44 protein-coding genes (2 of these 44 only partly in view) are annotated in these 57,671 nt (G+C 50.8%); 32 read left to right on the top strand and 12 right to left on the bottom strand.

What is annotated here, in order from left to right; translation table 11 throughout:
• The 10 genes from K3T83_RS03440 to K3T83_RS03485 form a co-directional block, all read left to right on the top strand.
• A protein-coding gene (locus tag K3T83_RS03440; RefSeq protein ID WP_220201577.1) for an HAD family hydrolase crosses the window boundary here: on the top strand, nucleotides 1-569 show its 3' portion. 100 nt of this gene lie to the left of the window's left edge; 569 of the gene's 669 nt are visible here — the last part of the coding sequence; the start codon falls outside the window, past its left edge; its stop codon occupies nucleotides 567-569.
• Nucleotides 570-746: 177 nt separating this feature from the next.
• A complete protein-coding gene (fxsT, locus tag K3T83_RS03445) occupies nucleotides 747-3,248 on the top strand; it encodes an FxSxx-COOH system tetratricopeptide repeat protein (protein ID WP_220201578.1) in 2,502 nt (833 codons plus the stop codon).
• A 451-nt stretch (nucleotides 3,249-3,699) separates the two neighbouring features.
• Entirely contained in the window at nucleotides 3,700-5,037 is a 1,338-nt protein-coding gene (locus K3T83_RS03450; protein WP_220201579.1) for an MFS transporter, read from the top strand.
• Between the two features lie 249 nt (nucleotides 5,038-5,286).
• Nucleotides 5,287-6,756 carry an FGGY-family carbohydrate kinase gene (locus tag K3T83_RS03455; protein WP_220201580.1) on the top strand — a complete coding sequence of 490 codons (1,470 nt, stop codon included), beginning with the start codon at nucleotides 5,287-5,289 and terminating at the stop codon, nucleotides 6,754-6,756.
• Nucleotides 6,753-7,382, top strand: a complete 630-nt coding sequence (locus tag K3T83_RS03460; RefSeq protein WP_220201581.1) for a histidine phosphatase family protein — start codon at nucleotides 6,753-6,755, stop codon at nucleotides 7,380-7,382. Before K3T83_RS03455 ends, K3T83_RS03460 begins: the two co-directional genes overlap by 4 nt.
• On the top strand, nucleotides 7,379-8,419 hold the full coding sequence (locus K3T83_RS03465) for a 2-hydroxyacid dehydrogenase (protein WP_220201582.1): 1,041 nt from the start codon (nucleotides 7,379-7,381) through the stop codon (nucleotides 8,417-8,419). The genes K3T83_RS03460 and K3T83_RS03465 overlap by 4 nt, the downstream gene beginning before the upstream one ends.
• Nucleotides 8,420-8,438: 19 nt before the next feature.
• Nucleotides 8,439-9,941 (top strand): FGGY-family carbohydrate kinase, encoded by a 1,503-nt coding sequence (locus K3T83_RS03470; protein ID WP_220201583.1) that lies wholly within the window; start codon nucleotides 8,439-8,441, stop codon nucleotides 9,939-9,941.
• A gap of 132 nt (nucleotides 9,942-10,073) precedes the next feature.
• Complete coding sequence (locus tag K3T83_RS03475; protein WP_220201584.1) at nucleotides 10,074-11,099, top strand: autoinducer 2 ABC transporter substrate-binding protein; 1,026 nt, start codon at nucleotides 10,074-10,076, stop codon at nucleotides 11,097-11,099.
• 143 nt (nucleotides 11,100-11,242) lie between these two features.
• Nucleotides 11,243-13,825, top strand: a complete 2,583-nt coding sequence (locus K3T83_RS03480) for an ATP-binding cassette domain-containing protein (protein WP_220201585.1) — start codon at nucleotides 11,243-11,245, stop codon at nucleotides 13,823-13,825.
• Entirely contained in the window at nucleotides 13,822-14,913 is a 1,092-nt protein-coding gene (locus tag K3T83_RS03485; RefSeq protein ID WP_220201586.1) for an ABC transporter permease, read from the top strand. The genes K3T83_RS03480 and K3T83_RS03485 overlap by 4 nt, the downstream gene beginning before the upstream one ends.
• 231 nt (nucleotides 14,914-15,144) lie before the next feature.
• Here the strand turns inward: K3T83_RS03485 and K3T83_RS03490 are convergent, their stop codons facing one another.
• Complete coding sequence (locus tag K3T83_RS03490; RefSeq protein WP_220201587.1) at nucleotides 15,145-15,408, bottom strand: hypothetical protein; 264 nt, start codon at nucleotides 15,406-15,408, stop codon at nucleotides 15,145-15,147.
• 19 nt (nucleotides 15,409-15,427) lie between these two features.
• Between K3T83_RS03490 and K3T83_RS03495 the strand changes: the two genes are divergently transcribed.
• The 7 genes from K3T83_RS03495 to K3T83_RS03525 all read left to right on the top strand — a co-directional run bounded on the left by K3T83_RS03495 (nucleotide 15,428) and on the right by K3T83_RS03525 (nucleotide 26,187).
• A complete protein-coding gene (locus K3T83_RS03495; protein WP_220201588.1) occupies nucleotides 15,428-17,785 on the top strand; it encodes a glycoside hydrolase family 65 protein in 2,358 nt (785 codons plus the stop codon).
• A 122-nt stretch (nucleotides 17,786-17,907) separates the two neighbouring features.
• Entirely contained in the window at nucleotides 17,908-18,888 is a 981-nt protein-coding gene (locus K3T83_RS03500; protein ID WP_220201589.1) for an alpha/beta hydrolase, read from the top strand.
• 103 nt (nucleotides 18,889-18,991) lie between these two features.
• Nucleotides 18,992-19,501 (top strand): DUF6788 family protein, encoded by a 510-nt coding sequence (locus tag K3T83_RS03505; RefSeq protein WP_220201590.1) that lies wholly within the window; start codon nucleotides 18,992-18,994, stop codon nucleotides 19,499-19,501.
• A complete protein-coding gene (locus K3T83_RS03510) occupies nucleotides 19,486-22,209 on the top strand; it encodes a winged helix-turn-helix domain-containing protein (protein ID WP_220201591.1) in 2,724 nt (907 codons plus the stop codon). The genes K3T83_RS03505 and K3T83_RS03510 overlap by 16 nt, the downstream gene beginning before the upstream one ends.
• A gap of 260 nt (nucleotides 22,210-22,469) precedes the next feature.
• Nucleotides 22,470-23,354, top strand: coding sequence for an NAD(P)H-binding protein (locus K3T83_RS03515; protein ID WP_220201592.1), 885 nt, complete (start codon nucleotides 22,470-22,472; stop codon nucleotides 23,352-23,354).
• A 30-nt stretch (nucleotides 23,355-23,384) separates the two neighbouring features.
• Nucleotides 23,385-24,347, top strand: coding sequence for an alpha/beta hydrolase (locus tag K3T83_RS03520; RefSeq protein WP_220201593.1), 963 nt, complete (start codon nucleotides 23,385-23,387; stop codon nucleotides 24,345-24,347).
• A 316-nt stretch (nucleotides 24,348-24,663) separates the two neighbouring features.
• A complete protein-coding gene (locus K3T83_RS03525) occupies nucleotides 24,664-26,187 on the top strand; it encodes a serine/threonine protein kinase (RefSeq protein ID WP_220201594.1) in 1,524 nt (507 codons plus the stop codon).
• A 34-nt stretch (nucleotides 26,188-26,221) separates the two neighbouring features.
• On the opposite strand, the gene K3T83_RS03530 is transcribed toward K3T83_RS03525, so the two are convergent.
• Entirely contained in the window at nucleotides 26,222-26,917 is a 696-nt protein-coding gene (locus K3T83_RS03530; protein WP_220201595.1) for a histidine phosphatase family protein, read from the bottom strand.
• 356 nt (nucleotides 26,918-27,273) lie between these two features.
• On the opposite strand from K3T83_RS03530, the gene K3T83_RS03535 reads away from it, so the two are divergent.
• Nucleotides 27,274-27,753 carry a DUF6194 family protein gene (locus K3T83_RS03535; protein WP_220201596.1) on the top strand — a complete coding sequence of 160 codons (480 nt, stop codon included), beginning with the start codon at nucleotides 27,274-27,276 and terminating at the stop codon, nucleotides 27,751-27,753.
• A gap of 204 nt (nucleotides 27,754-27,957) precedes the next feature.
• Here K3T83_RS03535 and K3T83_RS03540 read toward each other — a convergent pair whose 3' ends face one another.
• Nucleotides 27,958-28,476 (bottom strand): arsenate reductase/protein-tyrosine-phosphatase family protein, encoded by a 519-nt coding sequence (locus tag K3T83_RS03540; RefSeq protein ID WP_220201597.1) that lies wholly within the window; start codon nucleotides 28,474-28,476, stop codon nucleotides 27,958-27,960.
• 606 nt (nucleotides 28,477-29,082) lie between these two features.
• On the opposite strand from K3T83_RS03540, the gene K3T83_RS03545 reads away from it, so the two are divergent.
• The gene (locus tag K3T83_RS03545; protein WP_220201598.1) at nucleotides 29,083-29,856 is read left to right on the top strand and encodes a sugar isomerase domain-containing protein; all 774 of its coding nucleotides are present in this window, start codon (nucleotides 29,083-29,085) and stop codon (nucleotides 29,854-29,856) included.
• A 62-nt stretch (nucleotides 29,857-29,918) separates the two neighbouring features.
• Here the strand turns inward: K3T83_RS03545 and K3T83_RS03550 are convergent, their stop codons facing one another.
• The gene (locus tag K3T83_RS03550) at nucleotides 29,919-30,275 is read right to left on the bottom strand and encodes a helix-turn-helix domain-containing protein (RefSeq protein WP_220201599.1); all 357 of its coding nucleotides are present in this window, start codon (nucleotides 30,273-30,275) and stop codon (nucleotides 29,919-29,921) included.
• A gap of 790 nt (nucleotides 30,276-31,065) precedes the next feature.
• Between K3T83_RS03550 and K3T83_RS03555 the strand changes: the two genes are divergently transcribed.
• Complete coding sequence (locus tag K3T83_RS03555; RefSeq protein ID WP_220201600.1) at nucleotides 31,066-32,025, top strand: ATP-grasp domain-containing protein; 960 nt, start codon at nucleotides 31,066-31,068, stop codon at nucleotides 32,023-32,025.
• Nucleotides 32,025-33,902, top strand: coding sequence for an ABC transporter ATP-binding protein (locus K3T83_RS03560; RefSeq protein ID WP_220201601.1), 1,878 nt, complete (start codon nucleotides 32,025-32,027; stop codon nucleotides 33,900-33,902). Before K3T83_RS03555 ends, K3T83_RS03560 begins: the two co-directional genes overlap by 1 nt.
• Nucleotides 33,903-34,063: 161 nt before the next feature.
• Here the strand turns inward: K3T83_RS03560 and K3T83_RS03565 are convergent, their stop codons facing one another.
• A complete protein-coding gene (locus K3T83_RS03565; protein WP_220201602.1) occupies nucleotides 34,064-35,554 on the bottom strand; it encodes a WD40 domain-containing protein in 1,491 nt (496 codons plus the stop codon).
• Between the two features lie 451 nt (nucleotides 35,555-36,005).
• Here K3T83_RS03565 and K3T83_RS03570 point away from each other — a divergent pair, with 451 nt between their 5' ends.
• The 7 genes from K3T83_RS03570 to K3T83_RS03600 all read left to right on the top strand — a co-directional run bounded on the left by K3T83_RS03570 (nucleotide 36,006) and on the right by K3T83_RS03600 (nucleotide 47,478).
• Entirely contained in the window at nucleotides 36,006-38,639 is a 2,634-nt protein-coding gene (locus tag K3T83_RS03570) for a family 43 glycosylhydrolase (protein ID WP_220201603.1), read from the top strand.
• Nucleotides 38,640-38,868: 229 nt separating this feature from the next.
• Nucleotides 38,869-39,930, top strand: a complete 1,062-nt coding sequence (locus tag K3T83_RS03575; RefSeq protein ID WP_220201604.1) for a LacI family DNA-binding transcriptional regulator — start codon at nucleotides 38,869-38,871, stop codon at nucleotides 39,928-39,930.
• A gap of 184 nt (nucleotides 39,931-40,114) precedes the next feature.
• Nucleotides 40,115-41,440 carry an ABC transporter substrate-binding protein gene (locus K3T83_RS03580; RefSeq protein ID WP_220201605.1) on the top strand — a complete coding sequence of 442 codons (1,326 nt, stop codon included), beginning with the start codon at nucleotides 40,115-40,117 and terminating at the stop codon, nucleotides 41,438-41,440.
• A 2-nt stretch (nucleotides 41,441-41,442) separates the two neighbouring features.
• Nucleotides 41,443-42,426 carry a carbohydrate ABC transporter permease gene (locus K3T83_RS03585; RefSeq protein ID WP_220201606.1) on the top strand — a complete coding sequence of 328 codons (984 nt, stop codon included), beginning with the start codon at nucleotides 41,443-41,445 and terminating at the stop codon, nucleotides 42,424-42,426.
• 24 nt (nucleotides 42,427-42,450) lie between these two features.
• On the top strand, nucleotides 42,451-43,338 hold the full coding sequence (locus K3T83_RS03590) for a carbohydrate ABC transporter permease (protein ID WP_220201607.1): 888 nt from the start codon (nucleotides 42,451-42,453) through the stop codon (nucleotides 43,336-43,338).
• Nucleotides 43,339-43,354: 16 nt separating this feature from the next.
• Entirely contained in the window at nucleotides 43,355-45,619 is a 2,265-nt protein-coding gene (locus K3T83_RS03595) for an FAD-dependent oxidoreductase (RefSeq protein ID WP_373324578.1), read from the top strand.
• A gap of 230 nt (nucleotides 45,620-45,849) precedes the next feature.
• Entirely contained in the window at nucleotides 45,850-47,478 is a 1,629-nt protein-coding gene (locus K3T83_RS03600; RefSeq protein WP_220201609.1) for a serine hydrolase domain-containing protein, read from the top strand.
• Nucleotides 47,479-47,622: 144 nt separating this feature from the next.
• Here K3T83_RS03600 and K3T83_RS03605 read toward each other — a convergent pair whose 3' ends face one another.
• From K3T83_RS03605 to K3T83_RS03615, 3 genes are all read right to left on the bottom strand, one after another.
• A complete protein-coding gene (locus tag K3T83_RS03605; protein ID WP_220201610.1) occupies nucleotides 47,623-48,441 on the bottom strand; it encodes an SDR family oxidoreductase in 819 nt (272 codons plus the stop codon).
• 21 nt (nucleotides 48,442-48,462) lie between these two features.
• Nucleotides 48,463-48,867, bottom strand: a complete 405-nt coding sequence (locus K3T83_RS03610; protein ID WP_236064806.1) for a MerR family transcriptional regulator — start codon at nucleotides 48,865-48,867, stop codon at nucleotides 48,463-48,465.
• A 392-nt stretch (nucleotides 48,868-49,259) separates the two neighbouring features.
• Nucleotides 49,260-49,670, bottom strand: a complete 411-nt coding sequence (locus K3T83_RS03615) for a PPOX class F420-dependent oxidoreductase (RefSeq protein WP_220201612.1) — start codon at nucleotides 49,668-49,670, stop codon at nucleotides 49,260-49,262.
• A 124-nt stretch (nucleotides 49,671-49,794) separates the two neighbouring features.
• On the opposite strand from K3T83_RS03615, the gene K3T83_RS03620 reads away from it, so the two are divergent.
• The 4 genes from K3T83_RS03620 to K3T83_RS03635 all read left to right on the top strand — a co-directional run bounded on the left by K3T83_RS03620 (nucleotide 49,795) and on the right by K3T83_RS03635 (nucleotide 55,261).
• Entirely contained in the window at nucleotides 49,795-50,178 is a 384-nt protein-coding gene (locus K3T83_RS03620; protein WP_220201613.1) for a winged helix-turn-helix transcriptional regulator, read from the top strand.
• Between the two features lie 31 nt (nucleotides 50,179-50,209).
• Complete coding sequence (locus K3T83_RS03625; RefSeq protein ID WP_220201614.1) at nucleotides 50,210-52,906, top strand: winged helix-turn-helix domain-containing protein; 2,697 nt, start codon at nucleotides 50,210-50,212, stop codon at nucleotides 52,904-52,906.
• A 242-nt stretch (nucleotides 52,907-53,148) separates the two neighbouring features.
• Nucleotides 53,149-53,889, top strand: coding sequence for a DUF4386 domain-containing protein (locus K3T83_RS03630; RefSeq protein ID WP_220201615.1), 741 nt, complete (start codon nucleotides 53,149-53,151; stop codon nucleotides 53,887-53,889).
• A 316-nt stretch (nucleotides 53,890-54,205) separates the two neighbouring features.
• On the top strand, nucleotides 54,206-55,261 hold the full coding sequence (locus K3T83_RS03635) for a glycosyl hydrolase 53 family protein (protein WP_220201616.1): 1,056 nt from the start codon (nucleotides 54,206-54,208) through the stop codon (nucleotides 55,259-55,261).
• A 99-nt stretch (nucleotides 55,262-55,360) separates the two neighbouring features.
• On the opposite strand, the gene K3T83_RS03640 is transcribed toward K3T83_RS03635, so the two are convergent.
• The 4 genes from K3T83_RS03640 to K3T83_RS03655 all read right to left on the bottom strand — a co-directional run.
• Nucleotides 55,361-55,684, bottom strand: a complete 324-nt coding sequence (locus K3T83_RS03640) for an antibiotic biosynthesis monooxygenase family protein (RefSeq protein WP_220201617.1) — start codon at nucleotides 55,682-55,684, stop codon at nucleotides 55,361-55,363.
• A gap of 74 nt (nucleotides 55,685-55,758) precedes the next feature.
• A complete protein-coding gene (locus tag K3T83_RS03645) occupies nucleotides 55,759-56,394 on the bottom strand; it encodes a TetR/AcrR family transcriptional regulator (protein WP_220201618.1) in 636 nt (211 codons plus the stop codon).
• A gap of 109 nt (nucleotides 56,395-56,503) precedes the next feature.
• Nucleotides 56,504-57,421: a VOC family protein gene (locus tag K3T83_RS03650; RefSeq protein ID WP_220201619.1), complete on the bottom strand. Its 918-nt coding sequence runs from the start codon at nucleotides 57,419-57,421 to the stop codon at nucleotides 56,504-56,506.
• A 104-nt stretch (nucleotides 57,422-57,525) separates the two neighbouring features.
• A protein-coding gene (locus tag K3T83_RS03655; protein ID WP_220201620.1) for a carboxylesterase/lipase family protein crosses the window boundary here: on the bottom strand, nucleotides 57,526-57,671 show its end. Its footprint extends 1,327 nt past the window's final position; only the last 146 of its 1,473 coding nucleotides appear in the window; its start codon lies beyond the right edge, outside the window; the stop codon is at nucleotides 57,526-57,528.

Genomic DNA, 57,671 nt, shown 5'->3' on the forward strand with positions numbered 1-57,671 from the left:
CCGGCCGCAAACTTATTTTAGTGACAGGTCGCCTGTTGGAAGACCTGCAAGAAACCTTTCCACGACTGGATCTTTTTACCTCTGTCGTTGCTGAGAATGGAGCGCTGGTCTATAGGCCAGCTGATGCAACCGAGCAATTGCTGGGAGAAGCTCCACCCCGACAATTTATTCAAGCGCTTCAGAAGCGTGGTGTAACCCCCTTGTCAACGGGACGCGTCATTGTCGCAAGTCTGCATCCCCATGAAACGACGATCGTGGACGTAATCAACAAACTAGGTCTTGAGCGGCAGGTGATCTTTAATAAGGAAGCGGTCATGGTACTACCAACAGGAGTAAATAAAGGTACGGGACTGGCTGTAGCTCTGCACCAATTAAAGCTCTCGGCACATAATGTCGTTGGTATTGGTGATGCCGAGAATGATCATTCGTTTTTATCGCTATGTGCATACGCGGTTGCCGTTGCTAACGCCCTCCCTTCGCTCAAAGAACAAGCAGACTATACGACGAAAGCAGATCATGGCGACGGAGTGACCGAGCTGATAGAGCAGCTTCTTGCCAACGACTCGTGACTCAGAGCTATCAAATCAGTACGCTTAATCACTACAGCACGGGGAGATGTTTCCCTTTTTCAGTATCGAGAGTCAATGAAAAAGAATGAGCTATCATTTTATATAAGATGCTTTACAGTCAATATTCCATCTTTTATACTCAATAGAAAATAGCAATAGAAGGACAAATTTAGCAATATGTTGAGTTTTGGTTTGCGATTGCGCCAGGAACGGTTACGGCGACATCTTTCTCAGGAGGCACTGGCAGAAGCGCTCGGAATATCTCCCCGTAGCATTCGGCGCTGGGAACAGGAGCAGGCCATCCCACAAGCATCTCTCCGATTGCAGCTCAGCAATTTCTTTGGCTTACGCCCTGAAGACTTTTTCGAGCCAGCCCCTCTTCTTTGGAGCATTCCATATCCTCGCAATCCCTTCTTTACTGGTCGAGAGGATATTTTGCAGGCCTTACACGACCGATTGATCCTTTCTCAGCCGGTCGCACTTACTCAGTCCCCAGCGCTTACCGGTCTAGGAGGTATCGGCAAAACTCAAGTCGCAATTGAGTACGCCTATCGATACCAACAGGAATATAGCGCCGTGTTCTGGTTAAGAGCAGAAACGACCGAGAGCCTAATGAACAGCCTGCAAGATATCGCCAATCTCCTGCAACTTCCAGAACATCAGCAGGAGGAGCAACTACAGATGGTAAAGGCTGTGCAGCGCTGGCTAAGCACACATGCTGATTGGTTGGTGATAGGCGATAATATTGAGGAATTGGATCTGCTGCAATCTGTGATACCTCTCCACAGAGAAGGTAGCATGCTATTCACTACAAGGCGACAGGCATTGGGGATGCTCGCCGAACCACTGGAACTCACCGCAATGGATAAACAAGAGGGAGTTGAATTGCTGCTACGGCGGGCCAAACGATTTCCGTCCTCGCTTTCGGCAGATGCTTTACCAGTTAGTGCTTCCAATATATCAGACGCTGAAGAACTGGTGAAGCAACTCGGTGGACTTCCTCTGGCGCTGGATCAAGCGGGAGCCTATTTAGAGGAAACCGGTTGCAGCATCACCGATTACCTGCAACGATATCACCATCAGCGCCCGCAGTTATTGGGCCACAGAGGTCTGCATGGAGGGGCGCATCCAATGTCGGTTACGGCGACGTTACAACTCTCAGTGAAACATATTGAACCGAAACACCCGGCGGCCATCGAGTTGCTACGGGCCTGTGCCTGCTTGTATGCGGATGCCATTCCCGAAGAACTGCTGGTCGCTGGCGCACCTCACCTCGGATCCCATTTACAGCAGACTGCGGGTGATGCTTATCAATTTGATATTATGTTATCAGTCCTGCGTAGTGCCTCGTTGATAGAACGTTACCCGGATACACACACGCTCTCAATACATCGTCTGACACAGGCGGTCCTCCAGGATTGGATAGGGCCAACGGCTATGCAACAGTGGAGTGAACGTATGGTACGTGTCCTTGCGGCTAATTTTCCCGAACCCGATCTTGCTGCCTGGCCGCAGTGTGAGCGTTTACTCCAAAGCGTACTGGCTTGTGTACAGTGGCTCGATAAAACAGCAACCTCTTTACCCGAGGTTGGCTCTTTACTCTCAAAAGCTGGAAACTACCTGTTAAAACGTGGACGATTTGATGAGGCTGAGTCGGTGCTGGCGCGGGCTGTTGCTCTGACAGAACAACACAATGGCTCCGATCATGTTACGCTTATCCCTCTCTTTTTGCTTCAGTCGGAACTTTTCCACTTACAGGGGAAATACGGGCAAGAAGAACATCTTTTACAGCGAACGCTGGTGCTTTGTGAACAGCAGCTAGGAACATCTCACCCCATGACTGCCGAAGCACTCAATAATCTAGCAAATACGTACCATGAACAGGGCAAGTACGAGCAAGCCGAACCGCTATTCTATCAAGCTTTGCACATTCAAGAGCAGCAACAGGAATTCGATCAGACAGAGATAGCAAATACGCTCAACAATCTGGCATTGCTGTACCGAGACCAGGAGAAGTTCGAGCAAGCTGAGAAACTGTTTCGGAGAGCACTCCTTCTTCGTGAACAGCGTCTAGGAAAAGACCACCCTGTTACAGCTATTACGCTTAATAATCTGGCAATAGTCTATCGACGCCAGCAAATGTATGAACGTGCCGAACCGCTCTATCAGCAGGCGCTTCAGATTCTCACACAACAATTAGGGCCAGAGCATCCTATTACGGTGACGATTATCAGCAATCTGGCAAATGTATATCGTGATCAGGAAAAGTATGAGCAGGCCGAACCATTATATCAACAGGCATTACGCGTTCGTGAGCAACAACTGGGGACAGAACATCCCGATGTAGCATTGACTCTTGCTAATCTAGCAACACTTTATCGAGAGCAGAAGAAATATAAACAAGCTGAAGATCTTTATCAGCGTGCTTTATCCCTGCGAGAGCAAGCTCTTGGGCCAGAACATCCAGAGATAGCCAGAACGCTGCAAGATCTTGCTATTCTGCAAGAAATGCAGGGAAAATGGCAGGAAACAATTTCCCTCTACCAACGTGCTCTGACCATTCGAGAAGCTGCGTTTGGCCTCCAGCACCCCCAAACCAACGAGATACGCACAAAATTGCAATCGCTATCACACTATATGAACAATACCAGCGAAACCATATCGGAAGAGGAAAGATAAATCTTCCTTTAGGTTTAAAACAAGCTTTTTAAGCAATACCAGAAATGTGGCTGCCAGTTGGCCGCTTTCTGTCCTGGTTTTCTGCTTTGCCGGTGAGTAACATAGTACAAGAAAGGAGGATTTTTGAGAAAGATGTTTGTCTCTTTTGGCCTTGACTGGGGCTAAGAAACCTTTTTCTCAAAGAGCAACATTGCATCTAAGAGTGTTGTCCTTTTTGAGACTACCTGGGGCTAAAAAGCAGCCCTGAAGAAAGTGTGAATTCATGACAACCGTTGTTTCTGTTTACTATACCTCTGATTGGGGCTAGAAAGCAGCCCCGAAGAAAAGTCAATTTTATGTCAACGATCACTCTCCCGCTTTTCATTGATTGGGGCTAAAAAGCCTTCCTTTTTACAGTGAAGAGATGACAACGTCCTATCCGTCATCTCTTCAAATCAGAAAGGATTTTATTGTGGCTAATGTCGTCGTTTCTGAGAAAAAAAGCTCGCTATTGACCAATCACAATTATTTGCTGCTCTGGACAGGCCAATCGCTTTCCCTGATTGGCGACTACTTTTTTCTAGCAACAATCATGCTCTGGTTGATCGAAGGACTGGCGAAGGGTCAGAGCTGGCTTCCACTGGCGACTGGCGGTGTGGTGATCGCATCGGCCATACCATCTTTGCTGATCAGTCCGCTGGCAGGAGTGTTTGTTGATCGCTGGAACCGGCGTGGCACGATGCTCTGGACAGATCTCATTCGCGGCTTTCTGGTCACAATATTTTTGCTTGAAACCCTCTTAGTACATAATCCTACTATTTTGCTGCCCAGTTGTTTCGCGATACTGTTGCTCATCTCGTGCGGCACGCAGTTTTTTCTGCCAGCTCGTGTAGCCGTTGTCGCTGATATTATCTCGCCAGAACAACATCATCAAGCATATGGCTCGTTGCAACAGGCAAGTTATTTTGCTCAGATTGTCGGGCCATCAATAGCGGCGCCTCTTTATGTACTTTTAGGACCATCCTGGGCCATTGGTCTCAATGCAGTCTCGTTCTTTGTGTCATTCCTGGTACTTCTGATACTGCGTATTCCCAAGCAGGAACAACGTCAGCAGAAGGAGAAAAGTGGGTTCTGGAACGAGTTGTTGGAAGGATATCGCTTCTTTATCGGCAACCGCATCCTGGTGACTCTCTTAATAACTGGCATGATTTTTATGTTTGCTGGAATGGCCTATAACGCCTTTGAGTATCTCTATGGTATCGAAAATCTACATATTCGAGATCAGTTACTGGGCCTGTATGTCGCCTGTTATGGTACAGGAGTAGTTATTGGCCTGCCAATAACGGCAGCGCTGGCAAAACGGCTGAGCGAGGTAAAGCTGCTCTGGCTGTTTTTGATCGGACACGGCATCATTATGTTGGCTCTTTCTCGGATGACGACAATAATCCCAGGCATGATCTGTGGACTCCTGCTCGGCTTTTTAAGTACCAGCATCTTTATCTCTGTACGCCCTCTCACTCTCCTGGTCACACCGCGAACTTTGATCGGGCGTGTTATGGCTTTTGAAACACCCATGATTACGCTTGCATCTCTTAGTGGAGGCTTTCTGGCGGGTCTGCTGGCATCCACAGCACTTTCTAACTTTCATGCACACGCCATAGGTCTCACCTTTGGTCGTCTCGACACTATCTTCGTCGGCATTGGTCTGTTGACTATCGGAGCCGGTATTTTTGCTCGCCTCACCCTCTACCCGGCGGTCAGAGCATTCCGGGCGAAGCAAGAACGAGATTCCAGTATTACAGCAAATTAATGCCCTACGCCTGCTTTACGCTATATTACATTTGAAATTCTGTAATATAGCTTATTTCCTTATATACACTTTTCATAGCCTTTCTCCCTACTTTCATCCACGATCTGCGGTAAATCTTCCTCTTTGCCGCAGGTCTTGTTACCGCTGAAGGGCTCCACAGCCTGCTTACCCAACCTTCCGGCCATCCACCTCAACAAATATGTTATAGTGTTTGAAGATGGGCCATGCACCTGGATAGGAGTTGATGAGATGGATTATTATACGCTCGGTATTGATCTTGGTACGCAAAGTGTGCGCGTACTGGCCGTTTCTGTCACTGGAGAAGTGTTGGGGAGTGGAATGCAACGCTTAACCAGTCAGAAGAGCGGGGTACGCCATGAGCAAAATCCTGAAGAGTGGTGGCAGAGCGTCTCTCATGCCTGCCGTCAGGCTATAAAGGATCTTTCCCCTGATGCTTTACAGGCCATTGCTGTTGATGGCACTTCGGGTACTATTCTTCTCGTTGATCAAACAGGCCAACCGCTTACTCCCGGCCTCATGTATGATGATGGTCGTGCGATAGAGGAGGCTCAGCGCATCAATGAGGTTGGAGCAGAGGTCTGGCAGCAATTGGGGTACTCACGTATGCAAGCATCCTGGGCCTTGCCCAAACTTCTCTGGCTCTTGCATCAGCAAGGCTCCTTTACACCCGGGACGCGCCTTGCCCATCAAACAGATTTTATTAACCGCCGTCTCGTTGGTCATGAAGTCCCCAGCGAGACCAGTTCCGCCCTCAAGACTGGCTATGACCTTTTCCATCTCAACTGGCCCCACCATATTTTTGATTTGCTTGCTATTCCTGCAAGCATTTTGCCTTCAGCGGTCATTCCTGGTCAGCAGATCGGTACTCTCAGCGCACAAGCAGCTATCCAAACGGGTCTTCCCGCTGGTATTCCTGTGATTGCCGGAATGACAGATGGTTGTGCCGCGCAGATTGGCTCCGGGGTCACCCAGATCGGAGACTGGAACGCGGTGCTTGGCACAACACTTGTGCTCAAAGGTGTGACCCGCGACCTCATTCATGATCCCCTCGGCGTCGTCTATTCTCATCGCTCGCCTGGCAATACGTGGCTTCCTGGCGGAGCCTCTAGCAGTGGAGCAGGCATCCTGACAGCTCGCTTTCCTGGCTACAATCTGGATGCATTAAACGAGCGGGCAAAGCAACGCGGCATAGTGGACATCATAGCCTATCCGCTCAGCGGGCGGGGAGAACGCTTCCCTTTCGTGGCCCCTCACGCCGAGTACTTCATTCAGGGGAAACCCTCAGATGATATCGATCTCTATGTAGCCCTGTTGCAAGGTGTTGCCTTTGTTGAGCGTCTCTGCTTCGATTACATTGCGCTGCTCGGTGCCCCTGTGGACGGTGAGGTGCACTTTACCGGTGGTGGCACCCGCTCATCATACTGGAATCAGTTGCGCACCAACGTTCTCGCCCGACCGGTTAGTTTGCCTGCATCGCCTGAGCCTGCGCTTGGGATGGCTATTCTGGCAGCTTCACATGGTCGTCAGCTCGCGTCCACCGCAGAAAGCATGGTTCGCATTCGTGAACGCATAGTTCCAGAAAGAGGGCAAAAACAAAGGCTCGCTCAACTCTACATTCGCTTTGTGGATGCGCTTGAGCAGCGAGGGTGGCTTGCGGCTCATGTTGCTGAATATGCTAGAAAGAGAACTGGACTTTGACTCATATCATATTTACTCGTCATGGTGAAACTATCTGGCATAAAGAAAATCGTTATGCCGGTAACAGCGATATTGCTCTCTCCCCGCAAGGGTACAGAGATGCCGAGCTTTTAGCGGATTGGGCGCGTACGGCCAGGCTCGATGCTCTCTGGGTCTCACCTCTCCTGCGCGCTCAGAAGACCGCCGGACCGGTAGCGCGTGTGACTGGTCTGGACCCCAAAATTGATGCCCGCTTGCGCGAAGTGAGTTTTGGGCAGGCTGAGGGGCGTACAATAGCCGAGCTAGAACAAATATTTCCAGAGGTACTCAAAGCCTTCCTTGCCGACCCTGCGGCCCATCCTTTTCCAGAGGGAGAGGATCTGCATGCGGCCGCAGAACGAGCGCTCTCCTGTTTCTATGAAATTGCAGAGGCATATCCAGATGGTCGCGTCCTCATCGTCGCTCACTCTTCGCTGTTGCGCATAGCTCTCTGCCAGATGATCGGTGTACCAATTGGCAAATATCGCTCTATATTTCCTTTCGTGCATAATTGTTCGCTTACTGAAATAAAGATAACCAGCGGGCGTGCATCGCTCCTGATGTACAATGCACCCATCTCTTCACGCTCAGGAGGTACTGCTGAGTGAACCCAAACATTCTTGTCGCTGGCGACCATTTTGTCCTGAACTCGCTGCTTATCAAAGCACTTCATGCAGTATTGCCAAACACACCCTCAGTTCGTGAGTTAGAGCTACCCTGGCCTGATGTTCCCTTTGGTCGAGTGGCAGAAGTCGATGAGGCTTCGGGGACGGAAGAGATGATGATCGAGGCTTTACATGGCATCGAAATCTGTGTTACGCAAATGGCTCCTCTGACCGAAAAAGTACTGACCGCCTCTCCTGATCTTAAACTCTTTGTCGTGACTCGTGGAGGCCCAGTCAATGCCAACATTCCAGCTGCCACCCGGCATGGCGTGGCCGTCTGCTTCACGCCTGGACGCAACGCCGCCGCTGCTGCTGAACATACCGTTGGGGTGCTGTTAGCAACGTTGCGCCGCATTCCCGAAACACAGCATGCTCTCTTTACTGGTGAGTGGCAAGGCACCTATTACCGTTATGAGCATTCTGGTCTCGAACTGGAAAACGCAACCGTTGGACTGGTTGGTTCCGGCGCGATTGGGATGCGTGTTGCTCGCATACTCAACGCCTTTGGTTGCCACGTGCTGGTCTACGATCCTTACGTTTCGTCAGAGGTGCTCGCAGGTATTGCAGAGAAAGTGGAACTTGAGGAGCTGCTGGCTCGCTCTCGCATCGTTTCTTTGCATGCGCGCGCCACGCCGGAAACGCAAAGAATGATTGGCGCTCGGCAAATTGCTCAGATGCCTGCTGGCTCGATCATTATTAATTGTGCTCGTGGCTCTCTACTTGACTACGACGCGGTTTGCGACGCTATCGAAGCGGGCCATCTTCTGGGCGCAGGTTTTGATGTTTTTCCTGAAGAACCAATCTCTCCCTCTTCTCGCTTACTACGCACACCTTCGATTGTGTTGACTCCTCATATTGCAGGTGCCAGCCGCGAGACGGCGGAGAAGGCGGCTCTTCTGGCCGCTGCTGAGGTGGAGCGTTACATACACAAGGAACCACTCAAACATTGCGCAAATCCCGGTCTGACATTTCAGAATTGAAAGAAAGGAAGCGGTAAACATGGTAGCTATCAGCGTTGATGCTGGCACGTCACTGGTGAAGTCTGTGGCTTTCGCCGACGATGGCACAGAGTTGTTTGCGGCCCGGCGAGCGGTTCCCATCGCACGCCCGCATCCGGGCTGGTCAGAGCAGGATATGCATGCTGTCTGGCAGGCTGTTGAGGAGACTATTCGCGAGGTGGTTCAGCGCGTGGGTCATGAAGTACGCTTTCTCTCCCTTACCGGTCAAGGCGATGGCTGCTGGCTGATCGACAATGACGGAGAGCCGGTTGGTCCGGCAATTCTCTGGAATGACAGTCGAGCAACAGCATTTGTAGAACGGTGGTATCAGGATGGAACGTTGGAGCAGGCTTTTCGCCTCAATGGAAACGTTGTCTTTCCTGGTGCGCAATCGGCTATCTTGCGCTGGCTTTATGAGCATGACCCTCAACGTATCAAACGAGCAAAGATGGCCTTCTATTGCAAGGATTGGCTCGCGCTGAAGCTGACCGGAGTTGCGGGGACTGACGAGTCAGATGCCAGCTTCCCGTTTTTTGCCATTCGTGCTAGAGCGTATGCTCCTGAACTCCTGCACCTCTACGGCGTCGAATGGGCTGAGCGCCTGCTTGCTCCTGTCCTTCCTGGCACAAAGCCCGTTGGCGCATTAAGCAGCACTGCGGCGCAATCATTAGGGCTACGCCCCGACCTTCCCGTTGTTGTTGCTCCCTATGATATTGCGGCTACATCTCTCGGGCTGGGTGCTGTCAAGCCTGGTCAGGCTCTCAGCATTCTTGGCACGACGCTCTGTACAGAGGTTGTCACTGATACCATTGATACCTCTGGCCCTCCCGCTGGATTGCATGTGTGCGCAGGTCTGCCAGGCCGCTGGATACGCGGCTTTGCCTCAATGTGTGGCACTGAGGCGGTCAACTGGCTCTGTCAATTCCTGGGGGACGTGACACCAACTGCTTTAAGCGCGATGGCAGCTACCAGCGAACCGGGTGCTGAGGGCGTCGTCTTTCTGCCATATTTATCTCCTGCCGGCGAACGTGCTCCCTTCCTGAACGCGCATGCTCGTGCCTCGCTCTCTGGCTTCTCGCTTGAACAGACGCGTGAGCATGTTGCTCGTGCAGTACTAGAAGGTCTTTCATTCGTTATTCGTGAATGCCTCGATGCCTCTGCTGTACAGCCGACAGAACTACATGTATGTGGCGGCGGCGCAGCCAGTGATCTCTGGTGCCAGATGATCGCTGATATTACACGTATCCCCGTGCTCGTCTCAAACTCTGCCGAGGTGGGGGCGCAAGGAGCAATGTTCGTCGGGCTGGCTGCTACGGGGGAAGAACAAAGCATTGAGTCTGCCGCTCTCAAATATGCTCACACACGTACATCATATCTCCCCAATACAGCTCTAGCTGAACGCTATGAGACGCTGTACAGGCATTTCCTTGCCGTGCGTGATGCTGCCTCAGAGCTATGGCCTCGTCAAGCAGAGATACGCCGTTATTTGAATGCTTCGGCTTGAAGTAGAAGTGAAAAGATGATAGCCTGAATCACCAATACGATGGGCCTATCCTTACGCTGGCCCTTGTCGTATATATCCTGTAGATTAAGCTCCCACAACACGCGGCTCACAAAAGAAAAGGAGATGGTTGCAATGATGCACTCTTCAAGAAGGTTCGCACTTATTTCTTCGTTTTGCGTAGTGCTGCTGATGCTGATTACCGGATGCGGTGGCAGTAGCAGCGGAAGTTCGTCGTCCACATCGCCAGCAAAGAAGCTTGTGATTGCATTTGTCCCCAAACTCATTAACATTGGTTATTTTAATGCCATGCAAACTGGTGGCAACCAGGCGGCTAAAGATTTAGGCGTGACCTTTGATTATGAAGGGCCGACCACCGCTGATGCAGCCGCACAGGTGCAGATCATCAAGCAGCTCATAGCAAAACATGTCGATGCGATTGCAGTAGCACCTGATGACCCGGCAGTAGTAGGACCGGCACTTCAGCAGGCCGAGGCACAAGGAATCAAGACCTTTACCGCTGATACTGATGCCCCTGGTTCCGTACGCGAGGTCTTTGTCAATCAGGCACTCAGCGACGATATCGGCAACGCCACGATTGATGCGTTAGCCAATGCCATGAACAAAGAGGGCGAATGGGCCATCGATTCATGTGGACCAGCCGCACAAAATTTGAACTCCTGGATCGCTGTTGAGAAGGCCCGCGCGGCGAAAATGTATCCCAATATGAAGTTTGTCACGACGGTCTATTCCGGTGAGGATATCGCCAAATCGGTTGCCGATACCAAAGATTTGATTACCAGCCATCCGGCACTCAAGGGCGTTATCGGCCAGTGTAGCACCTCTGCGCCTGGAACGGCAAAAGCAGTCACTGATCTTGGCAAGATTGGGAAAGTGTTTGCCACAGGGATAGGCGTTCCCAACGATATGCGGGCCTATGTAAAGAACGGCGCGGTCAAGAGCTTTGTCCTCTGGGATCCTACCAAGCTGGGCTACCTCACAGTCTGGGCTGGTATGCAACTTGCACAGGGCAAGAGTTTCTCAGCCACAAATAACGTCCCCAACGTTGGCAACGTCACCTATGACGCCTCCCAGAAAATGCTTGTGCTCGGGCCGCCGATCACTTTTGATCAGAGCAACGTTGATCAGTATCATTTTTAGATCGATATTGAGCGCTCAATAGAGCGGGGCAAGCAGCCTGCCTCTTATCATCCTGGGTACAAGGCCAACGATAGGAGGCAGTGCTGCTTCATCTTTTGTATGATACTCCTGAAAATGCGATTCACGGAATAGGAGCGCGCTACATGTCTACAGAGGCAACCACAGCACCCATCCTGATGATGACAGATATTACGAAAACGTTTGGCGGGGTTCAGGCGCTCAAAAAGGTAAATTTCGACCTGAAGGCCGGGGAGGTTCAAGCCCTGATCGGCCAAAATGGGGCTGGGAAATCCACGCTGATCAAAATTCTCGCCGGGGCTGTCGCTCCCGATGCAGGGAGCATACGATTCGCGAACAAGGAGGTCTCTCTTTCATCGCCATCAGATGCCCTGCACCTGGGGATCGGTACTGTTTATCAAGATCCACTTGTCTACCCCGAGTTGACGGTGACTGAAAATATCTTTATGGGACGCGAATTACGAGATCGCTACGGTAATATTGATATGCAGGTCCAGGTGAAGGAGGTACAGCGCCTCCTCCAGGATCTCGATGTTTCGCCCCAGTTAGCAACCCAGCCTATCGGACATTTAAGCGTTGCATTACGACAACTGGCCCTCATCGCGAAACCGCTCAGCTGGAAACCTGAAGTGATGGTCTTCGATGAACCAACCGCTATTCTGACCCAGCATGAAGCGGAGATTCTCTTCTCGATTATTCGCAGATTGCGCGACCGGGGCATTGGCATTATCTATATCAGCCATAGACTAGAAGAGATCTACTCGCTTGCCGACCGAGTAACAATCCTGAAAGATGGTGAATGTAAAGGCACATGGCCGATCTATCAGATTGAGAAAGAAGATATCGCTCAACACGATAACGGCAGAGGTCCGTCACTTACTGCTGACCAGATGATCGAACTGATGGCAGGCCAATTGCTGCAAGAGAGCGTTACCACACCTGGAGCACGCTCACCAGAACCGTTGTTGACTGTCCGTAATCTCTCCCGCAAAGGCGTATACCATGATATTAGCTTTGAGGTACATCCCGGCGAGATTGTCGGCTTCTTTGGTCTGGTGGGCGCAGGACGTAGTGAAGTGGCGCGTGCAATCTTTGGTGAAGAAGTGGCTGAGGAAGGTGAGATTTTCCTCAATGAAGAGAAGGTATCTATTCGTACACCTCGTGAGGCTCTGAATCGGGGAATAGCCTATTTGCCGGAAGATCGCAAAGGACAGGGCCTTTTTAGTACGCTTTCGGTGAATTACAATACAGTGATAACAGTGATGCAACGCCTGGCAACGCTCAAAACCATTGTGCAGCCGAAGCGTGAGGAGACGCTTACACAACAGTATATCCATGATCTCGCCATCAAGACACCCAACTCGCGCGTTAACGTCGCAAACCTCTCTGGTGGCAATCAGCAGAAGGTTGTGCTTGCCAGGTGGCTGGCGACCCAACCGCGCGTTTTAGTGCTTGACGAGCCAACAGCGGGCGTTGATGTCGCAGCCAAGCAAGAGATCCATAACTTGATCATCGAATTGGCGCGACAAGGGACGGCCATCATGTTGATCTCTTCGGAGCTACAGGAGGTGCTCAAGCTGAGTGATCGTACGATTACGATGCATGAAGGGCATGTGACTGGAGAATTTCCGCGTAACACTCCTGCTCATACGGTACTGGCAGCAGCGATGGAGGGCGGAACAAGCACTACTCGCATGCAAACGACCACAAGCGCGGCTTCAATCTCCTGGCGCGATCGCCTCTCTACTATGCTTGCACACCCGCAAATACGTCCATTGCTGACCAGTCGTGAATTTATTGTCCTGGCCCTGTTGATTGTAGGCAGCATCGTGTTTAATTTCACGCACCCAACCTTTCTGTCATGGAATAATATTCTTTCGATTCTTTCCAATGTAGCGGTCGTGGCCATTATTGCGATAGGGATGACTGCGGTGATTGTAACCGGAGGGATAGATGTTTCAGTTGGCTCCGTGCTGGCTTTGTGTATGCTGATCGCGGCCAAAGTGATAGCCGCTGGCATGGAAAATCTATTAGTGGTACTGTTGGTAACGCTGCTTGTGGGACTGCTCATGGGACTGATCAACGGCTCCCTGGTGGCATTTGGCCGCATCCATCCAATTATTGTGACGTTGGGGACACTCAATATTATCCGCGCGCTGCATATTCAAATCTTAGGCCCACAGTGGCTTACCCCACCATCTGTCGTGCGTCCGCTCTCGCTAGGGACGTTTTTAGGTATTCCGTTTCCATTCTGGTTAGTTGTGGCGCTGATCATTCTGGTCAGCCTGTTCTTACGCCATCGTCCTCTGGGGCGGTATGTGTATGCATTGGGAGGCAACACCGAAGCAGCTCGCCTGGCAGGTATCAATATACGGGGAACCATCATTTTCGTGTATGCTTTGATTGGACTACTGATCGGGCTGGCGGCTGTCATTCAACTAGGATTGAGCGGCACGGTGCAACCAAACGCGGGTACAGGCCTGGAACTTCAGGTCATCGCGGCAACTGTTATCGGTGGCACAAACATCCTCGGGGGACGTGGTACAGTGATTGGCAGTCTGCTAGGAGCGCTGCTTGTAGAAGTTGTTCACAATGCTTTGATTACAATCGGTACGATTGCTTTGCTAGAGGGGTTAGTTATCGGAACGCTAATTATTTTAGCGGTTTCCCTGGACTTTTTGCGCCATAGAAAGGAGGCGTTTGTATGAGAGCCAATATTGCTGGAGGAAGCCTCCCTACAGGCAAAAGAGGGCTGAATCGTACACTCCGTCTTTTTGTGACGGCGCGTAGCGGAATACTGCTGGTACTTTTCCTGCTCCTTTTTAGTTATTTCTCAGCCAGCGTTCCCCACTTTTTCGACGGCTATAATGTCTATCAAGTTGTCCAGAATGGAGTGATTATCGGACTACTGGCTATTGGTGAAGCCATCGTCATTCTTTCCGGCGGAGGTGGTATTGATCTTTCGGTCGGTTCGATGCTAAGCCTATCAGGAATGGTACTAGGAATTTTAAATATCGAGCATGGGGTCAATATCTGGGTCGCGGCGGCGACTGCGATTCTGGCAGGTACATTCCTGGGAGCTATCAATGGTTGGCTGGTCAGCAAGCTACGCATTCCGCCATTAATCGTAACTCTGGCAACGTTCTACGGGTATGCAGCCATTGCACTCCAGGTCACAAACACCAAACCTCTGCCAGATGCAACCCAACCCAATCTGCCACAAGCCTTTCCCCAGGAATTTATCGCTCTTGGCAATGGAAATGTGCAAAATATTAGCTGGCTGTCGTGGATACCAAAAATCGCAGGCCAGGGCATTCCTTTTCAATTTCTCATCATTTTCGTTCCATTGCTCTTGTTAGCTATCTTTATCCTGCACAAAACGCTGGGAGGGCGCTATCTCTACGGCGTCGGTACAAATGCTCTCGCGGCTCGTTTTACAGCTATCGATGTTTGGGCTGTACGCTTCTGGGCATATGTGGCTGCTGGCTTTCTTTCAGGAGTAGGGGCTGTTATACAGACGGCGCTAAATGCCAGCGCCACTCCAGATGTTGGGGCCTCTATGAATTTGCAGGCTATTACTATTGCTGTCCTGGGTGGTGTTAGCATTATGGGTGGTGAAGGAGCCGTTATAGGAGTCGCGCTGGCAACATTAGTCGTCGTGTTTCTTTACAACGGCCTCGGACTGTTACTGGGAGATGCCGCCGGAGTATGGCAACCCGTTGCTCTAGGAGTTTTGCTGATTTGCAGCGTCTTCTTGAATGAACTTATTCGCCGCCGCATCTCAGTTGACTCTTGAGTAGATAGGTGGTAGCACAAACAACTTCTTCGCCTTATTTCTCTCCTCGCAACGCCGGATCTGAAAGCAGACGGTCGGTATCCCAATATTTGAGATACTGGCCGTTTCTACATATGAACCAACAATATCGACAGATTCGTTGCACTAGACAAGATGAGCTGGTAGAATTACCAGGTAAATAATATGTAATCAATATTACCCCTTTTATACTACCTTATAACCATCATGCCATTAGTGTATGGTATAGTGGAGAAATTCGGCGGCGGCAAAAAGCACTGTGGCTATCAAACGAGCAATCTGGTAGGGGCAGTGGTCCTGAAGGGGAAATATCAAGGCCTGCATGTGGGCCGCGTGCAGGCACGAGCCACCAGATATTTTGATCTCACTACCAGTGCTGGCAAGGCATTTCTTTTCAGCATTGTCATCCAGTTGATAGCTATAGTTATATGAAAGGAGAGCAGCATTGCTCCCTGGCATGAATGACCAGGGTTCCATGCTGCGATTTCTATAAGTAATGATTAACGATTCGCTCTTTACAGTCGAGGAGTGGAATATTCGAGAGAAAGAACTCTCTCTTGACACTCTGGCACAAACTGAATCTATTTTCACTCTTTCTAATGGACATATCGGACTCAGGGGAAATCTTGACGAGGGAGATCCACATGGACTTCCCGGCACCTATCTCAATTCTTTCTATGAACTACGCCCTCTCCCTTACGCTGAGGGAGGATATGCCTACCCCGAATCCGGGCAAACTGTCATTAATGTCACTAATGGCAAGCTTATCCGTTTGCTCGTTGATGATGAACCGTTTGATGTTCGCTATGGAAAACTTCTGGAACACGAACGAGAGCTTGACTTGCGCAATGGAGTGCTGCGACGAAGTATTCACTGGACCACCCCAGCAGCACGCACCGTCAAGATCTCATCTGTACGCATGGTATCATTCACACAACGAGCCATTGCAGCTATCTGCTATGAAGTCGAACCAGTGGATGCGCCTGTGCGCATCGTGGTGCAGTCCGAGCTGGTTGCTAATGAGGCACTCCCACCGCAAAGCAAAGATCCCCGCGTGGGTGCGGCCCTCGAATCAGCGCTCGAATGTGAGGAGCATCAAGCACGTGAGGCCAGTGGCATGCTCATCCATCATACCCGCGTCAGCGGACTACGGATGGGAGTAGCAATGGATCATCACATTGAGGGACCGCCAGGAACCACCGTTACATCTGAAAGTTCCCCGGATGTGGTTCGTGTCTCTATCATCGGACGACTGAAGCCAGGCGAGCGACTACGGATCGTCAAATTCATCGCCTACGGCTGGTCAAGCCTGCGTTCACGACCCGCCATCCACGATCAAATTATCGCCGCACTCGCTGCTGCACGACAGACCGGTTGGGAAGGCTTGCTTGCTGAGCAGCGAGCGTATCTGGACGACTACTGGGCCTCAGCCGATGTCGAACTAGAGGGCGATCCTCAGATACAACAGGCGATACGCTTTTCGCTCTTTCACGTCTTACAAGCAGGCGCACGTGCAGAGGGACGCCCTATTCCAGCCAAAGGACTCACAGGTCCAGGCTATGATGGCCATGCATTCTGGGACACGGAGATCTTTGTGCTTCCAGTGTTGATACATACCATACCTGATGCTGCCGCAGATGCGCTTCGCTGGCGTCATCTCATCCTTGATAGAGCGCGAGAGCAGGCTCAGCAACTTCGATTACGTGGAGCAGCCTTTCCCTGGAGAACCATCCGAGGTGCCGAGTGTTCGGGCTACTGGCCAGCGGGGACCGCTGCCTTCCATATTAATGCGGATATTGCCTACGCGGTGGCTTATTACATACAGGCAACTGGCGACATAGACTTTGAGGAGGAAGTGGGGCTTGAACTGCTGATAGAGACGGCCAGATTGTGGTGTTCCCTGGGATATCATCATCCAACGTCCAACCAGTTTCGTATCGACGGCGTCACTGGACCCGACGAGTACAGCGCCATTGCTGACAACAACGTCTACACGAACCTCATGGCTCAGCACAACCTGCGCTGGGCTGCAAATGCAGTACAACGTCATCCCGAAAAAGCCTGTGCTCTCGGTGTAGACGAGCATGAGGCTGCAAACTGGCGCATGGCAGCCAAGAATATGCTCATTCCCTACAATGAGCAGTTGGAAGTAACTCCACAGGACGAATCCTTTATCGACTATCAGGTCTGGGACTTCACACATACGCTGCCACATCAATATCCTTTGCTTCTCCACTTCCCATATTTTGATCTCTATCGTAAACAGGTTGTAAAGCAGGCTGACCTCGTCCTTGCCATGCATTTGCGCGGTGACGCATTTACACTGGAGCAGAAGGCGCGCAACTTTGCATACTACGAACAATTGACTGTACGCGATTCCTCGCTATCAGCTTGTACGCAAGCGGTCATGGCAGCCGAAGTAGGCCAGCTCGAACTGGCATATGATTACCTGGGGGAGGCCGCACTCGTAGACCTGCACGATCTGCATCACAATGTACAGAGTGGACTTCATATGGCTTCGCTGGCAGGAGCCTGGCTCGCAATAGTAGCGGGATTCGGTGGCATGCGTGTGCAAGACAATTCGCTTAGCTTCTCACCCCGGCTACCGGATGCGCTTGAGCGGCTAGCTTTCCGCCTTCTCTTCCAGGGCCGTCGCCTCTATATTGAGGTAACAGCTACAGAGGCGACATACCACTTGCTTGACGGCTTGCCGCTTACAATATGCCATCATGGACAAGAAATCGCTCTGTCTATGGATGAAACAAGCACACATTCCATCCCACAGATCCAGGCTGGATCTCGCCCTAGCCAACCAGAGGGACGTGAACCAGTCAGACGAGGTGTGCGCGTCTAGCTCTCACGGCTTCGTGAGGGGGAATGCACGTTCTATTGCGGTGCTGGTCTCCCTCATGAAGCTTCACGAATCAAAATATACAAAGAATACAACAAACAACAATACAAATGAAGGAAGGTAAGATGACGACCAGGCATCTTGTTGATCCTGAGCTTGCGGCTATTCTTGACCAGATTCCTGCTCAGATATTGACCGCTGAAACCTTGAGGCAGATACGCGCCATGCGTTCCCAGGCATCTACGAACTTGCCTCAATTTTCTGATCTTTCCGTGAGCGAGCACTTCATCCCCGGCCCCGAAGGGGCACCTGATGTACGGGTGCTGGTCCATCTGCCAACCTCAGAGCAGGGACCGCTCCCTGTCCTGCTCTGGATGCATGGTGGCGGGTATATTATGGGTTCCGCTGAAGATCCCACGATCACAAGCATCGTGTCAGCTATCAGGTGTGCTGCCGTTTCAGTAGACTACCGTCTAGCTCCTGAGACACCCCATCCTGGTCCGATCGAGGATTGTTACGCGGCCTTGAAGTGGCTCTTTACTCATGCAGACGAGCTGGGTATCGATCCAAATCGAATTGCGGTTGGCGGCAGCAGTGCAGGAGGAGGGCTGGCAGTTGCATTAGCGCTCCTGGCACGCGACCGGGGAGAATTTCCCTTGATGTTCCAATTCCTGATTGCTCCCATGCTCGATGATCGCACCTGTACACTGGCACAACCGCATCCATACACAGGAGAATTCATCTGGACGCCGGAGGCCAACCGCTTTGGCTGGACCTCTTTGTTGGGCCAGGAACCTGGGGGTTCTGATGTTTCGCCCTATGCTGCGCCAGCACGTGCTGAGCATCTGGAGGGCTTACCCGCCACCTTTATCAACGTGGGTGCTCTCGATCTGTTTCTGGAGGAAGATCTGGAGTATGCCCGCCGCCTGATGCGAGCAGGCGTACCAACGGAGGTGCACGTCTATCCTGGTGCCTATCACGGCTTCCGTATGGTCCCCAACGCCCAGGTGACACAGGCTGCCGCGCGAGATCAGTTGACAGCCTTAAAACGTGCGTTTGATCTATCTCATCGCACAGAGCAGCACCAGCAGACCTACCACTCCTGAATATGTTGGGGAACACTTGCATCATGCGAACGACAAAGGATATACTTTTCGGAGAAGTGTTGGGGAACATCTCCCACCCATTTCTTTGATTATAGGAAGCACGATGGCAAGAACGAGACTGGCTGCGCTGATCTGGTCACAGGCAGATCAACAGTATTTCTGGTGTGACGAGCAAGAACATGGCTTAAAAGATACAGACACAATTAATGTACGCGAAGAGCCGGAAGCGTGGCTCAAGCGACTGGCAGCAACCACTTCGTTCTCTTTTCAAGGACGAGAGGGACACCTCACCTTGCTCAAAGAAGCGCGAGCGCGAGGAGGAGATGGCTACTGGTATGCCTATCGACGCCAGGGAAAACGCACGGCAAAAAAGTACGCAGGGCGGACAGCTGATCTGTCCGCCCCACGCCTGGAACATATGGCCAGAGCGCTCAAATGCTCACCAGAACAGATAAACCAGGTTCCCTCCAACGGAGATACCAGGGAAGCAGGCGATGGAAGGAGTTGGTCTGCAACTGATATGGTTGCGCAGTCTCAAAACAGCATATCCTCTTCAATTCAGGCTCCTTTGCTTATCCCCAAGTTCCATCTCCCCCTTTGCATCCCTCGCTGATCACACGTGAGCGGGGACTCTCTCTGCTTGATCGAGCACTGGAACACAAGCTCACACTGGTATCCTCGCCTGCGGGCTTTGGAAAAACTACGCTGGCACGCCAATGGGTGGCCGAACGGAGCCAACAGTCGCATTTTCCGCCGATTGCCTGGGTCTCTTTGGATGGAGGTGATAACGATCCTGTGCGCTTCTGGCGCTATCTTATAACTGCCTGTCAGGTGTTTCGCGACAGTGTGGCGCGGGAAGCCCTGGCTCTCTTGCAGAGCATATCTCAGCCGCCATTTGAAGCGTCTCTCACTGAAACGGCCATCACGATTTTTCTGAATGGACTGGCGCAATGTGAGCAGGGAGGGATACTGCTGCTGGATGATTACCATGCCATCACATCTCCACGCATTCAGCAAACCATGACCTTTTTCCTCGCTCATCTTCCCGCCAGTATCCACATTATTATTCTCACACGCAGCGATCCACCATTTTCCCTGGCCCAATTGCGTGCCAGCAACGAACTCTATGATGTGCGCACCTCGGATCTGCGCTTTTCGCAGGAGGAGACCTCGGCTTTTTTCCAGCAGACACTGCCAATCCCCCTTGCGCCAGAAATTGTGCGACGCATCAATACCTACCTGGAAGGCTGGGCCGCTGGACTTCGCCTGCTTCTAATCGCTCTTCGGGAGTCTACAACACCACGAGAGATTGAACCGCTTTTAAGCGCCTTCGCGGGCGGTCAGCTTGCGCTACAAGACTATTTCCTCACCGAGGTATTCCATATGCAGTCAGAGTCCTTGCAGCGCTTTTTACTCCAGACCAGCGTGCTTGACCGTTTGACTGGATCGCTCTGCGCGGTAATTACAGGTGAGCGCGACAGCGAGCGCATGCTCGAAACTGTGGCTCACGCAAACCTTTTTCTCGAACCTCTGGGTTGCTCCACATTTGATCAGTCATCAACTCAACAATGGTATCGTTATCACGGGCTTTTTGCGGAAACGATGCGGACTGAGGCGCGACGACGCCTGGGAGAAGAGAGCCTGCGTACGATCTCCGCTCATGCTAGCCGCTGGTATGAGGCACATCATCTCCACGCGGAGGCGATCTCATCCGCTCTCTACGCGCAGGACTACCCGCGTGCGGCAGCCTTAATTGAACGGATACTGCGAGAACCGCAGGCATATTATCAGGCCAATGAATATCACACCTGGCACACCTGGCTGGAACAGCTACCTGATACACTTCTCGCACAGTATCCCGCTCTCTGCCTGGGGTATGCCAGAGCGCTCTTATTCAGAGCAGACTCGTGGCTGTTGACACAAACCACGTTGACTCTACTTGAGAAGCTCTTCCAGATGGCAGAAGAAAGCTATCGTGTGGAGCGCGACCTCCCGCGATTAGGAGAGGTATTTGCATTTCGCTCTCTGGCTGCCTGGAGGCAAGATGATGCTATTCAAGCGGCCTACTACGCTCGGCAAGCGCTCGCCTGGTTAGCAGAAGAACAGCACACCTGGCGCGCTTTGAGCCTGGGTGTCGTGGGAAAAGCTGAACTGCTCTACAATGGACATGTGGATATCAGCCGCAAAGTGCTGGAGGAAGCATATGCGTTGTGTGAGGCAAGTGACCATCGACATCTCAGGCTCAGACGTGCAACGGGCAATATGCTTTCCAGAGCATTTTTTGAACAGGGAGAACTGTACCGTTCCTTCGAGTATTATCAGAGAACGCTTCATAAGGCCCGCGAAGAATACGCCCATAGCGATGACCTGGCTTATGCATTATTTGGTCTGGCGCGCATCTCTTATGAACACAATGAGTTAGAAACGGCCTGGCAGCAAGCGGAAGAGGTGTTGGGCATCGGCCTATCTCTAGAGAAGGAATTTCATGAAGTGCAGGCTACCCTTCTACTGGCTCGTATACAACATGTGCGTGGCGAGACGGCAGCAGCTCGACAACGCCTGGATGCACTCCTTGCCAGGATACCTGCCACTCAGTCAAATCCTACATGGCCGTTAGCCCGCGAAATTCTGACCTTGCGGGCTAATTTGGCGCTGGCAGATGGTGATCTTGTTACTGTGCAGCGCTGGATCACCGCTTTGGATCGCCCTGGTGGGCTACTGTTTCCATTCATGGCCGAGCAAGAAGTGTTGCTCCTTGCTCGCTGGCATCTTGTCCAGGGTAGAAGAGAGACGGCACTTCAGCTTTTGCAAGATCTGCTGCGAGAAGCACAGGCAGCGGGGCGCAGGCGCAGTATCTTTGAGGCTCAGGCACTTCTCGCCCTTGTCTACGCTGCACACGGACAGCAAGAACAGGCCCAGCAAACCCTCCTGACGCTGTTGGCGCACACCTACACTGAGGGGTATCTGCGTCTCTTCCTTGATGAAGGGGAAGCAATGGCGGTTCTCTTGCGCTCCCTCCAGCTTCATAGACACGAGCAGCCTTTCCTGTCCTCCCTTCAAAGCATTATCCGTGCCTTTCCCAGCTCACAAGGCACGCTACCCCCATCTCCCGTCGCTCTCCTCCCCGAACCTTTAAGTTCGCAGGAGCTGCGTGTCCTGCACCTGCTTGTTCCAGGTCGCTCCAACGCCGAGATTGCCCGCGAACTGCTCGTCTCCATCAATACGGTGCGCACTCATATTCAGCACATCTATCGCAAGCTCGATGCCCACAATCGCGCGGAGGCTATCGAGATCGCCCGTCAGCTCCATCTCCTTTCATAATGTTCCTCCGGCATGAATGGCCTGTAGTGATAGGCAAAACAAGATCTTTGTCATTCCGCGTTCCCCAACAATCCTCCGCAATCATGCTGCCAATCATCTCCACGGATGATGCTGATGCTCCCCTGGAAGCTACACTGTTGGACAGACACAGACATGTGCTGCTCATATAAGTAAGCAAAAGGATTTTAAAGGAAGTCACAAATGGAACAGCAAGATAAGATCCATATAACTTCTATTCATTCAAGCTGGAGGTGTTTATCATGATCGTTGTCACTGCTCCCGCAGGCCAGATCGGTCGTCAAGTCCTTAATAACCTGCTCAATAGTGACGAGCCAATCCGCGTGATCGTCCGTGATCCCTCTCGCCTTCCCGCCCACACACGCGAACGCGTCGAGATTGTGCAAGGATCGCACGGCGACCTCGATGTTGTCACCAGAGCGTTCGCAGGTGCCGACGCCGTATTCTGGCTCGTACCCCCGGACCCCCACGCCGAGAGCGTCGAGGCCGCTTACGTGGGCTTCAGCCGACCTGCGTGCGAGGCATTCAAAAACCAGGGAGTGAAGCGAGTGGTCGGCGTCTCGGCCTTTGGTCGTGGGGCGGCAGTGGCCGGGAACGCTGGTTACGTCACTGCATCACTGGCTATGGACGACCTGATCGCAAGTGCGGGGGTCAGTTACCGTGCTCTGGCATTAGCCTCTTTCATGGATAACCTGCTCCGTCAGGTTGAGTCGATCAAGAACCAGGGGCTGTTCTTCGACATCATATCCGGGAGCCTCAAGCAACCGACCTGTGCCACTCGCGACATTGCCACCGTCGCCGCCAGACTGCTGCTCGATCACTCGTGGAGCGGAGTCTCCAGCGTCCCGGTACTCGGTCCCGAGGATCTGTCCTACAACGACATGGCGCGGATCATGTCCGAGGTGCTGGGCAAACAGGTACGCTACCAGCAGACCCCCAGCGAGAGCCTGAAGGCCAGGCTGATCAGCTTCGGGAGGTCCGAAGCTATGGCGCAGGGCATGGTCAATATGTTGATGGCCTACGACCAGGGACTCGCCACCGCAGAGGCACGCACCCCGGAGGGCACCACCCCCACAAGCTTCCGCCAGTGGTGCGAGGAAGTACTCAAACCAGCGGTCCTGGCCTGAATGGGCAAGCACAAGCGAAAGGACTACCAGATGACCGAAGTTGCAACGAACAAAGTACCTCAGCTCTCCAACGATCAGATCAACGACGTGCTACAGCGGTTTGCCGATGGATTCGGGCAACTGCGGCGGTCTCCTGTCATGCACTCGCCCTCAGAGCAGAACCTCGACTACGAGAACGTCACCTTTCCATCCAGCGACGGCGTTCCGCTGGAGGGCTGGTTCATCCCAGCTGCCGGTTCTGATAGACTGATCATCGCTAATCACCCGATGGGTTTCAGCCGGTCTGGGCTACCCACGCAGTTTGAACCCTGGCACTCGGAGTGGGCGTCCAGTGGGAACGGTTTCGAGATCAACTTCATCCCGGACTACAAGATTCTCCATGATGCTGGATACAATGTCCTGGCCTATGACCTGCGCAATCATGGGTTTAGTGGTGCGGCCAACGGCGGCATCGCGTCCGGTGGTATTTTTGAGGCGCGTGATGTCGTTGGCTCATTACAATATATACGTAGCCGCCACGAGACGCGGAACATGACAATTGGCCTCTTCAGCCGCTGCCTGGGTTGCAGTTCCACATTCTCTGCGATGATGCAGTTTCCCGAAGCATTCAACGATGTGCGCTGCCTGGTCGGACCTCAGCCCGTGTCTACGCAGATCATTGCTTCGCGTCGCCTGGCCTTCGCGGGAGTTCCGGCTGACCGCATCGACATCAAGGATCTGGAACAGCGCCTCGTGTTGCGCACAGGTCTCGGGTTCGCCGCCAGAGGCCCGAGGGAGTGGGCAAAACATGTCCGCATCCCTACGTTCCTCTACCAGGTACATGATGACGTGCTGACGCAGTCGAGCGATGTACAGGCCATGTTCGACAACATTCCCATCTCCGAGAAGAAACTTCAGTGGATCTACGGCACTACGGCTCGCTGGGACGGCTACCTTGAGTTTCAACGCCGTCCACAGCCGATGTTGGAATGGTTCGAGCAATACACGTCCTGATCACAGGTCCATTCAGCGGCCCGCCTTGCTTTCACTTGGCGGGCCGCTAAGTGTGCAAAGAATACTATTTAAATATATTAGAGGAAGAACTAAATTATTGTATTTTCAGGTGGCCTGCCCAAAAAAGCAAGTATTGTGGCGTTTTGTGTGCTAAAATAGAGTCGGTATATATCAGCTTACCAGGGGCATTTGGGCTAAAAACGAGAGGGAGTGGCCCATAAATTAGTATTGTTGCATTTTTCTATATATCATATCAGGCGACACAGAAAATCAATCTAGATAATAACTCCCTCATACTCCGAAAGGAATATATTCTATGATGTCTCCCACGCTCGTCTGCGATGCCTGTGGCACGACAAATCAACCACAAGCTGTCTACTGTCGCTCCTGTGGTCATACATTGCAAACCGTTACGCCAAACATCTATCATTCCCAAACTGGGAGACTTCTCGCAAATGTCTTGCTCAAGCAGCGATATCGCATTATTGCCTCTATCGGCAAGGGCGGCATGGGAGCAGTCTATCACGCCGAAGATACACAATTGGGCAACCGCAAGGTTGCGGTAAAAGAAATGAGCCAGAGCAGTCTCTCCCCCCAGGAGCAACAAGCAGCTGCTGATGCTTTTCGGCAGGAGGCGCTGCTTCTTGCACGTCTACAGCATCGTAGTCTGCCAAGTATTTTTGATCACTTTGAAGAGCATGGGCGCTGGTATCTGGTCATGAGTTTTATTGAAGGAGAGACTCTTGCCGACTATCTCCGGCACACACGAAGCGGAAAACTTCTACTAAGCGAAGTCTTGCAGATTGGTATGGAGTTGTGTACCGTCCTCAGTTACTTGCATACTCAACAGCCTGCCATTATTTTCCGCGATCTCAAACCCTCCAACATCATGCGCACATCAGATGGACATATCTATTTGATCGACTTTGGCATTGCACGTCACTTCAAGCCCGGACAGGCCAAAGATACGGCATATTATGGCTCAATGGGCTATGCACCCCCGGAGCAATATGGCAAAGCACAAACAACACCTCGTTCGGATATTTATAGTTTGGGAGCAGTATTGTATCAATTGCTCTCAGGGCACAATCCATCTACAACCCCTTTCCGCTTTCCACCATTACAATCGTACGTTTCAACGGTTCCTGTTGATTTAGCAACATTCATCACGAGCATGCTTGAACTGGATGAAAACAAAAGACCAATGAGCATGCTCATCGTCAACCAAAAACTTCAAAGCCTGGCAACCTCTCCTCATGCAGCTCCATATCCACAACCTCCCTTGCATGTGGGTAATTCAACGACTCTTCCAGTATTTCTTCCTCCTCTTCGCTCAAACAGACCATCATATCAATTTCTACTGTTGATAGCTGTATTATTTGTTATTCTAGGAGGAAGTGGTTTTATTTACCTCACCTTTTCTCACCAAACGTTGTCAGGCAATTATCCAGATCAGATACCCTTGCATATCACTTCTACAAGTAATACATCACAGCTTTACCCAACGTTATCGACTTCCTACCCACATTTAGCTCCTACATATAAAGGTTCTATACACAATACAACTGTTAGCACTACAGCAACACTTACACTTACCTCCATAGTCCAAAACGAGCAGGTCATCAGCGGCAAAGTAGCTATTGGCCCCGGACTCACTGGGTCTGGCCCTTTTACAGGGACAGTCATGACGGACGGAAGTATCACTTTCACGGACATTCCTGATGAGTCTCCTGCTAACACAATCACTTTCATAGGTTCATTGCAGGTAAATGGCACTCTTGGTGGCATATACACAACCAGTGATTATCAGCAAGGTACGTGGCAGACAACTTCCTCATAAAAAAGGCAAACACCGATGAGCGTCATCGATCCTTTTATTCTTCGGCTTGTGCGACAAGATTGGTCCTGACAAACTGTGCGGCCTCGCCAGAAAGGTGGCCAATGTAGCCCCAACTTCTTAGCTTACCTTCTAGCTTTTCCTCCCTCATCGCGAGTTCTAGCCGGGTGATCGAACAGTTACGAAGGACTATCTGTGTTATTTCTTCTATATCAACATCTTGACATATATCCCTCAGCGGGATCGTGAAGATTCCTGCATGACCGACAATAATGATGTTTTTTCCTGCCTTGTTCGCTAGAACCTGGCATAATCCAGTATGCATTCTTTGTAAGAGAGTAAGATAATTCTCGCCTTCGGGAAAAGTGACCTCGTGCCGACCAAAGAACCACTCCGCAACAATCCGATCATGCAATTCCCAGCTCTCTATTGAGGGTGGCAGCCGTTCCAATGCGCCAACATTCACCTCGCGAAACTCCTCTATTACAGATATCTCTGTGAGACCGAGAGTTTCCGCAATGATTTGCGCTGTTTCCCTGGTTCTCTTCAGCGGTGAGGTATGGATTTCGTGGATATTCTTATCTCTAAAGTACTCTGCTGTCTGTTGGGCTTGCAAGCGACCTTTGAGGGTGAGCGAATAATCAACAAGTTTGTAAGAAAATTCGTTGTTCAGGTTGGCCGGATTTTCGCCATGTCGTACTAAGTAAATAGTATTCATATCTTGCGTGTTCATTATCCCCTATACTAACTGTATCTACTTTCTGTACTCTAATTATAGTGCTAAATTGCTAAGCTAATATCAATAATATGTTAAGGGGGTGTGATATAAGGTAGGTGAGCAAGAGAAAAGCGTATGTTGAGCGTCTGTAAGGATCAATACACACTCATACAAAACCTTCAAGTGCTTTTAGAGCCTTCTCCAAATTTTTTTACCTGCTCTTTACTATGTACTTCAGGAATTGGAACTTGAACATAGCACCATCAGTATCCATCACAAACGCTACATGCTGTCTGAGCCTCCAGTTGGGCATGAGTGTAGTACAGTAGAGATGTGATCAAAGTACAATAATCAGGAAAGGACCAATCTTCATGAATGAATCTGAGATCAGCCAGTATATCACCGAGACATTCGAAGGTGTGGATGTCATGATTGCTTCAGGCGACAGTTTCTTCTTCTACAACCCGGATGGGAACGTACCGCCGGATCACAGGTTTATGTTTGCGACGATTGTGACAAGCGATATCAATGACCAATTCTCCGATCTCAACCGCCCATCGGTCTTTCGCTTGAACATCGGCATCAGCAAGCAGACGTTTCGCTCTCTCTTCGGCGAACGCGCACTTCCCTCTGACAAAAACAGCACACCTAAAAGTGACGATACTTCCAGCAGTGATTACGACTTCACAGCCCTGAATCAGGTGATGCCCCACCCTGTGTACGGCCGGATGTATTGGACTTGTATACTCAACCCCAGCGATGAGATGTTTAAAACAACTGTTCAGACTCTCCTTGCTGAGGCGTATAACATGGCGGTAAGCAAGTACAGGAGACTGGCGGCACGGAGCTAACCCCCACATGGGGAAGATAAAATCCGGGCATTTTGCTCGATTCGCTGCGCATTTCTTTTCCAGCAACGAGACCCTGTAGGCGAAGTTTTGATACACTGGCGGGTGACGCTTGCTCAGAAAAGCGAGCAGATCGCCCGCCGATTGATTCTGATTCCACTCACAGGCTTTACATGCTCAAAGTATGGTTCTGTTCTCTCGTAGTTTTCAGGGTACAAGACGCAGGAGGGTCTTGAGAGCCTCAATATCGAGATAGTACTGAAGTTGAGCAATTTGCCAGACAAAGGCTTCTACGCTAATGCGCGGCTCCTGCATCGCATCAAAGACATCTTCCTCACGTGAAGGATCACGTAATTGAGAAAGCATAATGACAGAAGATGTCGGAGGAGCATATTGCTTGAGATGATCTCGCTGTTTCTTCGTCATAGTAATGACGAGATCTGCACTGTGCAGGTCTGGAATGGTAAACGCGTGTGCCTGATGCTGCCGAATGTGTGGAATAATGAAATCGAGTCCTGTCCTCTGAAGTGCCTGGATGAACTCGATCACCCCAGCAGGGTAATACGACATATTGGGAAGTCCTTCTACGACCTTCACTCCTCCCGAACGAACCTCAATCGGTAAAGAGGCTCTGCTAATATGCTCTAGCAGCAGGTGTTCGAGGAGAAAACTGCGGTTGACATTAGCTCTACATCCAACATAAACCTGTTTTCGCTTTGCTGGCATCGTTCGTTTTCCTTCTTGTTTCCCTTCAAGGAGCTAGTTGAGTAGCCTGGAGGTCCGCTCTTATGAACGTTAGCGGATTGCTCATATCAAAGCACAAGGCCAGGGGGTAGTTCAATGCATCAGGTCACAAAAAATACACTAGAAAACAATAATCAGGTGATTTCACGGATGTACTTTTTCATGCCTTCAGCTATACTTAACCAGAAAACATCAGTGGTAGCGGAGAACTAGGAAATAGGCATAGTGCTCGTAAGTACTCATCATCCACTGCGAAAGGATCTCCTGTATGCGTGTGCTTCATTGGCTCAAGTCCTTGAGGTGCCTCTTTGCCCTCTATCATGACTGGGAGCGGATCGTCACTGATGATACACTCATTCATCGATGTAGACGGTGCGGAAAAATGGAGGAAAGAAAGCTGTAAGCAATGCTTTAAATATTCTCTTTTGAGAAAGGTCGCAAAATCTCTCAGAAAACACTATACTAATTAAGAGACGGTTTTTCCAAATACTCGTTTCTCATACTCACAGGAGCGATCCCCTTTTCCACCATCTTCCTGATCCTCTTGGAGCTAATGAGGAATGAACAGAGAGCAGAGAAGAGATATTAATGAATATAGGCAGTCACCATCACCACATTACCATACAGTTGTGCTGGCAACAGCTCTCCTCCGTCCTGGAAAAGGTACTCGCCACCCAGACGGGGGCCATCCAGCGAGCCGCACAGGTATGCGCAGACTGCATTGAGCGTGAGGGAGTCATTCATACCTTTGGTTCAGGGCATTCACGTGCCTTCGCCGCCGAATTGGTTCACCGAGCCGGGGGATTAGCGCCAGTTAACCGCATAGATCTTGAAGATCTGGCACTCTACGGCACCTGGACATTGGAGCGTGCCCGCGCGCTGGAATGTGAGCGCGACCAGGAGGCTGGCAAAGCACTACTCGACTGCCACCAGATCGAACCGCAAGATGTCTTTTTCATCGCCTCGCAATCGGGGGTCAACGCCGCCATTGTCGAATACGCCCTCCAGGTAAAAAAGCGGAAACACCTGCTCATCGCCCTCACCTCTCTGGAGCATACGCAGCGCACGCCTTCGCGCCATCCTCTGGGCCACAAGGTCTACAAACTTGCTGATATTGTCATCGATACCTGCACTGCCCATGGGGATACACTGCTGGGACTGCCTACAGGAGAGCAGATCAGTTCAGCTTCATCGCTCAGTGGCGTTTTGATCGCCCAGTTGCTGACTACAGAAATAGCTCGCATTCTGCTTGCGCGTGGGAAAGAGGTTCCCGCCTTTGTCTCGGACAACATTCAAGGAGGAATCGAGCGCAACCTGTTGCTCCAACAGCGCTACGAAAAGCGTGTGCGCTACAAAGGCTAGCCGCTTCTCTCTCACAATCCTTCGGTCATAGGGGCAGTTGTCTCATGATCTCACTGGCCTTATTATCCCTCTTCTTCCGGCAAGAGTTCGTCAAAAAGCAAATATCCATAAGTGAGGACACAATAGACGTAGATGCCGCTCCCCCGTATCTTCCCACGAATTCTATCAATGTGTTTATCCAGCATGATCCGTACTTTCTCATCAAGCGCACAGTTATAGACGGTTCGGACCAGGTCAGTGTAGGTAATAGGCACGCCGTACTGCAAAGAACAGAGAAGATGGTATTCAGTTGGAGTGAGTGTAACTGTCCTATCGCCGATAACTATCGTGCGCCTCTTTGCATTCCACCGAATACCGATTACACTCACGGAGTGCTTCTGAGGTCGAGACTGAGCTACATCTTCATAAGAGACGATCATGAGCGTAGTATCTCCTTTTTGGCTGAAAGTATACGTATCGACACCCATTTGTTTAGCAGCCTGCTATCTCCACTTGATCTACAAAACCTTTTTCAGAGACAAGCATAACCCAGTCTACGTCTCATAGAGAAGCGCAAACAGATGACACATAAATGACAAATTCATAACATATATGACATTTGTGATAATGTTCTTTCCGGCAAGGAACCGCCCTTTTTGGACCAGAAACATTCCCAATAAACTAAGAGGACCAATACTTCTGAAGTTCTCCTTCTTTGAAATAGTAATACTGATTGAGATAAATTATAAAATATGCATTAGCAAAAACATATTACACTTATCATAGATAAGCATCAGTTCATAGAGACGATATTTGCAAAATAGATATATCTTATATATTTATGCGGCTATTAACCAAATCTTACATTACAAAAATTTAAAATATTCATTGAAGAGCTATCTCTATTGTATTTTTAAGAAAAAGCAATTATATTTATATAAACATTAGCAACAGACATACAATATAAGCAATTCCATATATATGGAATACCGATTGCCTTAGAGAGTAAGGGGTCATCAGTTTGCTTCCTACAGTATGTCTATACGAGTATCATTAATTTTCCAAGAGAGGCGATATTGATAGACCCTGTAGTAACAGCCTGAACTGAATATCTGGAAGGATTAGCTTAACTGAATATACTGGGAAACCAGAAATATCTTGGATTGATCTTCGTACCTCCAGTTCCTGATAACAATGATCAGGCATAGTGCTTCATTAGGGGGAAGTGAAATGCGGCTCTGTTTTATTGTTGAGAAGAAGTATAAAAATGAAACGATGCCAATGGCTGTCGTAGATCAGTTACGTACATGGAGACATAATGTTGACCTATTGGAGCCACAGACGGCTATCACCAACTTATGCCATTTCACGGAGCAGGACTACGATGCCTTTATTCTGAAAACAGTCTCCGATGGTCCGGGATTGAGCCTCCTGGAAGCTGCTGAAGCGATAGGGATTCCCACAATTAATAGTTCACGCGCGATTCGCCTGGTACGGGACAAAACCATTGCGATAGCCCTGGCACATGCACATGATATCCCAACTCCACAGACCTACTTTGTAGCAGATCCACACCTGTTACAGCAAGTGCCGCAAGCGGCCTATCCATTAGTCATCAAAGCCTCCAATGGGAGTTGCGGACGTGATATTTATCTTGTCAAGAATCCAGCAGAATTGGCAACACTACGCCTGGTAAAAGCTCATAACCGTTTTTTTCTCGCACAGCGTTATATAAAAAATGTTGGTTTTGACATCAAAATCTATGTGATAGGTGATGAAGTCTTTTCTGTCGTCCAGGGGTCTCCATTACACCCAGAAATGCGGGTGGAAAAACAATGCATCCCAACAACTGCTGAACAACATGAGCTGGCGCTACGCATAGGATCTATCTTTGGTCTGGATATTTATGGTCTAGACATAATTGAGACTTCTCATGGGCTATTTGTGGTAGATATCAACGATTTTCCGAGCTTTGGGCATGTATCAGCAGCGATCCCACGGATTGCAAACCACATATTGCACGTTGCCCAGAAAATGAAACGTCAGCATACGCCCATATCTCTTTTTAGACAAGATAACCATCAATTGACGCAACACAACACCAGAGCCCTGGAAATGCTTTCATCACCAGGGCAACGCTTCAGTCAGAATTCTTCAGGTTTCGTCAAGAAAGTATGGAGGAGCTACTAATGGTTGGCTTCCTGTATCGCAATCTGAAAGGACATCGTCTCATCATTCTGATTGCGACGATGATGACATGCCTTCAAGTGATGGCGGATCTTCTCGCCCCATTTCCACTCAAATTTATCATCGATAAGGTCAAAGATAACGTGGATCCTTCTCTAACATATCCATTCCTGGGCAACATACTCGATTTTTTCGATACATTGGATACCACCCACCGTTTGATGACAGTTCCACCTGGAAAACACAGTACGTTTGGCATCATTCTGTTTGCAACAGCTATGCTGCTGATCTTTAACCAGATAAGTGCGCTACTTACCTACCTTCAGATGTCTATCGCCACCATTGTGGGACAGAATCTGACGTTGAGCTTACGTCGCCAACTCTTCGGGCATTTACAACTTTTGCCGCTTGGATGGCATAGCCGGCAGAAAAAAGGTGATCTCGTCCAGCGGGTGGTAGGAGATATCACCAACATTGAAAAATTGGTCACTGATGGCCTGATCGATCTATTAGCGGGTATTCTCACTGTCCTGGGTGTCAGTGTGATCATGTTGCTTATCGACTGGCGCTTTACCATGTTGGCTATCCTGCTCATCCCAGCGCTCTTTCTCCTCATACTCAAATACACCTTCAGTATCAAACAAGCGACCAAAAAGGCGTCCTGGGCGACCGGCCAAGTTGCTCACATCGCATCAGAGAATATTGGAGCCATTACAGAAGTGAAAGCATTCACGATGGAACAGAGTGAAGCGAAGCGCTTCGCGATCCATACAGAGAAGAACAGGGAGGTTGCCCTGCGCGCAGGTATCCTCCAGGCCCAGTTTACTCCTCTCGTCGCCATCATGGTTGCTCTAGGGACGACCTTTATCATCGGTATAGGAGCATATGTTGCAGCTATCAGTGATTTTGTCTTCTGGTTTCTTACTATTGAACAAGGACGCCTCACCATTGGCACGCTGGTGGTTTTTCTCACATACTTGAAAATGCTCTACCAGCCAATGCGCAATCTCTCGAAGCTTGCCAGTCTGGCAACCCTGGCAGCATCCGGGACAGAACGCTTACAGGAGGTACTCAACCAGACTCCCGAAGTGGACAAGCATTTTGAAGTTCAGAAGAAACCCGTGCATTTGCGTGGGCATATTACCTATGAGAATGTCTTCTTTGGGTATACAAAGGATCAAACCGTGTTGAAAGGAATTCATCTCCATATTCCAGCTGGCCGAAAAATAGCACTCGTTGGGCTCTCCGGCAGTGGCAAAACGACATTAGTCAATCTACTATTACGCTTCTATGAAGTTCAGCACGGCTGCATCAAAATCGACAGTGTGAATATCAAGGAGTTTGCACTCACTTCTCTACGTCAGAATGTGAGCTTGATGTCGCAGGACTCTGTACTTTTTGAGGGGACGCTTCGCAACAATATCGAGATTGGACAACCAGACGCAAGCCTGGATCAAATCATCAACGCCGCCAAAAAAGCGCGCATTCATGATTTCATTATGAGTATGCCACTAGGCTATGATACGCCCGTTTACGAGCAGGGCAAGAACTTCTCCTGTGGGCAGCGCCAACGAATCGTAATTGCGCGTGCAATTTTGCGCGATGCCCCTATCCTGATTCTGGATGAACCCACAGCGAACCTAGATGTGGAAACCGAAGCGGAGGTCATGCATGCACTGAGTATATTGATGGCAAACCGGACGGTACTTATAGTTTCTCATCGCCTCAATATTCTCGGTTCTATGGACGAGATTCTTGTCCTTCGGGAAGGAAAAATCGCTGAACGGGGTACATTGAATGAATTGCGACAGAAAAACGGAATATTCGCGTGTATGCTTGCTGAAAAGAACCGATATAATTCAAATAGCAACCAATGTTAAAGTGACAAAAACAGCTATACAAACTAAACTTAGAGCAGGGACCAGAACCTGAACGAATAGCAAAAGGAATAGTGAAGATATCTCTAATTCAAGCCCTGAAGGTCTATGTATCAATAGACGCCCAGAGAATTCGGGATACCTCATGCTTACATGAACAGCGATCAGCTCGTTTTCCAGACACGCACGGTCCCATCGTTACTAGCAGAGGCGATCAACGATTGTTGAGGCGACCACGCAATCTCATTTATCTCAAGCGTATGCTCACTATATGTGAATACCCTATCGCCACTCGCAGATAACCATACCTGAGCTGTTTTGTCCGAACTCCCAGAAGCAATATACTTCCCATCCGGCGACCACGCCACTGTATTCACTCCCTGACTATGGCCCCGATAAACAAGCACCTGCTGACCGGTGATCGCATCCCACACCTGCACAGTCATATCAACAAAGCCTCCACTCGATGCAATGTACTTCCCATCTGGCGACCACGCCACCGCTCTGAGAAAATCACTGTGTTGATAGGTCATTTTCTGCTGTCCAGTCCTTGCCATCCAGACACGCACAACTTTGTCACTTCCAGCTGAAGCAATGCGCTCCCCATCCGGCGACCACGCTACAGCATAAACAGGAAAGGTGTGCTCTTTATAGGTATACACGGTATCCCCAGAGGCGGCATCCCACACCTGCACAACCTTATCATCTCCCGCCGAGGCTATATATCTGCCGTCTGGCGACCACGCCACCGCACGTATCTCCTTCGTATGTTTGTGGTAGGTCACGATGCTGCTCCTGCTAGCAACATCCCACACCTGCACAGTGTGATCATCACCAGATCCCAGGAAGCTGCCGCTCGCTGAAACAAAGTGCTTTCCATCCGGCGACCACGCCAACGCGTTCACTGAGGGAGAATGAATATGATAACGCACAACATTCTGCCCGCTGGTCGCATCCCACATCTGTACCGCATCGTCGAGAGCACCACCTGATGCAATACGTCGTCCATCTGGCGACCATACCGCTGCATGCACTCCAGCCTGATATCCGCGATAGAGTACACGTGTGCTATTCATGATTGCTTTGGGCGCGGGCACTACCACCGGACTGCGCGAGAGCACTAACCAGCTAACAGCACTCCCCATACCAGCTCCCACTATTCCCCCCAACAGACCCACGAGCAGCGTACGCCGCGAGGGATGCTTCTGCCCTGCCTGCTCCTGGCTACCAACCATAAGTGAGGGTGTCTCCGGTGAAATAGTCGCTGTCGGGGTCTGTAATGAAGCAGTTGCTTGAGCACTCTCCTCAGAGTTTGCAGAGCGCGACGACGGCGTTGGTGAAAAGGAGCTTGCGGCGAGGCGTTGTGCTCGTTGTTCATTGTTGAGCTTACTAACTGCTGAGGGGTGGTCAGCAACCATTTCCAGATCATCTGACTCCTCAAAAGCATCCACAAGCAATCCGAGTTCCTGTGCATTCTTCTCAAAGAGTGTACAGAGTTTCTGCCGATAATAGGGCTGAGGAACCCGTTCTCCTCGTTCCCAGCGTCCCACAGTTGCGACATCAACCTCAACCTTCGCAGCAACATAATCACGTGACCAGCCGCGCCGTTCTCGTTCTCGACGTAATAGAGAAAGCATTGCTCGCCTCTTATCCACTAAATATCTCTTTAACGATATCCCTGCTTGCTCTCAGGATATAACTCACACAACGCCAGGGTTTTGTGTAGCCCTTATGGGAAGGTAGCTACAAGCAGGGAAGACATGCACTGAAATAGAGAAAGCTGGATGGAAGCCTATAGGCGTCATAAAAATGGTAACAAAATAATGAGTCTATGTCAATCATATTGACTTTTCAGTCGGAACTTTTGTTTTAAAACAAAAGTCCCTAAAAAAGAGGAAATAAGATAGAGGATACCATTGGAGCAACTGGGGCAGCAAAAATTTTTGTTGTATACTATTCTTGTTATAGGATCTGCCGTCTTTCTATAACAATGTTCCGACACAACCTCTTTGGTAGCGCTCTAAATGGGGTTTTTAGCGCTGCCTCTACAATCGCTGTAGCAACTGATTTACAGGGATGTTACATTCCCAGGCAAAGGAGCTGTCAATGCTACGAGTATTTACTGTATCACGATCACTGTTTCTGAAACGTCTCCTCTCCACTCTCGCGGCCCTGCTGCTATTTCTCCTACTTTTTCCAGCCCAGGTCGGCGCTCAGACCTCTTCCTCAAATCAAAGCGCATCGCCTCATCAACCGATTGCGACCAGCACTACTTATAGCAATCCCATCATCGCTCAAACATTGCCCGATCCAGCGATTATCAAAGGGCTTGATGGCTATTATTATGTGATTGCCACTTCAGATCGCTGGGAAGATGGCTCGTTTCACCTCCTGCCCACCTATCGCTCCACCGATCTCATTCACTGGCAGTTTGTACACGATGCCTTCACTGCTCGCCCCGATTGGGTTGATCCCAATGCAGGTCTGTGGGCACCGGACCTCCAATATTTCAATCATAAGTATTATATGTATTACACTGCCTCGTCAACTTTAGCGCTGCCAAAGTATAATGCACCTGCCGGGAACAGCGCTATCGGGGTAGCCGTTGCGGATAGCCCCGCTGGTCCCTGGCAGGATATGGGTGATTCGGCAGGTGGCAGTTTCCAGCATGGACCGATTGTGCCACCTCGCTCCTGCGTCTACAACACCGACCCCAACTGCTATTATTGGACCATCGATCCTGCCGTCTTCACCGACCAAGATGGCCAGCACTATATGTACTATGGCAGCTTCTATGGCGGCACAGTCGTCCAAAAGTTGTCCGCTGACGGCCTGCATGTGACTGGATCGACCTATCAGATTGGACATTGGGATCACTATGAGGGCACGTATATCATTCGCCACGATGTAAACGGCAAAGCGTATTACTATAACTTCTCTTCTGCGGCAAACTGCTGCAATGGTCCTGAGACGGCCTACAGTGTGGAGGTCAGCCGAGCAACGTCACCACTCGGACCATTTCTCGACCAGAACGGTTTCCCGATGATCACAGCGACCGGAAAACCCGTGCCAACGCAACGCCCTTCCGATGATCCCGCAGGCGATAATGTCGGTGCCCAGGGTGGAGGCTATCCAACGCTCAAACCAAACGGCAATAAATGGCGAGGCGTGGGCCATAACGCCGTCATTACCGATCTCGCCGGCCAGGATTGGATTCTCTATCACGGCATCGATGCCAACAACGGCTGGGTAAATGGCTCCAACATCTCTTTCCGCCAGTTGTTGCTGGACCGCATCGATTGGACGACGGACGGCTGGCCGATTGTCAACGACGGCAAAGGTCCATCGCTCACCAATGTTGCTCCTATCATGACCCCCATCTTCGGCGATACCTTTAACACAAACACAGCGAATGCTTGTTCCGCCTCTGGCAATGGCGACGATCTACAGGCGAACTGGCATGTAGTGAGTGGCAAATGGCAGGTTAACGCCGGGAACTGTGCCACCGGTGGTTTTGTCGAGCAAACGGCACTGAGCGGACAAAGTCTGGTAGTGTCTCAAAAGACGATCGCATCGGGATCTCGGGTTGCGTTCGATCTGCATCTGGAAAAAGCTGGCTCAAATGGGCGCTACGGTGGCGCAGTCTCTTACAGCACAGATGGGTCGTTTGTGGCCGTCTTGATCGATCCTGCGCAACATAAACTGGTAACGATTCCCTACCAGCATGGTCAGGCAACCGGGGGCGAGCAGGCAACCGCACTACCCACCGGCTTTGATCCCTCCGATTGGAATCACCTCACTATTGACGAGAATACCAGCGCACCAGGCCATTTCCGGATCGCGCTTTCCAACGGCCAGCGCGATCCTCTGGCTGTACAGGACCGGACCTTGCCAGCATCTTTTCGCCTCTCTGATGGGAGCGTTGGCTTTATCACACAGAACGCGCAGGCCGCTTTCGACAATGTGGAGAGCGCACTCCTGAACCATCATGTCGCCCCTGCGCAGACGACACCACCTTCGGGAGCGTTGCTACCAGCATTCTCCGATGAATTCAACAGTTCGCTGGGCAAGCAATGGTCATGGGTACACGAAGATACGACTCGCCATAAACTGGCAAACGGGCAGCTCTCGATCACCATCAACGGCGACCTCTACCGCGACAGCAACAGCGCCACAAATCTGTTGCTAGAGAGTCCGCCAACCAGCGATTATATGCTGGAGACGAAGATGATCTTCGATCCCAACACTAATTATCAGCAAGCAGGTCTGCTCGTTTATAGCGATGACGACCACTATATCAAAGTTGGAGCGACCCATCATGAATCGTTGAATAAGATCATCTCCGGTCATGAAACACTGGAGCCTGTGGCGGGCAACCAGACGGCCTGCGATGTGAAGCCTGCATCAGGCAGCAATATAGCCATCACAACGTATACTGCCAAACAGTGCCCGCTTGAGGGTGAGAGTTGGGATTACTTCTCGAATCTACACCCAACGCAGAATGGAAATACCGCCACTCAGCCAACCGTCACAGATTGGCTGCGCATCTACCGTCATGGCAACATCTACACTCCCTATAGCAGTGTGGATGGGGTCCATTGGATCAGGGGCACAGCATGGGATCTCGCCGCCGCCTCGTCAGCCTTTCCAGTGAAGATCGGCCTGTTCGCGTTCTCCAGCGGCTCAGCCAACACGATCCCCGCCAACTTCGATTATGTGCATGTATATAGTCAGCCTTAGCTGATCTCTGCATAAAATCCTGGAAGGACATGATAGAGCACCTTCCAATTGATCTCTATAGCGAATAGAGCTTGAACGTCATAAAGATTAATTGGAAGGTGCTCTATCATGTCCTTCTTTCTTGTGAAAATTTTTTGCAAGTTTTTCACCGCATCTTGTGCAAGATACTTTCATTCTCTATACTATTTTCATAGCAATGATCATTATTTTCACTGACAGGATAGAAGCAATGCGTGTTAAACTGCGCGATGTTGCGACCCGTGCCAATGTTTCGGTTGCCACCGTCTCGCGCGTGCTGAATAATTATCCAAACGTTGATAATGCTACGCGCCATCAGGTGCTTCAAGTTCTCAATGAACTCGGTTATCCCATGATGGAGGCTCGCCCTCAGAGCGCTCCTGCTGATATCCGTACAATCATTGTGGCTACTGATGGCCTTCCTGATAGTAAGCAAACAGAGAATGAGGAGGTGCATACACCCGCGAATTTCATCCATGTAATTATTAATGGCATTGAACTGGTGGCACGTCGTTCTGGTATACGTATGAGCATCCTGCGTACTCACATGGCAGATCCATCACCGGAAGACCTCACTCATTTTACAGAAGGAGATGGGGTCATTATCATTGGCGGTGTGATTTCGCCAGCACTGATCACAGCGTTAGAAGAAGCTCATATCCCCTTTGTGCAGGCAGCTGCCCATGCAGGCAAACACGAGATTAATTGCGTGCTGGGCGACTATTTGCAGGGTGCTACCGAGGCGATCACCACTCTGGCAGGGCTGGGGCATCATCACATCGCCATGATTAACGGCCCATCTACCACAACAACCAGCATAGATAAACTGTCTGGTTATAAACTTGGCCTCTGTGAAGCAGGTCTGGCCTTTGATCCAAATCTAGTCGTACCAGCCCGTTATTTTGATGCGCAGGATGGCTATCAAGCGACGCAAACGTTAATCCAGTGTACAAGGAACATTACCGCCATTCTCTATGCTAGTGATTCGTTAGCAATAGGAGGCATCCGGGCACTCTCCGAAGCCGGGCTTGAGGTTCCAGCCAACGTCTCAGTTGTCGGTTTCTACAACGAACCTATCGCTCAGTTTACTATTCCATCGCTTTCCAGCATTCACGTTAACTGGCAGCGCATAGGCACGATTGCCGCACAACGCTTGCTAACTCTTTTAGAGCCGGAACAATCAGATGAGGAACGCCTGCGCATTGTGCTGCCGATGCACGTTGTCCTTCGCGATTCTATCGGCCCTGCATCTCATCATGAAAATCAGGCATAAAGCATACATATCATTTTCTCTATCCTGAACAACGATGTAATCGGGTAGACTACTGTACAACCGCAAGACTGCTCGTGTGGAACAATGATAATCCATTGAAGGATAACCACTCGCAATTGCTGTGATGTGGAACCAATCAACGTCGAGAAATATTTGTTTTGAGAGTATCTGAAAGGAGTCTAAGATGACACCTGCATCCCCCTCAATCAGCCGCCGAACGTTTTTGCAGGGAATCGCAGCAACCTCTGCCACCGCTACTCTGCTCGCTGCCTGTGGAACCGGCCCCATCAAGAGCGGCTCTGGTCCCGTCACTCTCAACTTCTGGGGCGGCGTCCCCGCCGAGAGTGGCCCCACAGATCTCATCGAGGCTTTCCAGAAGAAATATCCCACAATCAAGGTCAAGTACACGCGCTTCGTCAACGATAATACTGGCAACGTAAAACTGGATACTGCTCTTGAAGGTGGCACGCCAATCGACCTCTTCATGTCCTACGAAATCGGTCGTATGGTCAAGCGTATCGACTCCGGCGCGGCCCTGGATCTTGGCTCGTTTATCGATGCCGATAATGAAACGAAACAGTGGGTCACAACACAATCTCAGGCTATTTATCAGTATAAAGGGAAATACTGGGGTCTGCCGATCGCACAGGGACCAACCTATATTTTTGTCAATAAAAACATGGTCGAAGCCGCCGGTATCACGTTGCCTGAGCAGTGGACGATTAACGAGTTTCGTGAGATCACCAAGAAACTTTCACAAAAGGGCGTCTATGGCACCTACGATACACCTGATCTGGCGTACGCAGCGCTTGGCCCGAACGATGTGTATAAAGGCGGAGGCAAAGCCTCGAACTTTGATCATCCCATGTTCCGTGAAAGCTTCAAATTACATCGCGACATGATCGTCGAGAAGAGCGCCTTCCCCTGGACCGAAGTACTGGCCCAAAACCTGCGCGTCTACAGCCAGAGCATCTTCCTCAAAGGTCAGGTCGCAATGGCCAGTTCCAGCGACTTCTGGCATCGCTACATCACCGATACCAAAAGCTATCCTCATGACTTCGTGACAACCTTCATGCCGCTCCCGAAACCAGATGGCATTGACAATCCCTATACGCCCGGCGGCCTGAACAACTGGATACAAATTAACGCCCAGACGCGCAACAAAGAAGCTGCCTGGACGTTCCTGCGCTACAGTCTAGGCGAGGGCGCGAAGTACATGATTCGCAGCGGTCGCAACCCTGCGTTCCCCGGCACCAGTGCCGACGATGTGGTCAATAACCTGCTCGGCTCCAATAAAGAGAAGCTCTATGATGTCGAAGCATATAAGCGCGTGGTCCTCAGCAACCATATGCGCCTCGCCAACCCAACGATCACTGCTGCCGCTGCTCAGATCACACAAATTCAGCAAGCGCAAACTGACCGCTATTTCATTGGCGAGGTCTCGCTGGATCAATGTATTCAAACAATCAAGCAGCAGAGCGATGATGCCATTCAAAAAGCAGGAGCTTGAGCATGCGTACATTAGAGAATAGGCGGCCGCGCCAACAAATACACAACCTGGCTGATAAGCTCCCTCAGCACTCAAGAGGTACAGCACAACGTGGATCGCGCCGCTCCGGTGAACCGCCTGCATGGGTGGGCTATGCGTTTATCGCGCCTAATTTCATTGGCTTTCTGCTCTTTACATTAGTGCCACTGCTATTTGCATTGCTGGTCGCCTTTACAAAATGGGATGTCGTCTCTGGCATTGAAGGAATCCAATGGGTCGGACTGCAAAACTTCGTGACGCTGTTTCAGGATAAGGACTTCTGGGAAAGTGCGCGCATCACGTTCTTCTATGCGGGAGCAAGTGTGCCGCTGACTACGGTTGGCGGCCTGTTGCTGGCCCTGGCGCTCAACGGTCCCATTGCCGGACGTGCCGTTCTGCGTGCTATTTTCTTCATCCCCTTTATCGCCAACACCGTTGCCATCGCAACCACCTGGATTCTGCTCTATCACCCGACCTACGGCCCAATTGATATTGCTCTGAGAGCGCTGCATATCGCCAATCCTCCGCTCTGGCTGGTCTCGTCGCAATGGGCGCTACCAGCGTTGATCTTGATGGCGGTCTGGGGTGGCGTTGGCTACGCTTCAATTATCTACCTGGCAGCTTTACAGGATGTGCCACAAGAACTGCACGAAGCGGCAGCTCTTGATGGGGCAAATGCTTGGACGCGCCTGCGTGTGATTACACTACCATTTATCAGCCCTGCCACCTTCTTTTTGCTGGTCACTGGCTTTATCGGTGCATCCCAAAACTTCGGCATGATTAACCTGATGACACAGGGTGGCCCCGGACGCTCAACGACGGTGTTGTCCTACTACATCTATCTGAGCGGATTTCAGTTCTATCGCTTTGGATACGCGGCAGCTATGGCCTGGGTGATGTTTGTGGTGGTACTCCTGCTGACATTGTTACTGTGGCGATTTCAGCGACACTCTGTATTCTACAGTTGAGGAAGAAAGGGGAAGAAGAGAGCTATGGCAATGCCTCTTTTACAGCGGCGGCAACGTTCCACGCCTCCTTACTGGAACATGCATCGACGCAAACGCGCCACCTGGACCGCTGTATCCGTTGTCTTATGGATGATAGCGATCCTGTTTATCCTGCCCTTTGTCTGGATGCTGGTTTCGTCGCTCAAGCGCGAGATCGATGTCTTCAGCCTACCTGTACGTTGGATACCTGATCCGCTTGTCTGGCAGAACTATCTGACAGTCTGGACCGGTGTCCATCCTTTGACGCTCTATGTTGGCAATTCCATCATCGTTGCCGTGTGTCGCGTACTGGGAGAGCTTTTTACAGCCTCGCTCGCCGCCTACGGTTTTGCGCGTCTGCGTTTCCCAGGACGTAATGCCCTTTTCCTGGTCTATCTCAGCACACTGATCATTCCTGCACAGTTGCTCCTGGTGCCGCGTTTCATCCTGTTCCAGGAACTCGGCATCTATGATACGCTGCTGGCCCTGATTCTGCCGGGCATCTTTACGGCGCTTGGCACCTTCCTCCTGCGCCAGTTCTTTCTGACGATCCCACAGGAACTCAGCGATGCCGCCAGGATCGATGGAGCCAACGATTGGCAAATCTACTGGCGCATCATCTTACCGCTGGCAAAACCTGCTCTGGCTTCACTGGCTATTCTAGCCTTTGTCTGGAGCTGGAACGATTACGAAACACCCCTGGTCATGCTGACCTCTGAGCATAATTTTACTATTCCACTGGGCCTGACAAATTATATGGACGATAGCGGCGGCTTCAGCGCCTCGCTAATTATGGCTGGCGCAGTCTCGTCCGTACTGCCGGTGATCGCCTTCTTCCTGGTGATGCAGCGCCAGTTCATTCAGGCATTAGCTCGCTCTGGTTTGAAAGGATAAGGAGTCTATCATGACAATGAAGCACGAAGCACCAGTCGAACGCCGCGATTTTCCAATGCAGCGCCTCGATGCTGATCTGACGATTGTTGGCGGCGGGATGTCTGGTGTATGTTGTGCAATCACAGCTGCCCGCGCGGGAGCAAAGGTTGTCCTGCTTCAGGATCGCCCCGTACTGGGTGGCAATGGATCAAGCGAAGTGCGTCTGTGGGTGCTGGGAGCGACCTCCCATATGAACAGCAACAATCGCTGGGCGCGAGAGGGCGGTGTCATCGACGAACTGCTCGTTGAAAATATGTACCGCAACCCGGAGGGCAACCCGCTGATCTTCGATACGGTGCTGCTGGAAAAGGTCATCGAGGAGTCAAATATTACTTTGCTGCTTAACACAGCAGTCTTTGAGGCGAACAAAGGTCAGGACGACCTCATTTCCTCTGTCCGCGCATTTTGCAGTCAGAATGCGACGATGTACGAGGTCCATGCGCCGCTTTTCTGCGATGCCTCCGGTGATGGAACGCTGGCATTCCTGGCCGGAGCAGCATTCCGCATGGGTGCCGAGTCACGCGAAGAGTTCGGGGAAGAGTTCGCTCCCACTGAGGAGTATGGGAGCCTGCTGGGTCACTCGCTCTACTTCTACAGCAAGGATGTAGGCAGGCCAGTACGCTTTGTTCCACCATCCTACGCGCTTGATGATATCACACAAATTCCACGCTTCCGCAGCTTCAACAGCAAAGAGTACGGGTGTCGCCTGTGGTGGATTGAGTATGGCGGTCGCCTGGACACAGTGCATGATACCGAACGGATCAAGTGGGAATTGTGGAAGGTGGTCTATGGAGTCTGGAATCACATTAAAAATTCAGGCGAATTCCCCGAGGCCGAAACGCTGACGCTAGAGTGGGTCGGTCAGATTCCAGGCAAACGTGAGAGCCGCCGTTTTGAGGGGCCATATATGTTGACCCAGCAGGATATCATCGAGCAGCGTCGGCATGATGATGATGTGGCCTTTGGTGGCTGGTCCATCGACCTGCATCCAGCAGATGGCGTCTTCAGCGAGCACCCCGGCTGCAATCAATGGCACAGTCGCGGCATCTACGGCATTCCCTATCGCTGCCTCTATAGCCGCAACGTTCCAAATCTGTTCCTGGCAGGACGCATTATCAGCGCCTCACACGTCGCCTTTGGCTCGTCGCGCGTTATGGCAACCTGTGCGCACGGCGCGCAGGCAGTGGGAATGGCTGCGGCCCTTTGCGCACAGCAGCATCTTCTTCCAGCAGACTTGGGTGCGCCAGAACAGATGCAGCACTTACAGCGGGAACTGCTAAAGCGCGGACAACATATTCCGAGGCAGTGTCTAGATGATCCTGATGACCTCGCCAACCTTGCCAGCATCAGTGCTTCCAGTCAATTGCACCTGTCTGCTCTGCCCCCCGATGGCCCTATGCTACCGCTTACCCAATCCTGGGCGCAACTGCTTCCGGTTGATAAGGGAGTAGTCCCAACCGTCTCTTTCACGGTTGATGTGGCAGCTCCCACCACGTTACGCCTTGAGTTGCGTACCAGCAATCGGCCTGATAATCATACGCCAGATGTAGTACTGGACACGCTCGATCTACGTCTGGTTACAGGTCAGCAACAACACATTACAGCTCGCTTTCAAGCGCAGATCGATGAACCGCGCTATGTCTTCTATTGCCTGATACACAATGAGCACGTTGCAGTTCGCACCAGTGAACTGCGCGTCACCGGCCTGTTATCGGTCGTTCATCGCCGTAGTCAGGTGCCACCCGAAGATATTGGCGTGGAGGGATTCGAGTTCTGGGTGCCGCAGCGCCGTCCTGACGGTCGCAACTTTGCGATCACCATTAGTCCGCCTATTCGTCTGTTTACCTCTGAAAACGTCTACAATGGCGTGGATCGTCCCACGGCCGGACCCAATGCCTGGGTTGCCGCTGTGAATGATCCTCAGCCCACACTCACACTCAACTGGCAGGAGCCACAAACCATTGCACGCCTCGATCTGGCCTTTGATACCGATTTCGATCACGCAATGGAATCGGTCTTGATGGGCCATCCTGAGTACACTATTCCTTTCTGCGTCAGCCATTACCGCGTGTGTAATGCTGCCGAACAAATGGTTGCTGAGGAACACGATAATTATCAAACGCACAATACGCTGCATTTTGATCCCCCTATCGTGACTGATCGCCTCTCCATACACGCTCTCGCCACTCATGGGGCCGCACCTCCTGCGATTTTTGGCGTGCGCTGTTACGGGGCTGAATAAATTGAAATAAACGGGTAGAGCTGTTGCTCTTTCCATAGATCTGCCTACGGAAGGAACAACAGCTCTGCTGCTCTGGGATGAATGAATCACTCCTACACCTTGTGATCCCTCGACAAGCTACAAAAGCCACAATTACCCTTGCTCATACATATTTGCAATGTGATGCACAAGTGGTAGAATCAGGTATAGGGGAAAAATTGGCGGCAATGATACAGAGGAGAAATAGTGTTATGCATTCCTTTGAGCACGTGATTCATTGCCTTGATCAGTCTATTCGCCAATTCATGCAGACAACACCCATCGGTGGGCTGATGGTGGCACTGACAGATCGGCATCACCTGCTGCATACAGCACAGTATGGATATGCTGACATCGCAGCACAAGTGCCAGTGACCGCAGAGACACGCTTTGAAATTTGCTCCATTACAAAAACTTTCACCAGCCTGGCAGTGATGCAACAATATGAGGCTGGAACGCTCGATATCCACGCTCCGATCACCTCATACTTACCCTGGTTTCAGGTCCACAGCACCTATGAAGAGCCGATCACAGCACACCACTTGATGAGCCACACGGCTGGTCTTGTTGCTGGCTCCGAGCGAAGCCTGGGATCACGGCATGCGATCTGGCTGTTGCGCGAAACAGAGCTTGCCTCCGCTCCTGGAACGGCGTTTCATTATTCGGATGTAGGCTATGAAACGCTGGGAGCACTGTTGGAGACCGTGCTTGGGCAACGTTTTCCCGCTATTTTACAGCGACAGATTCTCGATCCACTTGATATGCGTTCCTCATTCCCTTCCAATACCTACGAAAGTCGCAACGTCCTGGCTCTTGGATATCACTCCTTCTATGATGATCGTCCCTCTCATCGCTCCTATCCGCTGGTGCCTGCGCCCTGGTTTGAGTACGAGAGTCCAGCTGGCTGCATTCTGTCAACAGCAACAGACATGGCCGCCTACCTGCGCATGTACCTCAATCGGGGTCAAGGTCCGCATGGTCGTTTGTTCTCGGAAAAGAGTTTCGACCTCATGACTCAGGTAATTGCTCCAGGCACCTTCGGGCAGATTGGTTATGGCCTGTTTACTCAGAAGGTTGACGGTCATCTGTATATCAACCATCCTGGGGGCATGCTGGGCTATGAATCCATGATGCTGGGGAATCTGGATGAAGGGGTGGGAATTGTGATCTTGCTGTCGGGGAAATGCTGGCCCTGGCCCTGGCAACTGGCGCACTATGCCCTCTCGTTGCTACGTGCTACCAACCAGGAACAAGAGGGAGCAGTCATGACCGCTCCCGATGAGCCAAAAAAGATTGCCAATGCAGGAGACTACACAGGAACATTCACAGGAAGCAATGGAGTTCTCACCTTCATTGCCGAAAACGATCAAGTCATCCTGTTGTATCAAGGAAACAATGTTATCCTCGAAGAACGGTGGCCCGACACCTTCTTCATTCCCCATCCAGACTTTGCGTCCTTTTTTGGTCACTTTGAGCGAGCTAATGGTCAGATAGTGGAATTTGAGCATGGTGCCAGTTGGTGGACTCATAAGCGCTACACAGGACCATACACCTTTGTCTCTCCTCCCGAATGGAACGCCTATCCTGGTCACTATATGTCTGAGAGTCCGTGGACGGGCCATGTTCGGATCATCCTACGCAAAGGGCACCTGTATCTTGTTGAGTCTGAAGGATATGAGCGAGAACTTGTTCATTTGGGTGAGAAATACTTCGGTTACAAGCGCAACAGAGCATCAACCGCTCTGCCAGAACGCGTTCGCTTTGATGCCATCATTGATGGACAAGCCTGGTGCCTTACTTTAGCCGGGAACGACTCGTTCATTCGCGTGCGAACCCCCTAAGCGATAGAAAATCCTCCTTCTACTCATGTTTTGAAAGGAAAACTGTTGGCGACCATCTCATAAAGCGAAGAGATCACCCCTGCTTTATGAGATGGTCGCCAACAGAATCACAGGTCGCATACATATTTATGCATCAAGCCGCACTTACACACCATGTGCTTCTTCGCTGAGATCTCTGAATTTGTCCCATTCAGCCAGACGTTTGTCGTACTCAGCATGGATGGCATCATGTGCGCCTTTGCCCAGGAAGAAACGCAGTGGAGGCAGCTCCATATCGACCAGTTTCAGCATGACTGGTCCGGTAGCAGCTGGATCACCACGAAGAGCTGCACCTCTGCGAGTACGATTGGCCTCTCGTACATGTTCGTAAGCGGGTAGTTCCCGGGCAAACCTGGCGGAAGGGCCAGCCCAGTCCGTTGCATAACCAATCGGCTCGACCAGGGTTACTTTGATGCCCAGAGGCTGCACTTCCAGATTGAGAGCCTGGCTCAACCCTTCAAGCCCCCATTTGCTTGCGTGATACATACCGATATTGGCGAAAGCATTGACGCCCCCAATACTTGAAACCTGGATGATGTGTCCACTCCCCTGCTCACGCAAGTATGGAAGCGCAGCTTGAGTCACCCATAATGCTCCGAACAGGTTCGTCTCTAACTGCTCCCGTGCCTCCTGCTCACTGACCTCTTCTACAGCACCAAACTGCCCATAACCAGCATTATTGATAATGACATCCAGACGACCGAAGTAATCATGCGCCTGCTTTACCGTCCTCTCGACAGCTGCTTTTTCGGTCACATCCAGAGTCAGCGTCAGAATGTTCTCACCGTATTTTTCGTTAAGATCTTGCAGACTCTCAACGTGACGCGCCGTCGCCGCAACTTTATCGCCACGTTGGAGAGCTGCCTCCGCCCAGACACGTCCAAAGCCCTTCGAGGTTCCTGTAATAAACCATATTTTTGTCATATAATTTTCCTTCACGATGTGTTATTTCAACTCTTTGGCGATCTCCTGATTCTGGGCAGCGATCTGCTCCGCCAGTTCTGTATCGCCTTTCATCTGTGCATCCCAATACGCAACCTTGCCATCCAGAAAACGCTGCCGTACCCGAAGCAGGCGAATCTCTTCCGCGACTTTCTCGGCATGCGCCTGGAACAGCGCCTTCTGTTCAGCAGCCGATTCGCGACCATGTTCTCGCAACCGAAGATACTGCCGCATATCGTCGAGGGACAGGCCGCTGGCGCGCAGGCACGCAAGCGTCTCCAATCTCCGCGCCATCTCCGCGCTATAACGGCGGTGGCCGCTGCTCCCATCGCGTGGGATCGGCTCGATCAGTCCTATCTTCTCGTAATAGCGCAGGGTATACTCGCTTATACCACTCTGAGCCGCCATTTCCTTGATAGTCAGGGTTGCTTCTGATTGTGTTGTAGTAATATCACTTGACATGCCACTAGTATAAAATACTTAGAGCGCTCTAAGTCAAGCCTGTTTTAACGACATCAGATTTTGGAAATTATTCACGTCGTTTCTTGGAGAAACTAACCAGGAGGTAAGGTTCACGCTACAGGCCATTCAGAATCACCAGGAATTCCCTACTATATTCCGGCCTCGTGTACGAGAAAATGAAGAATAGCTTTAGATATTTTCTTGATGAGGAGATATAACGGCTACTTCTATAGACACTACATCTTCCCATCAAAAAATCATCTATGAGCAAGTACAAGTTCGATACTTCTACCGCACCATAGTATTTCAGATGTCAGAGAAACACAGACAAGCCTCTATCACTCGCTCCAGGGACCGTGTCCGTGAATATGTTCGACGGTAATGCGCGTGATATACCCTGCTGGCGCTCCATCGGGAGCGTATGTTGTACCTGGGGCAATGTATATCTGGGCTAGCTGGTTCAACAATTCGGGGGCACCGCCCTCAGTAATTCTGGCACGACCATTGATCACAAGATAATTATCCAGACCATTCGTTTTTCCACCTGTTGCCATTGAGAGTGCGACCCGGGCGTCACGCTGAATATTCTTCAATTTTTGATAGAAATTGAAGTGAGCACAAACAATTTCATCGCCATCCAGAGCGACCCAAACGACAGAAATTTGAGGGCTGCCATCCTTGTTCAAGGTCACAAGATGAGCAAGATGGCCCTCAGTCAACGCTTGCCGTACTGTATCGTTCAAAATCATCTCGATCAACTCCCTCTCTTGCATTGTTGATAGTAGTAGCAGTATAAATGAGTAATGCTCAGACGAAAAGTAGGCACAATTATGTGTTATAGTATCAAAAAAGGTACTCGTGGAGGAAAATCTGATGCGCAACGAAGTATACCAGTATGGCTGTCCTGTAGAAGCAACTCTTGATGTCATTGGTGGTAAATGGAAAGGAGTCATCCTCTACAAATTGTTGGAACAGCCCAGGCGCTTTAGTGAATTAAAGCGTGAACTTCCCACAATTACGCAAAGAATGTTAACGCTGCAACTACGTGAGTTAGAGGAAGACGGCATTGTGCATCGCGAAATATATAAAGAAATTCCGCCCAGAGTTGAATATTCTTTGACGGACTTTGGCAAGACGCTGAAGCCAATCTTGCTAGCGATGCTCACATGGGGTGATCAATATACCAACCAGATCATCACAAGAAAGTCTGCTCAGGCCACAACCTCTGCTTCTATTGCCGAATCAGCTCGCAGATGAGAGACTCGCCTGATTATTGAGGAGAAGGCAAGTGACGCCAATTTTAGCCACGAAACTGTATATCCCACAGCCTCGACCGAACGCTGTCAGCCGCCCTCGCCTGATTGAACGGCTGAATAAGGGGCAGCACCGTAAACTGACGCTCATCTCCGCTCCGGCTGGCTTTGGCAAAACGACGCTAGTGAGTGAATGGCTTGCCGAAGGCACTCGACCAGTGGCCTGGCTGTCACTAGAACAGGGCGAGAACGACCCTGTACGCTTTCTGACGTACCTCATCGCCGCGTTACAGACACTTGCCGCCGCTCTTGGAGAAGGGGTATTGAATGCGCTCCAATCAAGCCAGCCCCCGCCAACCGAAGTGATGCTAACCTCCCTGCTCAATGAGATCGCCATCATCCAAGGCCAGTTCGTCCTCGTCCTTGACGACTACCACATCATTGATGCCAGACCAGTTGACAGTGCCCTCACATATCTCATCGAACACTTGCCGCCACAAATGCATCTGGTCATTACCACCCGCGAAGATCCTCGTCTACCTCTGGCCAGGTTACGAGCTGGGGGACAATTGACCGAATTGCGCAGCGCCGATTTGCGATTTACCACTGCCGAAGTCGCCGCTTTTCTCAGCCAGGGAACAGGTTTCAGCCTCTCAGCAACAGAGATCGCTCAGCTCGCAGAGCGCACCGAAGGCTGGATAGTCGGTCTGCAACTAGCCGCGCTTTCCATGCAGGGCCATCAGGATGTTTCCGAGTTCATTCGGGCATTCACAGGAGACCACCGCTACATCGTAGACTATCTGGTCGAAGAGGTCTTGCGGCACCAACCCGAATCTGTCCGCCACTTTTTACTCCAGACCGCCATTCTCGAACGACTCAATGGCCCGCTCTGCGATGCCGTTACCGGTCTGGAGAAAGGCAACGAGCAGTTGGAGGCTCTGGAGCGAGGTAACTTCTTTGTCGTTCCGCTCGACGACAAACGCCAATGGTATCGCTATCACCACCTCTTTGCTGAAGTTCTCTCCGCACATCTGATAGCAGAACAGCCCGATCAAGTAGCAACACTCCATCAGCGCGCGAGCAAGTGGTACGAGCAGAATGGCTCAGCGGCAGATGCGATCCATCACGCGCTGGTCGCCGAGGATTTCGAGCGAGCGGCTGCTCTGATGGAATTGGAGCTGCCCGCAATGCAAAGGAATAGACAGGAGGCCACGTTTCTTGACTGGCTCAAGGCGCTGCCCGACAAACAGATTCACTTCAGGCCCGTGCTCTGCGTTGGATATGCCTGGGCGTTACTGGCAAGTGGAGAGTTAGAGGCCGCACATGCCCGACTGCAAGACGCCGAACGCTGGCTGGATACGACAGCAGACGCAAGTGAGCGACCACCATCTACTGAGATGGTCATCGTAGACAAAGAGGGATTTCGCCGTCTCCCAGTTTTCATTGCCGTTTACCGTGCCGCACATGCCCAGGCTTCGGGCGATATCCCCAATACCATAAAATACGCTCGGCGAGTGCTTGATCTCTTACCAGAGGAAGATCATCTTGGACGCGGTGCGGCAACGGCACTTCTGGGACTTGCATTCTGGACGGATGGAGATCTAGAGGCAGCGCACCAGACGTTTGCCAATGGCATAGCAAGCGTACAGATGGCGGGGAACCTCTCTGACGCTATCAGCGGCACACTCGCTCTGGCCGATATTAGAGTTGCGCAAGGCCGTCTCCATGAGGCAATGCACACATACGAGCGTGCTTTGCAGGAGCTGGGCGAATCTGGACTGCGGGGAACGGCAGACCTGTATGTAGGAATGAGCGAGCTACACAGTGAGCAGAACGATCTGCACACCGCCATGCAACTTCTCCTAAAAAGCAAAGAGCTGGGTGAGCGCACGAGATTACCGCCAAATCAGTATCGTTGGTGTGTTGCTATGGCACGAATCAAGGAAGCTCAAGGAGATCTGGAAGGTGCTCTCGACCTATTCCACAAGGCAGAGCACCTGTATAGAAGAGACTTCTTCCCTAATGTACGACCTGTAGCAGCGCTCGTGGCCCGGGTGTGGATCACGCAAGGTAGATTAGGCAAAGCCCTCAGTTGGGCGCGTGAGCAAGGTCTGGAAGTTTCAGACAACCTGAGTTACCTGCGCGAGTTCGAGCATATCACCCTGGTCAGGCTCCTCCTGGCCCGCTATAAAAGCGACCGAGCAAATCACTCCATTCTTGAGGCAATAGGACTTCTGGAGCGTCTTCTGAAAGCAGCGCAATATGGTAAGAGAGTGGGAAGCATCATCGAAATCCTGGTACTTCAAGCGCTCGCCTACCAGATGCAAGGCAACATTTCTACTGCTCTCATGGCGCTGCAACAGGCTTTGCAGCAGGCAAAACCGGAGGGCTACATCCGAATGTTTGTGGACGAAGGCGCACCCATAATAGCTCTGCTGGAAGAGGCGGCCAAACGCGGGTTCGCCACCAACTATGTTCGTCAACTTCTAAGAGCCTCGGGTGCGACCGAAAACAGCACACTCATCAAACAGGATTTAATCGAGCCACTGAGCGAACGTGAGTTTGAAGTGCTTCGGCTACTCAGAACCGACTTGAACGGCCCGGAAATTGCCGACAAACTCATCGTATCCTTGAACACTATACGAACCCACACCAAAAACATTTATAACAAGCTTGGAGTAAACAATCGACGGGCAGCGATCCGGCGAGCAGAGGAACTCAATTTGTTCTAAAAAACACACCTCCAACAAACCTTTCCCTGGTTTATTGAGCCATATGCTGGGCTTTTTCTCTCCATCACAACCTCTCGATAAACATATCACCACATCAATCACTACAAGTGGTGATGTCTTCTCACCACATAAGCTTGTATCTTTTAAAGAAAAGAACGCACACAAATATTCTTGATTTGGGTCATGAACATGAAATGTCAAACTCTGACTATATGACAATTATTCAAAAAGGAGACAAACACATGAATATCACCACACAGACCACAAGCATGGAAGGTGACAAACACGTACATGCTGCCCGGCAAACTGCGACCATCGTTGGAGTACTCTTTATCCTTGCAGCGGTAACAGCAATACTCGGTCTCATTTTCTATAGCCCCATTCTGGGTGGCCCCGATTACCTTCGGCATGGAGCCGAGCATAAAGATCAAATAATCCTGGGAGCATTGATGGAGTTACTCGTCGTCTGCTCAGCGATTGGCACCGCAGTCGGGTTGTTTCCATTTTTACGCAAGTACAATGAGAGTATTGCTCTTGGGTATCTTTGCTTCAGGCTTCTTGAAACCGTGCTCATTACTATCGGCCTCATCTCTATCCTCTCCCTCTTGACCCTCAGTCAGAGCTTTGTGGCAACAGCTCCAAATGCTTCTGCTTTTCAAGCTTCAGGTATTCTCCTCCTTGCAATACATGACTGGACCTTCAAGATCGGTCCCGACTTCATGCTGGGCATCAATACAACAATGTATAGCTATTTGCTCTATAGATCAAGGCTCGTTCCCCGCTGGATAGCAATCATGGGCCTGACCGGAGCAACACTTGTTCTTCTTGCCGCCTTGTTAGAAATGTTCGGTATCATCCTGCAAATATCCTTGTGGGGGATTATTCTCGCACTACCAGTGGCCACATATGAAATGACTTTAGCAGTATGGCTTATCGTCAAAGGCTTCAATCCAGATGCAATTGCCTCCAAGTCCACAGATTGATAGATCCTGAAAGAAGATGGAAAAGTTGGCCCGTGCTACCCATTGACATTTAGCGCTAAACTCATTACACTTATGTATAGGTTTAGCGCTAAACTAAGGATTACTACCCTTGGGGTGAAGATAACAGCATGACCGATCCACACAGGTATGTAGCACTATAATCGGCTCGTTGATTATTATCTGACCCAACCCTCCTATACTGATCCATGCTCCTGCGTCGTTCATGAGGAACGAACAGGCACCAACAACTATTGTTGTGCTGGAAGGGAGAACCAACAGGTAATGCTCCCAGACACTCAGAAAGGACTCTCTCACCATGGCTGATGAAATCAACTTGAAGCAGCATACCATTAACCGCAGAACGTTCCTGAAAGCTGCCAGCATAGGAGCCAGCGCTATCACTTTTGGCAACGCCCTCGCCACTTTCCCCGCAACAGCCGAAGCCGCGACCTTCTATAAAGGTGCCGATATTAGTTGGGTTCCTCAGATGGAGGCCGCTGGCTACTACTGGCTCAATAGCAGTGGAGTCAAAGAGGATATCCTGACGATCCTCAAAGGGTATGGCATCAACGCTATCCGCCTGCGCACCTGGGTCAACCCCTCCACTGATCCAGTCAATGGGCATTGTAGTATAGATGAAACAGCGGCAATGGCAGTACGCTGTAAAAACGCGGGCCTGCCTGTCGATATCGATTTCCACTTTGGCGACACCTGGAACTCGGTGGGTAAACAAAATCCTCCTGCTGCATGGGCCAGCATGACCTACAGCCAGATGCTCACTGCCATGTACAATTATGTCTACCATTCCTGCAATGTCCTCAAATACAATGGTGTTACCCCTGCTTGGGTTCAGATCGGCAATGAGACCAACTCTGGCATCTGTCATCCAATCGGCAGTATCTCGAATCCTGCCCAGATGACCGGTCTGCTCAATGCGGCCTACGCGATGGTCAAGGAGGTATTTCCTTCTACGCCAGTACTAATCCATCTGGCACAGCCTCAGAACTCAAGTTCAATCGAGGCTTTCTTCAATGCCTATACCGCTAACGGTGGCAATTGGGATATCTCGGCCTTCTCTTCTTATGGAAGCGGGAGTTCTACGATCTCTACTATCATCTCTAATATCAACACCTACAAATCTACGTACGGCAAACCAGTGATGCAGGTCGAGTTTGGTGGCCAGGAGAATCGCGCCTCTCGCACGGAAACGGATCTCGAATCCTACATTACTGGCATGAAGAGTATCGGCGGCCTCGGCGTTTTCTACTGGGAACCTGAAGTCTACTCACCCTTCACCGACTATACGATGGGAGCCTGGGGCTCCACTACCTTCGAGCCAACTATTGCTCTGAACGGCTTTCTGAACGCCTAATAATCAATAGGGGGGAGCGCTTCGCGAAAGCGCTCCCCCACATTCTTATCACAAGAGCAACAAATGGTATGGTGAAAAGCACGCGGCTTTCATGCACGATCATTCATTCCTTGCAGGCTCGTCGAGATAAACAACATCGTAGATATGGGGGTCAATATTTGAGGCATACTGACCGAACTGCGCAAAATCTGCTCCATGCCTCTTGAGGAAGGCATCGAAGTCCGCCTGAGATCGCCAGTGGGCATAGTTAATGACACGCGTCCCATCTGTGCTTTTGTGCAATGCGGTTCCAACATAGCCAGGCTCATCCCTTACCTCTTCGGTGAAACGAATCCACAGATTGATAAGCGCCTGCTGCTGCTCAGGAGTCGTATCAAAGACGTTAATCAACGTGATCAGCTCACCCTCTTTGGAAATATACATAGGTTCCTCCTTTTGCATAGAACGAGACATGCGATGTCTCATATCTCCGAGTGCATGAGATGAAAAATACGTGATTATTCAGGTGAACGATGGCTCCAGGCAAAGAGAAGATCCTTCATCGTCTCTCGCAAAAGGGGTTTAACGCGCTCTGGCCCCCCGGCGATACGACGCGACATGGCAAGAGTAATCAGCCCATGTATCAGACCTCGGCGAGCTTCTACCAGATCAGTGAGATCAGCGCGCTCGACGCCTCTTGCTTCGACCCATTGCACCATAGCCTCACGCGCTAAGCTGAAACTTTGTTTGATCTCAACGGGCGTCTCAGGATGTCCATACTTGCCAAAGGAAACCCCGGCTAAACCATGCATCACCTGATACAACTCAGGAGAGCGGAAGGCAAAATCCCAATAGGCGTCTGTCATGGCGAGTAAGCGCTCCTCTGGATCATCTGTTGAAGCAAAGGCTTCCCGCATCACCACCACCAATTGCTCGTAGCCCTGGCGCAACAGAGCAAGGAGAATCGCCTCCTTGCTCTCAAAGTACCCATAAATAGTCGGCTGGCTACACTCAACACGCTCGGCCACTTTGCGGGTTGTGACCGCCTGCCAGCCTTCCTCCGCAGCAATCGCTCGCGCTGCTGCAAGCATGCTTTGCCGAATCTCTTGCCGGATTTCTTGCCGTTCCCGCTCTCTGCGTTGCTTAATCCCCATAGGTATTAGTAATCCATTCACCAATCATTATTCCGATCATCTATCGAGAGTATAATAGACGATCATATGTTTGTCAAGGAGGCAACAACGAGGCAAGAGCCATAGCCGCTTATCTAATCTGTCTGGTGGCATCTTCCTGCTCAAAAAGGACAGCACTGCCACAGGCATCTTCGGGATGAACGATGAGGCGCGAACCTTCATCCTGAAAAGGAACCTGATTTTCCATCAACACTGAGCGCGTCGTGTCCAGATGAGCCACCGCAACAGTAAAACCAACCAGAGAAGGCAACACAGGTGGGACATAGCCAGGAACAATCTTTTCTAGATGCTCAGGGGCAAGAACAAGAACGCGCGAGTGGCCCAGGTGGATCACGGACGTACCATCATGCGGTTCGCTAAGATGTCCCCCGGTATAGCGAACATACTTTGCTGCAATCTCGCCCGGCTCCGTCGTACATACAATGCATTCGGTCACAGCCTTCGCACCATTGCGATGCTGCATGTAGCGTGGTTGCAACACCAACTCCGGGGTGAGATGCTGAGCTATCTGAAGAAGGGCTTCAGGGTTGTCATCTTGCGGGAAATGAAGCGTTCTGGCTTGCATCATCCTCGGTCCTTCCTCTGTCGCCACCAAACGCTGGAAAGGCACAATGGCAGAATGAGAAATGCCCTCCCTATCGAGGCGAGCCGCGACAACATCAAGATTGTCTGCCCCAAAATGCATAACATGCAGTCCCTCATAGCGAGTGAGCGGCCCGTCCAGATCATAGGGACCGCGTTGCTCTCTCGGAATCGCGTCCCAGCGCTTTCTCCTAACAACAGCCAGCACCTCCAGATAATTGTTCTGGAAGATCGCACACCGGTTGGCAACTCCAAGCTCTTCTGGTTCAGCCCCCGGGCGAAGTGGAACCTTCGGGAATGAAAGGGGAGTAAACTGAAAGCCAAGTTGTTCATACCGGGCAATTGTTGCATCCATCTCGGTAACAATCAATCCAATATGATGCAGGATATCAACATCGCCATTCATTATCTTGTCCTTTCTAATAGTTCTACTTCCGCAAAGTAGAACAACACATGCTAATAGAAGTATGTTTCTCTGCGATAAGAACTATCATGGCTAAATGACACTGCTTAAACACGCCAGGAAATGCCCGCCGGATCGCCAACTGGACCGAGATGCGAAGCCCAGCGCATGGTCTGTCTCCCATCCGCTTTATAAAAGGGCCAGGGAACGGATGCCGACGGATCACCTTTTTGTACAAAGCGTATCCAGGCGG

This window comes from Reticulibacter mediterranei (assembly GCF_016587455.1).

Coding starts and splice junctions, on each gene's coding strand:
- fxsT (WP_220201578.1), top strand. CDS start 747: ATGTTGAGTTTTGGTTTGCGATTGCGCCAGGAACGGTTACGGCGACAT.
- K3T83_RS03455 (WP_220201580.1), top strand. CDS start 5,287: ATGGATTATTATACGCTCGGTATTGATCTTGGTACGCAAAGTGTGCGC.
- K3T83_RS03470 (WP_220201583.1), top strand. CDS start 8,439: ATGGTAGCTATCAGCGTTGATGCTGGCACGTCACTGGTGAAGTCTGTG.
- K3T83_RS03475 (WP_220201584.1), top strand. CDS start 10,074: ATGATGCACTCTTCAAGAAGGTTCGCACTTATTTCTTCGTTTTGCGTA.
- K3T83_RS03480 (WP_220201585.1), top strand. CDS start 11,243: ATGTCTACAGAGGCAACCACAGCACCCATCCTGATGATGACAGATATT.
- K3T83_RS03485 (WP_220201586.1), top strand. CDS start 13,822: ATGAGAGCCAATATTGCTGGAGGAAGCCTCCCTACAGGCAAAAGAGGG.
- K3T83_RS03490 (WP_220201587.1), bottom strand. CDS start 15,408: ATGGAACCCTGGTCATTCATGCCAGGGAGCAATGCTGCTCTCCTTTCA.
- K3T83_RS03495 (WP_220201588.1), top strand. CDS start 15,428: ATGATTAACGATTCGCTCTTTACAGTCGAGGAGTGGAATATTCGAGAG.
- K3T83_RS03500 (WP_220201589.1), top strand. CDS start 17,908: ATGACGACCAGGCATCTTGTTGATCCTGAGCTTGCGGCTATTCTTGAC.
- K3T83_RS03505 (WP_220201590.1), top strand. CDS start 18,992: ATGGCAAGAACGAGACTGGCTGCGCTGATCTGGTCACAGGCAGATCAA.
- K3T83_RS03515 (WP_220201592.1), top strand. CDS start 22,470: ATGATCGTTGTCACTGCTCCCGCAGGCCAGATCGGTCGTCAAGTCCTT.
- K3T83_RS03520 (WP_220201593.1), top strand. CDS start 23,385: ATGACCGAAGTTGCAACGAACAAAGTACCTCAGCTCTCCAACGATCAG.
- K3T83_RS03525 (WP_220201594.1), top strand. CDS start 24,664: ATGATGTCTCCCACGCTCGTCTGCGATGCCTGTGGCACGACAAATCAA.
- K3T83_RS03530 (WP_220201595.1), bottom strand. CDS start 26,917: ATGAACACGCAAGATATGAATACTATTTACTTAGTACGACATGGCGAA.
- K3T83_RS03535 (WP_220201596.1), top strand. CDS start 27,274: ATGAATGAATCTGAGATCAGCCAGTATATCACCGAGACATTCGAAGGT.
- K3T83_RS03540 (WP_220201597.1), bottom strand. CDS start 28,476: ATGCCAGCAAAGCGAAAACAGGTTTATGTTGGATGTAGAGCTAATGTC.
- K3T83_RS03545 (WP_220201598.1), top strand. CDS start 29,083: ATGAATATAGGCAGTCACCATCACCACATTACCATACAGTTGTGCTGG.
- K3T83_RS03550 (WP_220201599.1), bottom strand. CDS start 30,275: ATGATCGTCTCTTATGAAGATGTAGCTCAGTCTCGACCTCAGAAGCAC.
- K3T83_RS03555 (WP_220201600.1), top strand. CDS start 31,066: ATGCGGCTCTGTTTTATTGTTGAGAAGAAGTATAAAAATGAAACGATG.
- K3T83_RS03560 (WP_220201601.1), top strand. CDS start 32,025: ATGGTTGGCTTCCTGTATCGCAATCTGAAAGGACATCGTCTCATCATT.
- K3T83_RS03570 (WP_220201603.1), top strand. CDS start 36,006: ATGCTACGAGTATTTACTGTATCACGATCACTGTTTCTGAAACGTCTC.
- K3T83_RS03575 (WP_220201604.1), top strand. CDS start 38,869: ATGCGTGTTAAACTGCGCGATGTTGCGACCCGTGCCAATGTTTCGGTT.
- K3T83_RS03580 (WP_220201605.1), top strand. CDS start 40,115: ATGACACCTGCATCCCCCTCAATCAGCCGCCGAACGTTTTTGCAGGGA.
- K3T83_RS03585 (WP_220201606.1), top strand. CDS start 41,443: ATGCGTACATTAGAGAATAGGCGGCCGCGCCAACAAATACACAACCTG.
- K3T83_RS03590 (WP_220201607.1), top strand. CDS start 42,451: ATGGCAATGCCTCTTTTACAGCGGCGGCAACGTTCCACGCCTCCTTAC.
- K3T83_RS03595 (WP_373324578.1), top strand. CDS start 43,355: ATGAAGCACGAAGCACCAGTCGAACGCCGCGATTTTCCAATGCAGCGC.
- K3T83_RS03600 (WP_220201609.1), top strand. CDS start 45,850: ATGCATTCCTTTGAGCACGTGATTCATTGCCTTGATCAGTCTATTCGC.
- K3T83_RS03605 (WP_220201610.1), bottom strand. CDS start 48,441: ATGACAAAAATATGGTTTATTACAGGAACCTCGAAGGGCTTTGGACGT.
- K3T83_RS03610 (WP_236064806.1), bottom strand. CDS start 48,867: ATGGCGGCTCAGAGTGGTATAAGCGAGTATACCCTGCGCTATTACGAG.
- K3T83_RS03615 (WP_220201612.1), bottom strand. CDS start 49,670: ATGATTTTGAACGATACAGTACGGCAAGCGTTGACTGAGGGCCATCTT.
- K3T83_RS03620 (WP_220201613.1), top strand. CDS start 49,795: ATGCGCAACGAAGTATACCAGTATGGCTGTCCTGTAGAAGCAACTCTT.
- K3T83_RS03630 (WP_220201615.1), top strand. CDS start 53,149: ATGAATATCACCACACAGACCACAAGCATGGAAGGTGACAAACACGTA.
- K3T83_RS03635 (WP_220201616.1), top strand. CDS start 54,206: ATGGCTGATGAAATCAACTTGAAGCAGCATACCATTAACCGCAGAACG.
- K3T83_RS03640 (WP_220201617.1), bottom strand. CDS start 55,684: ATGTATATTTCCAAAGAGGGTGAGCTGATCACGTTGATTAACGTCTTT.
- K3T83_RS03645 (WP_220201618.1), bottom strand. CDS start 56,394: ATGGGGATTAAGCAACGCAGAGAGCGGGAACGGCAAGAAATCCGGCAA.
- K3T83_RS03650 (WP_220201619.1), bottom strand. CDS start 57,421: ATGAATGGCGATGTTGATATCCTGCATCATATTGGATTGATTGTTACC.